At 59.2% G+C, this 55,327-nt stretch carries 55 protein-coding genes and 2 tRNA genes (2 of these 57 running past the window's edge); 25 read left to right on the plus strand and 32 right to left on the minus strand.

Going from position 1 to position 55,327, the window contains the following annotated elements; translation table 11 throughout:
* Positions 1-831, plus strand: partial view of an ASKHA domain-containing protein gene (locus tag J7394_RS17140; protein WP_209254795.1) — the final stretch only. 1,218 nt of this gene lie to the left of the window's left edge; only the last 831 of its 2,049 coding nucleotides appear in the window; the start codon falls outside the window, past its left edge; the stop codon is at positions 829-831.
* A gap of 102 nt (positions 832-933) precedes the next feature.
* Here the strand turns inward: J7394_RS17140 and J7394_RS17145 are convergent.
* From J7394_RS17145 to J7394_RS17170, 6 genes are all read right to left on the minus strand, one after another.
* Positions 934-1,007, minus strand: a tRNA-Gly gene (locus J7394_RS17145).
* Between the two features lie 64 nt (positions 1,008-1,071).
* Complete coding sequence (locus J7394_RS17150; RefSeq protein ID WP_209254797.1) at positions 1,072-1,899, minus strand: polyphosphate kinase 2 family protein; 828 nt, start codon at positions 1,897-1,899, stop codon at positions 1,072-1,074.
* A gap of 126 nt (positions 1,900-2,025) precedes the next feature.
* Entirely contained in the window at positions 2,026-3,087 is a 1,062-nt protein-coding gene (locus J7394_RS17155) for a methyltetrahydrofolate cobalamin methyltransferase (RefSeq protein WP_209254800.1), read from the minus strand.
* 9 nt (positions 3,088-3,096) lie between these two features.
* Positions 3,097-4,023: a methylenetetrahydrofolate reductase gene (locus J7394_RS17160; protein WP_209254932.1), complete on the minus strand. Its 927-nt coding sequence runs from the start codon at positions 4,021-4,023 to the stop codon at positions 3,097-3,099.
* 26 nt (positions 4,024-4,049) lie between these two features.
* Positions 4,050-4,346, minus strand: a complete 297-nt coding sequence (locus J7394_RS17165; protein WP_170373668.1) for a virulence factor — start codon at positions 4,344-4,346, stop codon at positions 4,050-4,052.
* A gap of 246 nt (positions 4,347-4,592) precedes the next feature.
* The gene (locus J7394_RS17170) at positions 4,593-6,479 is read right to left on the minus strand and encodes a PhoX family phosphatase (RefSeq protein WP_209254802.1); all 1,887 of its coding nucleotides are present in this window, start codon (positions 6,477-6,479) and stop codon (positions 4,593-4,595) included.
* 180 nt (positions 6,480-6,659) lie between these two features.
* On the opposite strand from J7394_RS17170, the gene J7394_RS17175 reads away from it, so the two are divergent.
* Positions 6,660-7,772, plus strand: coding sequence for a Ppx/GppA phosphatase family protein (locus J7394_RS17175; RefSeq protein WP_170373666.1), 1,113 nt, complete (start codon positions 6,660-6,662; stop codon positions 7,770-7,772).
* Positions 7,772-8,494 carry an RlmE family RNA methyltransferase gene (locus J7394_RS17180; protein ID WP_209254804.1) on the plus strand — a complete coding sequence of 241 codons (723 nt, stop codon included), beginning with the start codon at positions 7,772-7,774 and terminating at the stop codon, positions 8,492-8,494. The genes J7394_RS17175 and J7394_RS17180 overlap by 1 nt, the downstream gene beginning before the upstream one ends.
* On the opposite strand, the gene J7394_RS17185 is transcribed toward J7394_RS17180, so the two are convergent.
* The 3 genes from J7394_RS17185 to J7394_RS17195 form a co-directional block, all read right to left on the minus strand.
* Entirely contained in the window at positions 8,491-8,628 is a 138-nt protein-coding gene (locus tag J7394_RS17185) for a hypothetical protein (RefSeq protein ID WP_209254806.1), read from the minus strand. The two genes, J7394_RS17180 and J7394_RS17185, sit on opposite strands and share 4 nt — an antisense overlap.
* Positions 8,629-8,780: 152 nt before the next feature.
* On the minus strand, positions 8,781-10,670 hold the full coding sequence (locus J7394_RS17190) for a cytochrome c3 family protein (RefSeq protein WP_209254808.1): 1,890 nt from the start codon (positions 10,668-10,670) through the stop codon (positions 8,781-8,783).
* Positions 10,667-11,533 (minus strand): YihY/virulence factor BrkB family protein, encoded by an 867-nt coding sequence (locus J7394_RS17195; RefSeq protein ID WP_209254810.1) that lies wholly within the window; start codon positions 11,531-11,533, stop codon positions 10,667-10,669. The genes J7394_RS17190 and J7394_RS17195 overlap by 4 nt, the downstream gene beginning before the upstream one ends.
* A gap of 139 nt (positions 11,534-11,672) precedes the next feature.
* Between J7394_RS17195 and J7394_RS17200 the strand changes: the two genes are divergently transcribed.
* The 7 genes from J7394_RS17200 to J7394_RS17230 all read left to right on the plus strand — a co-directional run bounded on the left by J7394_RS17200 (position 11,673) and on the right by J7394_RS17230 (position 19,042).
* Positions 11,673-12,758, plus strand: a complete 1,086-nt coding sequence (locus J7394_RS17200; RefSeq protein ID WP_209254812.1) for an AI-2E family transporter — start codon at positions 11,673-11,675, stop codon at positions 12,756-12,758.
* Between the two features lie 166 nt (positions 12,759-12,924).
* Positions 12,925-13,902, plus strand: coding sequence for a MoxR family ATPase (locus J7394_RS17205; protein WP_209254814.1), 978 nt, complete (start codon positions 12,925-12,927; stop codon positions 13,900-13,902).
* Positions 13,903-13,922: 20 nt separating this feature from the next.
* Positions 13,923-14,870 carry a DUF58 domain-containing protein gene (locus J7394_RS17210; protein ID WP_209254817.1) on the plus strand — a complete coding sequence of 316 codons (948 nt, stop codon included), beginning with the start codon at positions 13,923-13,925 and terminating at the stop codon, positions 14,868-14,870.
* Positions 14,867-15,340: a DUF4381 domain-containing protein gene (locus J7394_RS17215; RefSeq protein ID WP_209254819.1), complete on the plus strand. Its 474-nt coding sequence runs from the start codon at positions 14,867-14,869 to the stop codon at positions 15,338-15,340. The genes J7394_RS17210 and J7394_RS17215 overlap by 4 nt, the downstream gene beginning before the upstream one ends.
* Entirely contained in the window at positions 15,340-16,323 is a 984-nt protein-coding gene (locus tag J7394_RS17220; RefSeq protein ID WP_209254820.1) for a VWA domain-containing protein, read from the plus strand. Before J7394_RS17215 ends, J7394_RS17220 begins: the two co-directional genes overlap by 1 nt.
* 2 nt (positions 16,324-16,325) lie before the next feature.
* Positions 16,326-17,822: a VWA domain-containing protein gene (locus J7394_RS17225; RefSeq protein ID WP_209254821.1), complete on the plus strand. Its 1,497-nt coding sequence runs from the start codon at positions 16,326-16,328 to the stop codon at positions 17,820-17,822.
* Entirely contained in the window at positions 17,819-19,042 is a 1,224-nt protein-coding gene (locus J7394_RS17230; protein WP_209254824.1) for a BatD family protein, read from the plus strand. The genes J7394_RS17225 and J7394_RS17230 overlap by 4 nt, the downstream gene beginning before the upstream one ends.
* Before the next feature lies 1 nt (position 19,043).
* Here the strand turns inward: J7394_RS17230 and J7394_RS17235 are convergent, their stop codons facing one another.
* Positions 19,044-19,724, minus strand: a complete 681-nt coding sequence (locus tag J7394_RS17235; RefSeq protein WP_209254826.1) for a Crp/Fnr family transcriptional regulator — start codon at positions 19,722-19,724, stop codon at positions 19,044-19,046.
* 198 nt (positions 19,725-19,922) lie between these two features.
* On the opposite strand from J7394_RS17235, the gene J7394_RS17240 reads away from it, so the two are divergent.
* From J7394_RS17240 to cls, 3 genes are all read left to right on the plus strand, one after another.
* On the plus strand, positions 19,923-21,533 hold the full coding sequence (locus J7394_RS17240; protein ID WP_247748279.1) for an arylsulfatase: 1,611 nt from the start codon (positions 19,923-19,925) through the stop codon (positions 21,531-21,533).
* A 73-nt stretch (positions 21,534-21,606) separates the two neighbouring features.
* Positions 21,607-22,581 (plus strand): HAD family phosphatase, encoded by a 975-nt coding sequence (locus J7394_RS17245; RefSeq protein WP_209254828.1) that lies wholly within the window; start codon positions 21,607-21,609, stop codon positions 22,579-22,581.
* Positions 22,582-22,604: 23 nt separating this feature from the next.
* Positions 22,605-24,017 (plus strand): cardiolipin synthase, encoded by a 1,413-nt coding sequence (cls, locus tag J7394_RS17250; protein WP_209254831.1) that lies wholly within the window; start codon positions 22,605-22,607, stop codon positions 24,015-24,017.
* Here the strand turns inward: cls and J7394_RS17255 are convergent.
* The gene (locus J7394_RS17255) at positions 24,014-24,448 is read right to left on the minus strand and encodes a two pore domain potassium channel family protein (protein WP_209254833.1); all 435 of its coding nucleotides are present in this window, start codon (positions 24,446-24,448) and stop codon (positions 24,014-24,016) included. The genes cls and J7394_RS17255 overlap by 4 nt on opposite strands.
* A 159-nt stretch (positions 24,449-24,607) precedes the next feature.
* On the opposite strand from J7394_RS17255, the gene J7394_RS17260 reads away from it, so the two are divergent.
* The 3 genes from J7394_RS17260 to J7394_RS17270 are packed head-to-tail and all read left to right on the plus strand — an operon-like array spanning position 24,608 to position 28,687.
* Positions 24,608-25,255 carry an ABC transporter ATP-binding protein gene (locus J7394_RS17260; RefSeq protein ID WP_209254834.1) on the plus strand — a complete coding sequence of 216 codons (648 nt, stop codon included), beginning with the start codon at positions 24,608-24,610 and terminating at the stop codon, positions 25,253-25,255.
* Positions 25,252-27,657 (plus strand): FtsX-like permease family protein, encoded by a 2,406-nt coding sequence (locus tag J7394_RS17265; protein ID WP_209254835.1) that lies wholly within the window; start codon positions 25,252-25,254, stop codon positions 27,655-27,657. The genes J7394_RS17260 and J7394_RS17265 overlap by 4 nt, the downstream gene beginning before the upstream one ends.
* Positions 27,647-28,687 carry a lipocalin-like domain-containing protein gene (locus J7394_RS17270; protein ID WP_209254838.1) on the plus strand — a complete coding sequence of 347 codons (1,041 nt, stop codon included), beginning with the start codon at positions 27,647-27,649 and terminating at the stop codon, positions 28,685-28,687. Before J7394_RS17265 ends, J7394_RS17270 begins: the two co-directional genes overlap by 11 nt.
* A 1-nt stretch (position 28,688) precedes the next feature.
* Here the strand turns inward: J7394_RS17270 and J7394_RS17275 are convergent, their stop codons facing one another.
* The 4 genes from J7394_RS17275 to J7394_RS17290 all read right to left on the minus strand — a co-directional run bounded on the left by J7394_RS17275 (position 28,689) and on the right by J7394_RS17290 (position 33,303).
* Positions 28,689-29,120 carry a universal stress protein gene (locus J7394_RS17275; protein ID WP_209254846.1) on the minus strand — a complete coding sequence of 144 codons (432 nt, stop codon included), beginning with the start codon at positions 29,118-29,120 and terminating at the stop codon, positions 28,689-28,691.
* Positions 29,117-31,729, minus strand: a complete 2,613-nt coding sequence (locus tag J7394_RS17280) for a TRAP transporter permease (RefSeq protein WP_209254848.1) — start codon at positions 31,727-31,729, stop codon at positions 29,117-29,119. The genes J7394_RS17275 and J7394_RS17280 overlap by 4 nt, the downstream gene beginning before the upstream one ends.
* Positions 31,730-31,831: 102 nt before the next feature.
* Positions 31,832-32,800 carry a TAXI family TRAP transporter solute-binding subunit gene (locus J7394_RS17285; RefSeq protein ID WP_209254850.1) on the minus strand — a complete coding sequence of 323 codons (969 nt, stop codon included), beginning with the start codon at positions 32,798-32,800 and terminating at the stop codon, positions 31,832-31,834.
* Between the two features lie 417 nt (positions 32,801-33,217).
* Positions 33,218-33,303, minus strand: a tRNA-Leu gene (locus J7394_RS17290).
* A gap of 145 nt (positions 33,304-33,448) precedes the next feature.
* Here J7394_RS17290 and J7394_RS17295 point away from each other — a divergent pair.
* Positions 33,449-34,027 carry a YqaA family protein gene (locus J7394_RS17295; protein ID WP_170373645.1) on the plus strand — a complete coding sequence of 193 codons (579 nt, stop codon included), beginning with the start codon at positions 33,449-33,451 and terminating at the stop codon, positions 34,025-34,027.
* Complete coding sequence (locus tag J7394_RS17300; protein ID WP_209254852.1) at positions 34,024-34,491, plus strand: disulfide bond formation protein B; 468 nt, start codon at positions 34,024-34,026, stop codon at positions 34,489-34,491. The genes J7394_RS17295 and J7394_RS17300 overlap by 4 nt, the downstream gene beginning before the upstream one ends.
* On the opposite strand, the gene J7394_RS17305 is transcribed toward J7394_RS17300, so the two are convergent.
* Positions 34,488-35,075 carry an HNH endonuclease gene (locus J7394_RS17305; protein ID WP_170458136.1) on the minus strand — a complete coding sequence of 196 codons (588 nt, stop codon included), beginning with the start codon at positions 35,073-35,075 and terminating at the stop codon, positions 34,488-34,490. The genes J7394_RS17300 and J7394_RS17305 overlap by 4 nt on opposite strands.
* Positions 35,076-35,288: 213 nt before the next feature.
* Here J7394_RS17305 and J7394_RS17310 point away from each other — a divergent pair, with 213 nt between their 5' ends.
* Positions 35,289-35,894 carry an rRNA large subunit pseudouridine synthase E gene (locus tag J7394_RS17310; RefSeq protein ID WP_209254854.1) on the plus strand — a complete coding sequence of 202 codons (606 nt, stop codon included), beginning with the start codon at positions 35,289-35,291 and terminating at the stop codon, positions 35,892-35,894.
* 32 nt (positions 35,895-35,926) lie between these two features.
* Positions 35,927-36,352 carry a VOC family protein gene (locus J7394_RS17315; protein WP_209254861.1) on the plus strand — a complete coding sequence of 142 codons (426 nt, stop codon included), beginning with the start codon at positions 35,927-35,929 and terminating at the stop codon, positions 36,350-36,352.
* Positions 36,353-36,357: 5 nt separating this feature from the next.
* Here the strand turns inward: J7394_RS17315 and J7394_RS17320 are convergent, their stop codons facing one another.
* The 4 genes from J7394_RS17320 to J7394_RS17335 are packed head-to-tail and all read right to left on the minus strand — an operon-like array spanning position 36,358 to position 38,454.
* Positions 36,358-36,660, minus strand: a complete 303-nt coding sequence (locus tag J7394_RS17320) for a putative quinol monooxygenase (RefSeq protein ID WP_209254863.1) — start codon at positions 36,658-36,660, stop codon at positions 36,358-36,360.
* On the minus strand, positions 36,654-37,157 hold the full coding sequence (locus tag J7394_RS17325) for an N-acetyltransferase family protein (protein WP_371812065.1): 504 nt from the start codon (positions 37,155-37,157) through the stop codon (positions 36,654-36,656). Before J7394_RS17325 ends, J7394_RS17320 begins: the two co-directional genes overlap by 7 nt.
* 2 nt (positions 37,158-37,159) lie before the next feature.
* Positions 37,160-37,825: an alpha/beta hydrolase gene (locus J7394_RS17330; RefSeq protein ID WP_209254871.1), complete on the minus strand. Its 666-nt coding sequence runs from the start codon at positions 37,823-37,825 to the stop codon at positions 37,160-37,162.
* A complete protein-coding gene (locus J7394_RS17335) occupies positions 37,822-38,454 on the minus strand; it encodes a DNA-3-methyladenine glycosylase (RefSeq protein WP_209254873.1) in 633 nt (210 codons plus the stop codon). Before J7394_RS17335 ends, J7394_RS17330 begins: the two co-directional genes overlap by 4 nt.
* Before the next feature lie 97 nt (positions 38,455-38,551).
* Here J7394_RS17335 and J7394_RS17340 point away from each other — a divergent pair, with 97 nt between their 5' ends.
* Complete coding sequence (locus J7394_RS17340; protein WP_209254875.1) at positions 38,552-39,778, plus strand: MFS transporter; 1,227 nt, start codon at positions 38,552-38,554, stop codon at positions 39,776-39,778.
* Here the strand turns inward: J7394_RS17340 and J7394_RS17345 are convergent, their stop codons facing one another.
* The 3 genes from J7394_RS17345 to cysS form a co-directional block, all read right to left on the minus strand.
* Complete coding sequence (locus J7394_RS17345; protein WP_209254877.1) at positions 39,779-40,561, minus strand: squalene/phytoene synthase family protein; 783 nt, start codon at positions 40,559-40,561, stop codon at positions 39,779-39,781.
* Positions 40,558-42,192, minus strand: a complete 1,635-nt coding sequence (gene cimA / locus J7394_RS17350) for a citramalate synthase (RefSeq protein ID WP_209254880.1) — start codon at positions 42,190-42,192, stop codon at positions 40,558-40,560. The genes J7394_RS17345 and cimA overlap by 4 nt, the downstream gene beginning before the upstream one ends.
* Before the next feature lie 69 nt (positions 42,193-42,261).
* Positions 42,262-43,869, minus strand: a complete 1,608-nt coding sequence (gene cysS, locus J7394_RS17355) for a cysteine--tRNA ligase (RefSeq protein WP_209254888.1) — start codon at positions 43,867-43,869, stop codon at positions 42,262-42,264.
* Positions 43,870-44,075: 206 nt separating this feature from the next.
* On the opposite strand from cysS, the gene J7394_RS17360 reads away from it, so the two are divergent.
* Positions 44,076-44,420 (plus strand): MmcQ/YjbR family DNA-binding protein, encoded by a 345-nt coding sequence (locus J7394_RS17360; RefSeq protein WP_209254890.1) that lies wholly within the window; start codon positions 44,076-44,078, stop codon positions 44,418-44,420.
* 57 nt (positions 44,421-44,477) lie between these two features.
* The gene (locus J7394_RS17365) at positions 44,478-45,665 is read left to right on the plus strand and encodes a pyridoxal phosphate-dependent aminotransferase (RefSeq protein ID WP_209254892.1); all 1,188 of its coding nucleotides are present in this window, start codon (positions 44,478-44,480) and stop codon (positions 45,663-45,665) included.
* Positions 45,666-45,671: 6 nt separating this feature from the next.
* On the opposite strand, the gene J7394_RS17370 is transcribed toward J7394_RS17365, so the two are convergent.
* From J7394_RS17370 to purC, 7 genes are all read right to left on the minus strand, one after another.
* Positions 45,672-46,190, minus strand: coding sequence for an outer membrane protein (locus tag J7394_RS17370; protein ID WP_209254895.1), 519 nt, complete (start codon positions 46,188-46,190; stop codon positions 45,672-45,674).
* 256 nt (positions 46,191-46,446) lie between these two features.
* Positions 46,447-47,781, minus strand: a complete 1,335-nt coding sequence (locus J7394_RS17375; RefSeq protein WP_209254896.1) for a sigma-54 dependent transcriptional regulator — start codon at positions 47,779-47,781, stop codon at positions 46,447-46,449.
* Between the two features lie 14 nt (positions 47,782-47,795).
* Positions 47,796-49,571 (minus strand): ATP-binding protein, encoded by a 1,776-nt coding sequence (locus J7394_RS17380; protein ID WP_371812066.1) that lies wholly within the window; start codon positions 49,569-49,571, stop codon positions 47,796-47,798.
* 36 nt (positions 49,572-49,607) lie between these two features.
* On the minus strand, positions 49,608-50,276 hold the full coding sequence (gene purQ / locus J7394_RS17385; RefSeq protein ID WP_209254898.1) for a phosphoribosylformylglycinamidine synthase subunit PurQ: 669 nt from the start codon (positions 50,274-50,276) through the stop codon (positions 49,608-49,610).
* Between the two features lie 11 nt (positions 50,277-50,287).
* Positions 50,288-51,331, minus strand: a complete 1,044-nt coding sequence (locus J7394_RS17390) for a zinc-dependent alcohol dehydrogenase family protein (protein ID WP_209254900.1) — start codon at positions 51,329-51,331, stop codon at positions 50,288-50,290.
* A gap of 4 nt (positions 51,332-51,335) precedes the next feature.
* Positions 51,336-51,566, minus strand: a complete 231-nt coding sequence (gene purS, locus J7394_RS17395; RefSeq protein WP_170374301.1) for a phosphoribosylformylglycinamidine synthase subunit PurS — start codon at positions 51,564-51,566, stop codon at positions 51,336-51,338.
* 235 nt (positions 51,567-51,801) lie between these two features.
* Complete coding sequence (gene purC, locus J7394_RS17400) at positions 51,802-52,557, minus strand: phosphoribosylaminoimidazolesuccinocarboxamide synthase (RefSeq protein ID WP_170467720.1); 756 nt, start codon at positions 52,555-52,557, stop codon at positions 51,802-51,804.
* A 275-nt stretch (positions 52,558-52,832) separates the two neighbouring features.
* Here purC and J7394_RS17405 point away from each other — a divergent pair, with 275 nt between their 5' ends.
* Both J7394_RS17405 and bmt read left to right on the plus strand, forming a co-directional pair.
* Positions 52,833-53,150: a DUF1476 domain-containing protein gene (locus J7394_RS17405; protein ID WP_209254902.1), complete on the plus strand. Its 318-nt coding sequence runs from the start codon at positions 52,833-52,835 to the stop codon at positions 53,148-53,150.
* A gap of 121 nt (positions 53,151-53,271) precedes the next feature.
* Positions 53,272-54,285, plus strand: a complete 1,014-nt coding sequence (gene bmt / locus J7394_RS17410; protein WP_209254911.1) for a betaine--homocysteine S-methyltransferase — start codon at positions 53,272-53,274, stop codon at positions 54,283-54,285.
* Position 54,286: 1 nt separating this feature from the next.
* Here the strand turns inward: bmt and J7394_RS17415 are convergent, their stop codons facing one another.
* Together J7394_RS17415 and J7394_RS17420 are read right to left on the minus strand one after the other, a co-directional pair.
* Positions 54,287-55,063, minus strand: a complete 777-nt coding sequence (locus J7394_RS17415) for an enoyl-CoA hydratase-related protein (RefSeq protein ID WP_170373625.1) — start codon at positions 55,061-55,063, stop codon at positions 54,287-54,289.
* Positions 55,064-55,137: 74 nt separating this feature from the next.
* Positions 55,138-55,327 carry the final stretch of a cytochrome c-type biogenesis protein gene (locus tag J7394_RS17420; RefSeq protein ID WP_209254913.1) on the minus strand. It continues 266 nt past the right edge of the window, so 190 of the gene's 456 nt are visible here — the last part of the coding sequence; its start codon lies beyond the right edge, outside the window; it ends in the stop codon at positions 55,138-55,140.

Raw genomic sequence — 55,327 nt, forward strand, 5'->3', positions numbered from 1 at the left:
CCTACGGGGCCTGCTTTTGAAGGCGCGCAGATCAGTTCTGGCCAACGCGCCGCCCCCGGCGCGATTGAGCGGATCGAGATTGATCCCGTCACCAAGGAGCCCCGTTTCCGTGTGATCGGGTCCGAGAAATGGTCCGATGAGGACGGGTTCGATCAGGACATTGCCACCACCGGTATCTCTGGCATCTGCGGCTCGGGCATCATCGAGGCCGTGGCCGAGATGCGAATCGCCGGCCTGTTGGACGAAAGCGGTCTGATCGGTTCGGCCGAGCAAACCGGCACCCCTCGCTGCGTTCCCGAAGGGCGTACACACGCCTATCTGATCCATGATTCCAGCGCGGAAGGTGGCCCTCGGATCACCGTCACCCAAGGCGATATCCGGGCTATCCAGCTGGCGAAATCGGCGCTTTATGCCGGTGCGCGTTTGTTGATGGACGAGATGGAGGTCGACCGCGTGGATCGCGTGGTTCTGGCCGGGGCTTTTGGCGCGCATATCTCGACCAAACACGCGATGGTTCTGGGTATGATCCCGGATGCGCCGCTCGACAAGGTCTCCAGCGCGGGCAACGCGGCTGGTACCGGCGCCCGGATTGCCCTGTGCAACATCGGCTCGCGCGCCGAGATCGAGCGTGTCGTGCGCGAGATCACCAAGATCGAAACCGCCATCGAGCCGAAGTTCCAAGATCACTTCGTCGCCGCCAACGCGATCCCGCACAAAACCGACCCATTCCCGGAACTCGCACAGGTCGTTACCCTGCCCGCACCGTCCTTCAACACCGGTGGCGGGGAAGCCGAAGCGGGCGGAGGTCGCCGTCGTAGACGCCGCGGGTAACGAAGCGTCAAACCTAAGTCGCTACCTGCTTCAACCATCAGGTCGAGGCAGCAAGCCTGTGCCACAAAAGGTCGCTTACTTGCTGTAGAATCAGGTGAGTTTTGGAGCGGGTAGCGGGAATCGAACCCGCGCGTTCAGCTTGGGAAGCTGACAGGCTACCATTACATCATACCCGCCGCGAGATTTGAGATACCATCGCCACCTGAGGAACTGCAAGCGCCTTTCGGTGAGGTCTATGGATTACTCTGTCCGTGCCCGCAGGGAGTCGATCAGCGATTGGTCAACATCCAATGCCTCGCACGCCGCGTCCAAGGTCCGTTTGTCCAAATGCTGTGGGTTTAGATCTATCTCTTTTGAGAACGCATCAACGATGGTTTGCATTGCTTTGATTCTCGCAGATTTTTTGTTATTGGCCGGAATAACGTGCCACGGCGCAATGTCGGTTGACGTACGCGCCAGCATTTCATCGACAGCGATCTCGGCCTCGTCCCAACGCTCGCGATTGCGGAAATCTTCATAAGTCAGCTTCCAACGCTTCAATGGGTTGCGTAGGCGTTCTGTGAAACGCGCCATCTGTTCGTCTTGTGAGATGTGAAAGAACAGCTTTACGATCCGGGTGCCGTCATCAACGAGCATGCGCTCGAAATCGTTGATCTCTCGATATCCCGCCCGCCACCGTTTCTCCGGTGTGAATTTCTCGATCCGTTCCACCAGAACACGCCCGTACCAACTGCGGTCAAAGGCCGAGATTGCACCTTCTGGCGGTAAACGTTCCCAAAACCGCAGCAGATAGTGGCGATTGAGATAGTAGTTGCGCGGCGCGCCGATCGGCCAGACTTTGAAACTGCGCGGATCAAGTGCCTGGCTGATACGGCGGATCGTGCCTCCCTTGCCTGCAGCATCCCAGCCTTCAAAGACGATCACACCTTTGGTTCCATGGAAGAGAAAAGCTTGCTGAATACGCGCCAGTTTCGCCTGCAGATCGATCAGCTTGTCGAAATAGTCCTTCTTGCCCAACTTCTCACTCAGGTCTGCGTCGGCCAGTTTTGGAGGGTGATGTTTGGACATGAAAGCACCTGATCGTTGAGGAAAGGATCGCCCCAGTCTCAACGATATCACGTTTGCTGCATTGATCAGGGTCAAACGAAAAAGGCCGGGCGCAGGGCCCGGCCTTTGATCTGATAGCTCGGAAAATCAAGCGCGACGGCGACGGCCACCGCCGCGACGACCGCCTGCTCCACCGGCCGCAGCCGCTTCTTCAGGCGATTTGTTGAACTTGATCCATGCGCCACCGTGCGGGTCGTTGTTGGTCAGCAGGTTGGCGGCGCGGATGGCCTCCATCTCCTTACCTGCGCGCGGCAGGGTCGAGCCCAGACCGAACATCTGAACGAAGGCCTCATCATCCATGCCTTCGGGCAGGATGATACCAGCTGCGGCAACGGCCTCTTTCTTCTCGGCGATTTTCTTCTGTGTCGTGGGCAGAGCAACCGGGTTCATGATCGCGGACGTCATGCCAGCACCCATTGCCATCGGCAGGAAGGCGTTGTTGATGCCGTGGCGGTTCGGCAGACCGAACGAGATGTTGGATGCACCGCAGGTGGTGTTCACGCCCAGTTCCTCACGCAGACGACGGACCAGAGCGAAGACCTGCTGGCCCGCGGTTGCCATCGCACCGATCGGCATAACCAGCGGGTCGACAACGATGTCATGCGCCGGGATGCCATAGTCGGCGGCACGCTCAACGATCGTCTTTGCAACGGCAAAACGCACATCGGGGTCTTCCGAGATGCCGGTGTCATCGTTCGAGATCGCAACAACCGGAACGTTGTATTTCTTGACCAGCGGCAGAACCATCTCCAGACGCTCTTCCTCGCCGGTGACCGAGTTCAGCAGCGGGCGACCTTCGGCTGCGGCCAGACCGGCCTCCAGAGCCCCCGGAACCGAGCTGTCGATGCACAGCGGCACGTCGACCAGGCCCTGAACCAGCTCAACGATCTTGGTCATCAGCGGCGGCTCGGTCTCGTTCGGGTTGGGGTTCGAGTTGTAAACAACGCCTGCGTTGATATCCAGAACGGTCGCGCCTGCAGCGACCTGCGCCAGCGCGTCTTTCTCAACGGTCGAAAAGTCACCTGCTTCCAGCTCAGCAGCCAGTTTCTTGCGGCCCGTTGGGTTGATCCGCTCACCAATCACGCAGAAGGGTTCGTCAAAGCCCAGAACGGCGGTTTTTGTTTTTGATTCTACGACTGTACGGGTCATGTCCGTTCCTTAAGCGTTGACTGGCTTTGCCGAAGCGCCGCCGTTGTTGATGGCCCAGTTGGCGTTGGTCTTGATACCGCCAAGGGGGAAGAAGTGTACGTTGGTGATGTTGAAATCCGGGTTCGCCGCTTTGTATTCGGCCAGCTCGGTGATCACATCATTCGGCTCATATGGCAGCAGCAGCTTGGAGACATCCATGGCGCGCTTTTGCAGAACTTTCAGCGACGGGCCAACACCACAGGCGATGGCGAACTTGATCAGGGTCTGCAGCTTGGCAGGACCTGCGATACCGATATGAACCGGGATGTCGATCCCCGCCTCTTTCAGGCTGTTGGCCCATGCGATAATCGGCTTTGCCTCGAACGCGAACTGCGTGGCCAGCGCCATCTCGGCGTCGGTGGTTTCGCTGAATTTCTGTTTCCAGCGCAGCGCGTCGTCGACATTCTTGGTCGAGCCGTCCGGGTCAATGTCCTTGTTGCCTTCGGGGTGACCGGCAACATGCAGGCGCTTGAAACCGGCTTTGTCGAACAGGCCGGACTCCAACAGTTGCATCGAGCTGTCGAAATCACCGTGCGGCTTGGCCACACCACCGGCCAGCAGCAGCGCCTGATCAACGCCCGCCTCGCCCTGGTACATCGAGATCCAGTTCTCAAGCGTCGCGGCATCCTTGATGATGCGCGCCGGGAAGTGCGGCATGACCGGGTAACCTTCGGCGGCGATGCGCTTGGCGGTTTTCACCATGTCTTCGATCGGAGTGCCCTCGATATGGGCGATGTAGACACGGGTGCCTTCGGGCAGCAGCGCGCGGAAATCTTCGACCTTTTCTGCGGTGCGCGGCATGACCTCGATCGAGTAGCCCTGCAGAAAGGCTTCGACGGTCGGGTTTACAGGGCCGTTTTCGGCGGCATCACGTTTCTTGAAGTTCAGCAAAGCCATCGCGGCCTCCCATATAGATTTCGGGCTCATGCCCAACCGTCATTCGCGATCAGTGCCTTGATGCGGTCTTGATCGTATTCCGTTTCCAGACGCACAGCCTGCGCTTCGGCAATCTCGGACGGGTCGCCCTCGACCGCGAAAGGCTCGGCCTTGCGCCATTCGGCGAGGTAGGCGTCACTGTCCTTGGCGTTCACCTTCATGGCGGCGCGGTCGATGGCCTGTTCAAACCGTTCTTCCAACTGCCGCTTTGCGCCACGACGGCCTTTGCCGACGATGACCTGAGCGGGAATGTCGCGCCAGTACACGATGGTGACGTCAGGCATAGCTGTGATTCCTCCTAACCAATGGGGCGGTTCTAAACGTCTATATTGGGCTAAGGAGGTCGGTTTTCGACACCCAGCGCCTTCCAAGCGACCTTTTTGCCTATGACGGTGTACAGTCGTTTTAGCCGGGTTTCACATAAAACCAGATATCAAAACTTTCAACGCTTGTATGAGGATGACTCAACTCAAGCAAAAACCCCGGGCGGCAACACCGTCCGGGGCTTGTTTTTAAGGGCGTTTTCGGCCTTAGCCGACCAGACCGCCATCTTCGCGCGTGACCGCGATGATGGCCGAGCGTGGCACGGCATCGCCGCCTTCGGGCCAGTGGCTGTTGCCGTCCTCACCGGGGTGTTGGACGCCCACAAACATGGTGCGGCGATCCGGCGACCAGCTGAGGCCGGTGATCTCGCACTCATTCGGGCCGACCAGGAAGCGACGGATTTCGCCGGTGACCGGGTCACCTGCCAACATCTGGTTGTTGCCCTGACCTTCGAAATCACCTTCGTTGCCATAGTTGCCGTCGGTCTGGATCCACAGCAGGCCGTTGCTGTCGAATTTCAGACCATCGGGTGAGTTGAACATGTTCTCGGCATTGACATTGTCCGACCCGCCATAGGCGTCCTGATGAACATTCGGGTTACCTGCCAGCACATACAGATCCCAGCCAAAGCCGGGCGCGGTATGATCGCCACCTTCGGGACGCCAGCGCACGATCTGGCCATAGTTGTTGGCCTCGCGCGGGTTCGGACCGTTGACCGAGGTGTCATCCCCACCGGCATTCGGCTTGACGCCCCGGTTCTTGTTGTTGGTCAGACAGCAGTAGACCTCGGCCACGTTCGGGTTGGCCGCTACCCATTCGGGGCGGTCCATGGTGGTCGCGCCCACAGCAGACGCGCCCTGACGGGTGTGGATGCTGATTTCAGCCTGCGAAGCCAAACCGGTTGTTTCAGGCGTCAGGTCCAGCCACTCACCAGTGCCGTCATCGTTGAACTTGGCAACCGACAGCGTGCCGTTTTCCAGAAGCGCGTTGGTGTCAACACCCGCCGCATAGACACCGTCCGACACGAAGCGGTATAGGAACTCGCCGCGCTCATCATCGCCCATATAGACGACAACGCGACCGTCATTGTTCACGAGGGACTCGGCGTTTTCATGCTTGAAACGACCTAAAGCGGTCAGCTTGCGCGGGGTCGAGGTCGGGTCGGTCGGGTCGATCTCAACCACATAACCGGCGCGGTTCGGTTCGTTGGGGTTTTTCGAGACGTCGAAACGGTCATCGATCTTGGCCCAGCCATAGCCCCAGTCGCTGGCCGACACGCCATAGCGCTTGAGTTCCGGGCTGACCTCGTGGTTTTCGTCTTCCGCCGAGAAGTAGCCGTTAAAGTTCTCTTCACAGGCCAGATAGGTGCCCCACGGCGTCATACCGTTGCCGCAGTTGTTCCAGGTGCCCTTGGAGGTTGTGCCGGTCGGGTCAGCAGCAGTTTTCATCAGGTCATGGCCCGCAGCCGGTCCGGTGAGGGTCATGTCGGTCTGCGGAGTGATGCGGCGGTTATACGGGCTGTCCTTGACGATGCCCCATGTGCCGTCGGTATTGGCAATCTCGACCACAGTCACACCATGGGCCATCATACCCTTGGCGACATCGTCGTCCGAGGCCGCCTTGGCATCGGGGTTGTTGCCCCACAGGATGTCACGATTGGTGTATTCGTTGTTCACGACCAGCAGAACATGACCGTCATGGAAGAACACGTCCTGACCGTCGGTGTTGTCGCCAAAGGCGCGTTCCTGACTTGCGGCGGTGCCGCGGGTCGCGTGATCGAACTCGGGCGCGTCAGACCACAGCGGATCGCCCCATCGTACCATAACCTCGGCCTTGTAGCCTGCGGGCACGACAACCTCATCGGCAGTTGAGACCGGAATCGCCTCGAACGAGAACCGATCAGCTGACGCGCGCGCACCTGTGGGCAGAAGCGAGCCGCCTACTGCGGTAAAGCTGCCCATGGCCAGAACGCCCCCCAGAAAGCCACGTCGCGACAAGGCGCGTTCGACCACGCGGTCGAATTCACATTCTTCGGGGCGCGGATTTACGACTTCATCAAATTCATCGAAGGACAGGGTGCGCTCATCTTTCATGGCAGTCTCCGTATCTGGCTGTAAGCTTGAAGAGAATCCCGAAATGGGGATCGGCACGGGAATTGCATTTCAGTATGAACGCTGTGTGACACTCACGTTAATTTCAAAATTGAAATCACTTGCGCGTCGGCGATCCCCCGCCTAGGGTCAACTTAACTCGAAAATCGGAGGGCGTTACGAATGGCGCCCAAGCGTCCCAAAGGTGCGGGCGCGTTCCCGAAGGCGGTCGAAAGCCCCGCGCCGGCAAGACCCGATCCAGATGCACTCTATGCGGCGTTGGATCTGGGGACAAATAGCTGCCGCATGTTGATAGCCCAACCCAAGGGGAGCGGGTTCCATGTGGTCGACAGTTTCTCCAAATCCGTGCAGTTGGGCGCGGGTCTGGAACGCACGGGACGGCTGTCCCGCGCGTCCATGTCGCGCACCGTTCAGGCGCTGCGAATCTGCCAGCAAAAGCTCAAGCGCAACAAGGTCAAACGGATGCGCCTGGTCGCAACCGAGGCCTGTCGGCGCGCGAAGAACTCGCGCGATTTTATCCGGCAGGTGCGGCGCGAAACTGGCCTGAACCTTGAGATCATCCAACCCGAGGAAGAGGCCCGTCTGGCCGTTATCTCCTGCGCGCCTCTGGTGTCGACCAAGACCGAGCAGTTGCTGGTCGTGGATATCGGCGGCGGCTCGACCGAGCTGGTGTGGATCGACATCTCATCGGTTCCGCGCCGCGACCGGCCTGCGGCAATCATGCGTCTGCATAACGGCTTTCATACCGCTGACAGCCCCTTTCCGGCCGCCAAGGTCGTGGACTGGATCAGCGTCCCTCTTGGCGTCGCAACCCTGCGCGACCAGTTTCATGACGTTGAGGATGACTCGGCCCGGTTTGCCCTCATGAGCTGGTTTTTCGAGGAAAACCTCGCCGATTTTGCCCCTTATAAGGACGAACAGACCCGAGCGGGTTTTCAGATCGTCGGCACCAGCGGCACTGTAACAACTGTAGCCGCCTCGCATCTGGGCCTTAAGCGCTATGACCGGACCAAGGTGGACGGTTTGCGCATGACCAGCGATCAGATTGACAAAGTCATACGCGGGTATTTAGAACTCGGCCCTCACGGGCGACGCCGAGACCCTCGGATTGGGGATGACCGGCAGGCCCTGATCATGTCCGGCTCGGCCATTTTGCAGGCCCTTTTGCGTTGCTGGCCCACCGACCGCCTGTCTGTTGCGGATCGGGGACTGCGCGAAGGACTGCTTTATGCGCAGATGAGCGCGGACGGCGTATTGGAAGACGGACCGTTCTGATGGCGAAGACACCGAGTGGAAAAAACACCTCAGGCCGTGGACAGCGTGACCTGAAGGTCAAGGTGAAGACGGCGCGTGGGCGCAAGCTCAGCTCGACCCGCTGGCTCGAGCGGCAGTTGAATGACCCCTATGTGAAGCGCGCGAATGCCGAAGGCTATCGTGGGCGCGCTGCGTTCAAGATCCTTGAGCTGGATGAGAAATTCCGCTTTCTGGTCCCCGGCGCGCGCGTTGTTGACTTGGGCTGTGCCCCCGGTGGCTGGCTGCAGGTCGCCGTCAAGCGGGTGAATGCACTCGGCGAGAAAAGCGGCAAGCGTATCGGCACCGTTCTGGGTGTTGACCTGCAAGAGGTTGAACCGGTTGCAGGCGCGACGGCCCATGTGCTGGATTTCATGGAAGATGACGCGGACCTCAAGGTCAAAGAGTGGCTGGGCGGCAAGGCGGACGTTGTGATGTCGGACATGGCTGCCGCGTCTTCGGGTCACAAGCAGACCGACCATTTGCGGATCATGGCCCTGTGCGAAACCGCCGCTTACTTTGCCTTTGATGTGCTGGAAGAAGGCGGCACCTTTGTGGCCAAGGTTCTGGCCGGTGGCGCCGAGGGCGATTTGCAAAAGCTGCTCAAGCAGAAGTTCGAGAAAGTCGCAAACGTCAAACCGCCTGCATCGCGTTCGGACAGTTCCGAGAAGTTCGTGGTTGCGACCGGATTCCGAGGCGGCGCCTAGTCCTCAAGTACGATCTGACCGGCCAACCGCTGTTCGCGTAGCGACGCGGCGGCGATGCCTTGCAGCATCAGCCCCTCACCATGGTTCAGATCAATCGGCTTGCGGTCTCGAAGTTCCGCGATCCGTTGATCCATTGAGACCTGCCTGCCACTTAAGGCTGGCTGTTTCAAAACATGTTCCGACATATGACACCTAATACGACCCGTTGGCCTGACACCCTCAGACATAGGTCTACCTGTGAAATCTGCCGGGATGATGGCGCGAAACGGGCGTGCAAAGGCCGTTCTTATGGCCCGAGTTGCCGAGAAAACTCTTGCAGGTTCGGATCATTGGGAATGCGCTGCAAGCCCTCCTGCACGACCTCACGCGCGGCCTGCGGCCCGCGATTGATCTGCGCCAGCTGCACCAGCATCGGCCAGGCTTCCGAACGCTGAGGGTCGAGGGTCACAACCTCGCGAAAGGCACGCTCGGCTGCTGGAGCGTTGCGGAAGGTCAGTGCCATTCCGCCTAGCACCATATGGGTTTCAGGGAAATCCAGACGGTTTGCGATTGCCCCTTGCCACTCGGCAGTGGCCTGCCCTGCCAAGATCCGTTGTTCCTGCGTCAACGCCTCGGACGGGATTGTCAGGACCTCTTTCGCCGCCGAAATCCGAACGTTGCGCAGCGGGTCGGAAAGCAATGGTTCCAACCGCTGCACCTGATCGCGGGGAGAGGCCTGACGTTGCAAAGTCACAGCGTTGGCCCGAACCAGCGGGTCGGCATCCGTCAGTAACTCCGCCGTGGCGTCGGCCATCTGACGTGAGCCGAAGGGTTGCAGCAGATACGCCGCTGTTGCGCGCACGATCCCGGCCTGAGACGGATCGTTGGCAATCGCCAGCAGACCTTCGGGACTGTCCGCCTGCCCCGCCATCGCTGGCGCAAAGACCGAACCGAAATGCAGACCGCGATGGGTTGAGTCCGGAAACCAGCCCTCGATTTGCGCCGCGGCCCATGGCTGGTCTTTGTCGGTGTGGCAATCAGTACAGGCGTCCTGACCAAGGCCCAGATCAGGGCGCGGCACACGGAAACTGTGATCCCGACGACCGTCGACGCCCATATAGACACGCTCGATCATGTGGCAGGTCTTGCATTGCGCGCCTGCGCTGTCTTCGGGGTGGTGGTGATGCTCGGGCGTGTCATAGTCCTTGTGGGCCAGAGTTGGGAAATCCGGATTGCCTGCCGGAGAATGGCATTGCGTGCAGACCCCATTGCCATCGGCCCTCAGCGTCGCGCTATGGGGTTCGTGGCAGTTCATGCAGCCCACGCCCTGCGCATACATTTTGGATTGCAGGAAGGACCCGTAAACATAGACCTCATCCAAAATCTGACCGTCGGGGTGATAGGCCCCCGGTCGCAGCAGCGCCAGATTGTAGGCGTCGTGATAGGGCGTTCCGGGCAGAGGGTTGCCCTGCTCATGCGCCTCGCGACGGGAATGGCACCCTGCGCATTGCTGAATTTCGGCCTCGGTCTGGCCCTTGCCCCATGACATCGCGAACCCGGCCTCGCCCACCCCTTCGGGCAGTACACGGCCATTGACCCAGTCGATATGCGCCGAGCCGGGACCGTGGCAGGCCTCACACCCGACGCCGATCTCAGCTTGGCGAGACTGGTAACTGCGGGTTTGCGCGTCGTAGTTCTTTTCAAATCCCGTTGCGTGGCATTCAGCGCAGCGGGCGTTCCAGTTCTTGTAGGGTCCGGTCCAGTGCAGCCCGTCATCCGGGGGCAAATCCTGATCCGGGTAGAGGTGGAACCAGCGCTTGTTTTCCGTGTCCCAAACCACGTCGAAACTCTGCAATCGACCGGGATCGGTTTCGAACAGGTATTGCTGCAAGGGTTCTATGCCGACGACTGAGTGGACGTCATATTCGGTCATCACACCGTCTTTTTCAGTGACCTGAGCGGTTGGGACCTCGCCGCTATGGTCGAACAGGACCGACATGCCGTCATGCTCAAAGCGGGTGCCATCAAAATCGGCAACGATCCTACCTGCGCCGACCTCGGTCCAGGCGAGTGCGTGGTGAGAGTTGGCCCAGGCCTCGGCCTCATCTACGTGACAATCCGCGCATTGATCCGAACCGACATAGGACTGCGCGTTGGCGGCCCCGGCCAAGGCGACAAACAGCAACGCCCACCTCATGCCCGTGCGCCTTGTTCGTCGCGCTGCATATCCATCAAAGCGCCGTTATACTCCGCGCCGAGGATCAGGATCGCCGCACACAGATAGAGGAAAATCAACGCCGCCATCGCCCCCGCCAACCCGGCATAGGTGGCGCTGTAGCTGGCGAACTGGCCTATATAGATGGAAAACCCCCACCCTCCGGCCCCCAGCAGAACAAGGGTCAGAACGACGCCGGGCAAGATCTGCGTCACCCGATGGCGCCCGGTTGGCAGGATCAGATGCGCCAGCAGGATCGTACCCGCCGGAACCGCAATCGTGAAGGTCCAGCGCAGCCGGTCCACCGACAACCAGTTCGAGACATCCACATCCGTATGCTCGGACACGAGCTGCGTGTAGACGGGCAAGACAACCTCGACTGCGGCGATGATCAGGATCGCAGCGCCGCCCAGAATGACAAGACCAATGCAGAGCAACCGCGTTTTCCAGAACGGCCAGCTGTCCTGATCATGATAGGCCTGATTCATCGCTGCCCGCACCGCAGCCACCCCGTTCGAGGCGAAATAGACCGCCAGCAGACCGCCGATGGTAATCACGCCCGAGCCGGAGTTCTGCAGCACCGCGCGCAACTCGGAGACGATCGGTGCAGCTACATCCTGTGGCCATGCGCCGAAAATCAGCTCGATCAATTCGTCATTCACATAGCCCTGAGACAAAGCGCCCGCCAGCGCCACTGTAAACAGAACAAAGGGAAAAAGCGCCATCATCATCGACATGGCGACATGGCTGCTCATGACAAAGCCGTTCTTCTCGCCAAAGCGCCGAACGGCCAGGAAAAACGCCTTTATCAAACGGCTTGATATGGGATTCGCAGCACTGGACATAGGGAACTCTACCCTGCGCACCCTACGGGTAGAAGCCACCCAAGCGGAAAAACAATCATATAAATAATTGAGCGCATTGCATAAACTCTTTGCCCTGTGCAGGATCGTATCAAGCACCTTGCCTCAATCAGGTTTGCACATGCCTCTGGACCCGAACACCACCAAGCAAGTCCCCCGCGCCACACTGCCTGTGGTGCGTGATACCTGTATTGTCGCGACCCTTCTGGTATTGGGACTCTACGCAGGGGCTGCCTTCCTGATCCCGCTGACCATGGCGTTGCTAGTCAACGTGCTGATCATCGCGCTTAGCGACCGGATCGCTGCCCTGACGCGTGTCCCCGTCTGGCTCGCCAACATAGCCGGCGTCACCGTGGTTCTGGCTGGCCTGTTCATGATCATGTATATCCTCGGCAGTCAGGCCACCCAGTTTGCCCGCACCGTCGGCACCTATGAGGAGCAATTCGACAATGCCGTGAACCGCATCGCTGGATTGGTCGGCAGTGATGTGACGCGTTTTATCCGGGATAATCTGGTCAGCATCGACATGTCCTATGTCGCCCGCATCCTACTGGGCAGCGCGACATCGTTGCTGAACCAGTTCTTCCTGATCAGCCTCTATGTTGCGTTTCTGATGGCCGAGCGTCTGGCGTTTCGGAAGAAGATCCAGATGGCCGCCGGCAACCCTCAGACTGGTCGAGAATTCGCGGCCATGCTGGATGCGATCTCGATCAGTCTGCAACGTTATGTCGGGGTCAAAACGCTGATCAGCCTGATCACGGCAGGCATCAGCTACAGCATTTTTCGCTTGCTGGGCCTTGAATATGCCGAGACATGGGCCGTGCTGACCTTTGCACTGAACTTCATCCCCTCGATCGGGTCGATCATTGCCGTCATCTTCCCCGCGATGATCGCCCTGGTACAATTCGAAAGCATCGCTCCGTTTCTGGTGGTGGTTCTAGGCTGCGGTACCATCCAGTTCGTGATCGGCAATTTCCTCGATCCGGCGTTGCTGGGCCGGTCGCTGAACATGTCGACCTTTCTGGTCATCCTCGCCCTGATGTTCTGGACCACCGTATGGGGCCTGATCGGAGCCTTCCTGAGCGTCCCCCTAACTGTCTGTATCCTGATCGTCTTCAGCCATATCCCGGCGCTGAGGCCTGTTGCGATCCTGATGTCTCTGGATGGCAGGCTTGGGGATGACAGCAACGGCGCGGTTTCCGGCTAGTTTCGCCGCCGCGCGAAAACAATCAAATATAAGGAAGTCGGAATTCCTGTTGGTCTGCGTGGTATCGCGCTGATAACATGTTCTCATTACTTGAAAATCCCGAATCCGGGCCACTGCAGGCACTCGGCTGCGCGGCCTGCCTTTCGGGCCGGAACGGGATATTTTTATGAGCGCACTCAATCAGATCATGGATCTCAGATCCCGCATGGCGCAGTCTATCATTGGACAGACCGAGGTGATTGATCGCCTGTTGATCGGTCTTCTGGCCAACGGCAATCTACTGATCGAAGGTCTCCCGGGTCTGGCAAAAACGCGCGCGGTCAAGGCCATGGCGAAGAACATGGATGCTCAATTCAGCCGCATTCAGTTTACGCCGGACCTGCTGCCCTCAGACGTGACCGGGACCGAGATTTATCAGCAAACGGACAAAGGCAGCGAATTCAAATTCGAACCCGGCCCGATCTTCGCCAACATCGTCCTCGCCGACGAGATCAACCGTGCACCCGCCAAGGTTCAAGCCGCTTTGCTTGAGGCGATGGAAGAACGCCAGGTCACCGTGTCCGGCACCACCCACAAGATGGAGCCGCTATTCATCGTCATGGCCACTCAGAACCCGATCGAGCAAGAGGGCACCTACCCTCTGCCCGAGGCGCAGATGGACCGGTTTCTGATGCATGTGCAGATCACCTACCCTCCGGTCGAGGATGAGGTTGAGGTCATCCGCCTCGTGCGTGGCGAGGACATCGCCGCAGGCAAAGATGCCCCCAAAGAACGTCCGCCAGCGATCCCGCAAGACGCCATCTTTGACGCTCGTTCTGAGATCGGAAAAATCCATGTCTCAGATGCGATGGACCGCTATATGGCCGATATCGTGCAGGCCACCCGCACGCCCGAGGCACTCAGCCCCGAACTGGCCAGTTGGATCGAGATCGGCGCCAGCCCCCGTGCTTCGCTTGCGTTGGACAAATGCGGGCGCACCCATGCGTGGATGAACGAACGCGACTATGTCGACCCCGCGGATATCCGTGCCATTGCCCATGATGTGCTGCGCCACCGCGTGACCCTCAGCTTCGAGGCGCAAGGATCCGGCAAATCAGCAGATGACGTGATCGCCGAGCTGTTGCGTTTGGTTGCATTGCCCTGACCCTTAAGGATACCGGCCGCATGAGTCAGACTGCGCCATATTCCAAAGACCCGCGCATCCATGTGGATGCGGACCAGCTTGTGCGTCTTGGCCCCCGCGCCCGAGCGCTCAGCCTTTTGCCCCGTCAACCTGCGCGGTCGATCCTGAATGGCCGCCATGCCTCGCGCCTGCGCGGCCGTGGCCTAAACTTTGAAGAACTGCGCGGCTATCTGCCCGGTGACGACATCCGGACCATCGACTGGAAGGTTACCGCCCGCACCGGAGACCCCCATGTGAGGGTCTATACCGAAGAGCGCGACCGCCCGGCTCTGTTGCTGGTCGATCAGCGTGTTTCGATGTTCTTCGGAACCGTTGCTTACATGAAATCCGTCATTGCCGCCGAGGCCGCAGCGATTGCAGCGCATCGCGTATTGGGTCAGGGAGACCGTGTAGGCGGCCTCGTCTTCAGCGATACGAGCGTTGCCGAACATCGCCCTCAGCGCCGCGCAACGGCCCTGACGCGATTGTTGTCTTCCATAGCGGCGGCCAACTCCGCCCTGCATGCGGGCCTGACGCCAGAACCGACCGTTTACTTGAACGATATGCTGACCGAGGCTGCACGTGTCTGCCAAACAAGCGGATTGATCTGCCTATTCTCCGACTGCGACGGCCTGGATGACCGGTCGGAGGCGCTGCTCCGCCGTCTTGCGGCGTCGAACGACCTGATCGTGTTCAACGTCGCCGATCCGACATCGCACAGCTTGGCGCTGGACCTCAAATTGACCGTCTCGGATGGCGACGCGCAGATCGAAATCGACAGCTCCGATCCCGAGCTTTCCGCGAAAATCCGCGCCTCCATGGAGGATCGCCTTGAGCAGCTCCACAAATGGTCGCGCCGATACGGGTTCCCTGTGGTTCCCTTGACGACCTCGGAACCGGCACTGGACCAGTTGATGCGCCTGTTCGGACATGGCGGAGCACGGCGATGAGCATAGACACCACCGGGAAATCTCTGGTCGACTTGCTGAATATGCTCGAACCCGCGCCCGAGCCTTCACCCATTTCAATGATGCCCCAAACATGGGGATGGGCTGCATTGGCGGTCTTGCTGCTGGTCGTTTTATTCGCAGCGGTCTCGGTATTTCGTAAAAACAGGCGCGCCAACGCCTATCGCCGTGCTGCCCTGGAAGAGCTTTCGGCACCGGATATCCCGACAGCAAGAATCGCCGAGGTGCTGCGGCGGACGGCTTTGGCCGCATACCCAAGGGATAAAGTTGCAGGTCTATATGGTGACGAGTGGGTTAAGTTTCTAAACCAATCCTCTGATATGCCGTCATTAAATCAAGAATTAAGCCATGCGCTGACCGAAGCGCCATACAAGACAACACCCTCGAACGAAGACCTCAGGCAAATGGCCCGGCATTGGGTCAAGTCTCACAAACCGTATCGGAGCGCATGATGCTTTCCTTCGCTGCTCCTTGGGTCTTTCTCCTGCTGCCTTTACCCGCAGCCGTGTATTTCCTCGCCCCACCTCGGCGTGAGAAGACGGCCTCGGTCCGCATTCCCTTTTTTCGCCGCGTCGCGCAAGCCGCTGGTGTTGAGCCAAAATCCGGCTCCGTGATCCGAAGCCGCGCCAGACTGCAAACAGCCTGTATCATCATTATCTGGGTGCTTTTGGTTCTGGCCCTCGCCAGACCCGAGCGTTTGGGTGAGCCTATTGTGATTGAGAAATCCGCGAGGGATGTTGTTCTTGCCTTGGATATCTCAGGCTCGATGGATCAGCGCGACTTTCAGACTGACTCTGGCGCGCCGATGCAGAGGCTGGATGCAGTCAAAGGCGTTTTGAAACAGTTCATTGCCGAACGAGATGGCGACCGGATGGCGTTGATCATCTTCGGTACACGCGCATTCATTCAGGCCCCTTTCACCGAAGATCTCAATAGTTTGAATGGGTTCCTGGATCAAACACAAGTCGGCATGGCCGGTCCAAACACGGCTCTTGGCGATGCGATTGGTCTAGGAATTCGCACGTTCGAGTCCAGCGAAGTGGACCAGCGTCTGATGATCGTTCTCAGCGATGGGGCGGATACCTCAAGCCGCATGACGCCAGTGAACGCCTCGGCCATTGCTGCCGAGAAAAACGTGGTCATCTACACGATCGGGGTCGGAGATCCGAACGCCTCTGGCGAAGATCGCGTGGACCTCCAGACCTTGCAGGACATAGCCGACCGGACGGGCGGAGAGTATTTCTTTGCCGACGATACAACAGCTTTGGAGCAGACCTACGCCCGCATTGATGAATTGAACCCGCGAACCGTTGAAACCCAAAGCTATCGACCCCGTCAAAGCCTGTCCCATATTCCTTTGCTGCTGGCGCTGATGGTCCTTCTGGTCAGCACAGCCGGGTTCCATTTCTCCCACCGAAAAAAGGGAGTGAGCTGAACATGGACCTTACGGATTTCCATTTTATTCGAGTGTATTACCTGTTGCTCCTCATCCCAATGGCGTTCCTGTGGTGGAGGATCAGACCCAAGCCCACCCGTCAAGCAACTCAGACCACCGGGATCGCACCACATCTTGCTGCCGCCCTGCAATTGGGCGCGGAGGAGAACCGTCGAATTCACCCTATCGACGTCGCCATGATCATCGCCACGCTGGTCACTCTCGCGGCGGCGGGGCCGACGTGGTCGCGCGCGCCCAACCCGTTGATCGCGGATACCGCGCCGTTGGTAATCGCTCTCAAAGTCACCGAAAGCATGGAGACCACCGATCTTGCGCCTTCGCGCCTTGACCGTGCCAAGTTCAAAATCGCCGACCTGATCACCGAACGCACCGGATCGCGCACCGCGCTGATCGCCTATGCCGGCACCCCTCACCGCGTCGCGCCTCTGACCGAAGACGCCAACATTCTGCGCCCACTGCTTGAGGGGCTGACACCGGCCGTAATGCCAAAGCAAGGTGATGCCGCCGCTGATGCCCTGACGCTGGCGCAATCCATTTTGGACGAAAGCGAGAGCCCGGGCGCGGTTTTGTTTGTTCTGGACGATCTCGACCCGTCTCAGGTTTCTGCTCTAAGAACCTCAACTCATGATCTTTTCTTCTTGACCATGCTGCCCGATGGCGACCGGATTGCGCAGCTGGGAAGTGTCCAAGGTGCTTCGACTGTTTCGTTCACGGATGACGACCGGGATATCTCTCGGCTGCAACGCCAAATTCAGACCGCCTATACCGCAGCCCTGGACGATGATGATCGGCTGGACTGGCAAGACAAGGGTTGGATGCTGGCCTGGCCCGCCGCGCTGCTGTCGCTTTTGTGGTTCCGAAAGGGTTGGGTGATCCGTTGGGCGCTTTTGGCGTTGTTCGTCCTTCCGCCCTCGGGCGCGCGTGCCGAGGGATGGCGGGATTGGTTCCTGACACCGGATCAGCAGGGGCAAATTGCGATGAACCAGACCCGGTTTGGAGACGCGGCCGAGCTGTTTGAGGAGCCATATCACAAGGGCTATGCGTATCTCAAAGACGGACAATATAAACAGGCCTCTGAGATTTTCGCCGGTTTGAACACGGCCGAGGCCGCTTTTGCCGAAGGTCTGGCCCGTATCCGAAATCGCGAATACCGCCCGGCAATTGCGGCGTTCGAAACCGCTCTGGAACGACAACCGGATTGGCCAGAGGCGCAACATAACCTTGAGGTCTCCAAGGCTGTCTTGGACTATGTCGAAACGACCCGGGAACAGTCTGACACGGGCGAGGAAGCTGGCATCGGCGCGGACGATACGGTGTTCGACAATGACGACGCGCGCGGTAGCGAAACCACGGTCCAAGCGCCCCAGGATGGACCGCAAACGCTGAATGCGGAGCAATGGATCAGCACGATTGATACCGACATGCAGGATTTCCTGCGCAACCGATTCCTGTTGGAAAATCAGGAGCGAACAGAATGAGATACGCGCTCCTCTTCATTCTCTTCTTCCCCGTTTCCGTCTTCGCGCAAGGCAGCGATACAACGGCACCTCAGATCACCGTGGAAGTTCCCGAAGAACCCGTCATCGTCGGCCAGCCAGCGATTGTTCGGATCAAGGTTCTGGTGCCGACCTTCATGCCGCAACCGCCGGAATTTCCGTCTCTGGAGCAGCAGAACCTCTTGGTGCGCCTGCCCGAACGCGCCTCGGGGCCGGTCAGTGAGACCGTGAACGGAGAGACATGGTCGGGTGTTCAGCGCAGCTATAGGGTGTATCCTCTGATCGCCGGCGACATCACCTTCGATGCGCAGACGGTTACGGTGACCTATGCCGATCCCAACACAAGTGCCCCGGTTCAAGCCACGGTCGATCTGCCTCCGGTCATGATCTCAGCCGAAATACCCGGTGGCGCGGAAGGCCTCGACCCGTTGATCATCGCGACCGGGTTTACCCTCGAACAGAAACTCGAAGGCCCTACCGACATGCAGGCCGGTGACGCCATCACACGCGAATTGACTGCGCGTATCTCTGGCACAACGCCGCTGTTGATCCCGGTTCTGACACCTCAACAGCAAAGCCCGCTGTTGCGCGCCTATCCCAAAGAGCCCCGGATTTCAGAAACCGAGGACCGTGGCGTGTTGTCCGGCCAACGTCAGGAAGAGGTCGTGTATATCGCGCAGCAAGAAGGTGTCGCGCAGTTGCCCGAGGTTTCCATCGACTGGTTCAACCTGCAGACCAACCAGGTCGAAACCGCCTCGGTTCCCGCGACAGAGCTGACGCTTGCGCCGCAGAAATGGCAGCCGCCCAGTCTGGACGAAGTTCTGAAGATCGCTGCCTTCGCCGCGATCGCCCTTTTTGTGATTGGGGCTTTGTGGCGTTTTCTTTCCCCGCGCATCCGCGATCTGAGAGAGGCACGCCGTGATCGGTATCTGGCGTCGCGGAGATATGCTGAAGACGCTTTGAAGACCGCCGTACAAGCTAATGATTTAAATGCGACTTATACCGCGTTCGAGCTTTGGAGATCGCGTGGTGGCAACCCAAATAGTGCAGTAAAGCTGGAGGACTGCCTGACCCGTATCGGTGCCGCCCGGTATTCAGGTCGTGATCAATCGGAAGACTGGAGTTCCGCCTTGGAAAGCCTAACCTCCCTGCGAGACGCGGCAGCGCGCGACAAGGATGCTTTGCCGCCGCTCAACCCCTAGATCAACTCTGGCAATTGGCAATCAGTTTGCTGCGGTCGATCAAGCGCAGGCGCCCGTAGCCAAGCTCGACCAAACCCAGATCCACCAGACGATGCAGGTTGCGATGCAAGGTCGGCTGAGAAACCGCGACCATCGCGGCCAGTTCCTCTTGCGACACGGTAATCCACCCGTCAGCCTTCGCGGCCCCCTCGTCCAGATGCAAAAGACGCAGAACTAAGCGTTTCTCGGTTCCCGTCACGGCCAGATTGGCCATGATGCGCAGAGAGGTTTTCATGTTCTCGCGCGTCAAGGCGTAGAAATCGCGGACGTATTCCGGGTTGTCTTGGACCAGCCTCTCGACCCGCGACGTGGGAAAGAACAATGTCCGAGTTTTTTGCGTGGCCACCACACTGATGAGGCGTCGCGCTTCGGCGAACAGCGCCAAATCTCCAACCCAAAATCCGCGCCCATCGCGATGCACGACAAATTCCTGCCCGTCATCGGCCGGGGCGGTGATCTGAACAGCGCCGCTGAGAACCGCGTGAATTCCATTTGCCTCATCGCCGTAGAGATAAAGCGTTTCCCCCGCATCAAAGGTTTTTCGCACGGCGCAGGTCATAAGATCGCTCTGAAATTTGTGACCGCGCGCGCCAAACCAATCCGACTGGGTCAGCGTTCGGATATCCTCATCAACATCAAACATTAGTATCTTCCAAAGCGATCATATGATAAGTTTTCGATACGTTTCATAGCCTAATCTAGTCCTGTTCGATTCTCGGACCAATAGATAGTTTTTTGTCCGACAATCAACACCTTGCTCGCGGTCTTTTCCTTAAGTCGGCCGCTGCCATTAACGATAAAATTACCGGGCCATTAATTCCCGTTTACTGAGGAGTTCTCCATGTCACCTCCACGAATGATAGCTAACAATTGGCGCAGTGCAGTGCGCAGGGTCGCTGTTGCGACCGTAGCCGTTGCCCTGGCCCTGCCGGCTTGGGCGCAGGATCAAAAGCCCAATATTCTTGTGATATGGGGCGACGACATTGGTCAGTCGAATATCTCGGCCTACACGATGGGTCTGATGGGATATCAGACACCCAACATCGACCGCGTCGCCAAAGAAGGCATGATCTTCACCGACTATTACGGTGAGCAGTCCTGTACTGCGGGCCGGTCCTCCTACATCATGGGTCAGTCTGTGTTCCGGACCGGTCTGTCCAAGGTCGGCCTTCCCGGTGCTGATCTGGGAATGCAGGTTGAGGATCCGACCATTCCCGGCCTGTTGAAAGACCACGGCTATGTGACGGGTCAGTTCGGCAAGAACCACCTTGGTGACAAGGATGAGCATCTGCCAACAAACCATGGATTTGATGAGTTTTTTGGCAATCTTTACCACCTGAATGCCGAAGAAGAGCCGGAAAACGAAGACTATCCCGGTGATCGCGTATTGGCCGATGGCCGCACCTTCCGCGAGGCGTATGGCCCACGTGGTGTGATCAAATCCAAATCAGATGGCACGATCGAGGACACCGGTCCTCTGACCCGCAAGCGCATGGAAACCGTAGATGATGAGACCGTGGCCGCCGCCATCGACTTCATCACCCGCGCACATGAGCAGGGTCAGCCCTTCTACGTCTGGTGGAACGGGACCCGTATGCACTTCCGGACCCACGTCAAAGACGAAATGCGCACCAAGGCCAACGAAATCTCGGGTCGTGTGGCCGATGAGTACACGGCAGGCATGATCGAACATGACATGCATGTCGGGCAACTGCTGGATTTGCTGGACGAGCTTGGCATCGCTGACAACACGATCGTTCACTACTCCACCGACAACGGCCCGCACATGAACACGTGGCCGGATGCCGCCGCGACGCCTTTCTGGGGTGAGAAGAATACCAACTGGGAAGGCGGATGGCGTGTGCCCTCGATGGTGCGCTGGCCGGGCCAGATTGAGGCCGGTTCTGTCACCAACGAGATCGTTCACCATATGGACTGGCTGCCCACCTACCTTGCGGTTGCCGGCGATCCGGACATCAAGGAAAAGCTGAAAGCGGGCTATAGCTCGTCTGGTATGGGCCGGGACTACAAGGTGCATCTGGATGGCTACAATATCCTGCCCTTGCTGACCGGTGAGTCTACCGAAAGCCCCCGGAAAGAGATCTTCTACTTCTCGGATGATGGCGACCTGACAGCGCTCCGTTTTGAGGACTGGAAGCTGATCTTCCTGGAGCAGAAAGCATGGGCAACCCTGCGCGCCTGGATCGAACCCTGGACCGAGCTGCGCATCCCGTTGATCATTAACCTGCGCCGCGACCCGTACGAGCGCGCCTACCGAACCTCGAACACCTACTATGACTGGCTGTTGGATCGGGCCTATTTCCTGGTTCCCGCCCAGCAATATGTCGGTACGTTCCTGAGCACGTTTGAGGAATTCCCACCGCGCCAGAAAGCGGCAAGCTTCAACCTGGATCAGGTTATGGAGAAGCTGACAACGCCGACCAACAACTAAAATCGGCGTTCAAATATACCGGGCCGCCCGTCATGGGGCGGCCCTTTTCCATTCCAAAACCACCGAGAATTTCATGAAACACGCTGTTCTAAGCGCCCTTTTGTCCGTCGCCCCTTTTGCACTGTTGGCGGACCCTCTGCCCAGCTGGACGCAAAGTGACTCGAAAGCCGCGATTGTCGCGTTTGTCGAGGCCGTTACCGAACCTGACGGCCCGGATTATGTCTCCCCTGCAGACCGTATCGCGGTCTTTGACAATGACGGCACGCTTTGGGCAGAACAGCCTGTCTATTTCCAGTTCATCTTTGCGATGGATCGGCTGGCCGAGTTGGCTGAGCAGGACCCAAGCATCCTGACCACTCCGACCTTGAAAGCCGCCGCTGAAGGTGATCTTGCGACCATCCTGGAAGGCGGTCACGACGCGTTGATCGAGGTCGTCAATGCCTCACATTCCGGCATCAGCGTCGAGGCGTTTCAGGCAGCCGTAGCAGACTGGCTTGCCTCGACACAGCACCCCGATACCGATTTGCCCTATGACCAGATGACCTACCAACCAATGGTCGAACTGCTGCGTTATCTGCGTGATGAGGGGTTCACGACGTACATTGTCTCAGGCGGCGGTCTTCATTTCATGCGCGTCTTTGCCGAACAGGCCTACGGTATCCCGCCCGAGCAAGTCCTCGGCACGTATGGCACCACCAGCTATGCGCAGGTCGATGGCGTTCCGACCATCGTCAAGGAACCGGGCATCGCCTTTATCGACGACAAGGAGGGCAAGCCCATCAACATCGAACGCACGCTCGGCAAACGCCCTATACTGGCCGGAGGGAACTCGGACGGCGACTTCGCCATGATGGAGTGGACGACGGCGGGTGATGGTCCGCGTCTTGGGGTCCTTGTCCACCACACGGATGCGGAACGAGAATGGGCTTATGACCGCGAGAGCCCAATTGGCCGCTTGGTTGACGGGCTGGATAAAGGCCCCGACATGGGTTGGGTCATTGTGGATATGGCGCAGGACTGGTCTCGCATCTACACTGGCGCCAACTGACCCGCGCCGGAGGCCCTAAGCCCATGTGGACATTGCTTGTTTCTGCTCTCGTTTTTTGTCTCTACGTGACAGCAGGCGTGTTCTCGCTACGCGCGGCACAAACCGCGCGTACCCCTCAGGGGGCTGTGGGCTGGGTGGTCTTCCTGATCTCGGCCCCGTTCTTTGCGGTGCCGATGTATTTGTTTCTGGGCCACCACCGCTTTCGCGGCTACCGCATCGCGCGGCAGGAAAGCGAGCGCGTCGTCGAAGGCATCAAGACCTTTGCCGACTATTCGAAACCCGATCCCTCGACCATGACACTCAACCCGCGTCCGTTCGAGGTTCTGGCCCACCTGCCCGTCTCACGCGGGAATGGGGCAGAGTTGCTGGTCGATGGAAAGACCACGTTTGACGCGATTTTCAAGGCCATTGACGCCGCCAAAAACTACATCCTGATCCAGTTCTACATCGTCCGGGATGATACGCTTGGGCAAGAGCTACAACAAAAGCTGATCGCCGCGGCCAAGCGCGGGGTACACGTTCGGTTCATGACGGATGCCGTTGGCAGCTATGGCCTTCCAACCGCATATCTCGAAACGATGCGTGAGGCTGGGATAGATGTAGCCGACCCCAAAGAACAACGCGGCCCGAACTTTCGGTTTCAGTTGAACTATCGCAATCACCGCAAAACGGTGATCATTGATGGCGAAACCGGATTCATTGGCGGCCACAATGTGGGGGTCGAGTATCTTGGCCAAAGTGAGCGTTTTGGCCATTGGCGCGACACCCACCTGAAAATGACCGGCCACATCGTGCGGCAGCTACAGCTGATTTTCTGCGAAGACTGGCACTGGGCGCGCGATGAGGATCTGATCGACCAACTTGATTGGGCAGGAAGCGAGGCCAAGCAGGACATGAACGCCCTATTGGTGGCAACCGGGCCGGGAGATGACACCGAAACCGGTGCAATGCTGTTCTTTGCCGCCATCGCAGAGGCCAAGGAAAGGCTGTGGATCGCCTCGCCCTACTTCGTGCCGGATATCGACATCATGACCGCCCTGCAGCATGCGGCCATGCGTGGGGTCGATGTCCGTATTCTGCTGCCAGACGTGATCGACCACCGCCTGCCCTGGCTGGCCGCCTTCGCCTATTTCGATGAAATCCGGGACTGCGGCGTGCGCGTGTTCCGCTATACTGACGGGTTCATGCATCAAAAAGCGTTTGTGGTGGATGATGCTCTGGCTGCGGTTGGAACGACAAATTTGGACAACCGCTCATTCCGGCTGAATTTTGAGGCGATGGCGCTGTTCTTCGACCCACGCGCGGCGGACGCCGTCAGTGAGATGCTGTCAGCCGATTTCGAGAAGTCTTATGAGCTGACGCGATCCCTGCCCCAGCAACCGGCCCATATTCGCTTTGGTGCCCCTCTGGCGCGGCTCTTCGCCCCTATTCTTTAAGAGAAAATCCGGTCCTGAAACACCCGCGTCATCAGTGCAACCATGTACGCGGTCGAAAGGCCAAAGGCCAACAGCCCCGTCACCGCCGCGAAAGACCCGAAGATCCGTAGTGCCTCACCCAGAACGATGTCGCCGTAACCCAGCGTGGTAAAGGTCACCAAGGAAAAGTAGATCGCAGTGTTCCAGTCGGGCAGCACATTCAGCATCACCCAGACAATCGCCCAGATCCAGACCTGAATGGTGTGGATCGCGACCGTGAAACCAAGCGCCACCGCAATTGGCGTCGCGGTGGCCAGAAACACACCTCTTTTTTCCAGATTGGTTTCCATTTTCATGATCACCACCGAACACCAGGTCAACAGCAGGATTTCGATCAGAAAACACAGGCCCAGAAAGGTGCTTCCCCAGACAATCTGATGTAGCAAGGTCATGTTTTTACGTCCTGAATCAAGCTGCTGTACAGTCGTCTCAGCATGACCTTTGCGGCCCGCAAGCACAAGGGCACACGCTGATGTCACGCATGAATACCCAGTCGGCACTGGACAGCGGATCAAACAGTTGCACATCTAGGACAAAAAGCGAGGCGGATCATGCTGTTGTCGATTGAACATGTTCACAAGACCTATCCCGGTGGACGGCCTGTGCTGCAGGATGTTTCGCTGTCGCTGGACCACGGCCAAACCTTGGCGCTGACCGGTGAAAGCGGCAGTGGCAAATCCACCCTGTTGAACCTCTCGGCCGCGTTGGATCATTTCGACGCTGGAGAGATCACGTTGGACGGTATTGCTCTGTCGGGTCTGGATGATTCCGGGCGCGCCGGGTTGCGGCGGAAACACGTCTCACTGGTGTTTCAGCAGTTCAACCTGATCCCATCGCTGACGGTCGCCCAGAACCTGTCCTTCCACGCGCGGTTGGCCGGGTGCCACGATCCAGATTGGGAGGCGCATCTGGCCGATCGCCTCGGTCTCAGCGATCTTCTGTCCCGCTTCCCCGAGCGTGTGTCCGGCGGTCAACAACAACGCGTCGCCATCGGGCGCGCAATGGCCGTTAGGCCGAAGCTGCTGCTCGCGGATGAGCCGACGGGCAATCTGGATGAAACCGCCAGTGCGGCCGTTCTGGATCTGATGCTGTCCCTCGTGACTGAGTCAGGTACCGCGCTGCTATTGGTGACGCATTCGCAAGATATCGCAGGCCAACTGGATCGCAGAGTTCATCTGGCAGGCGGGCGTATTCAATGACGGCTGCCATAATACAGGCGCTGACGTCTCATTGGCGAAGCCATTGGTTGCAGCTTGCAACGCTTCTAATTGGGATCGCTTTGGCAACCGGGCTTTGGTCGGCCGTTCAGGCGATCAACGCCGAGGCCCGCGCCAGCTACGCCCGGGCCAATGCGCAGCTTGCCTTGGGTCAATTCGATGAGCTGCGCGACCCTTCGGGCGCGATCCCGCTGACCCACTATGCCGACCTGCGCCGCGCCGGTTGGCAGGTCGCAGCGGTGCTTGAGGGGCCCTATCGCATCCAAGGCCGAACGCTGCGCGTATTAGGCGTCGACATGGTCGCCTATCCGGCCCTGCCTGCGATCACCGAGGCTGAGGCCGAAACGGATCCCGCTGATATCCTGACGGCACCGGGCCGCTTGCTCGCCTCGGCTGAGTTGGCCACCCTGCTGCAGGCGCAAGCCGATCTGCCGCCGGTCCTGATCACGACCGAGCTTCCACCCGACGTCATCCTGACGGACATTGGAGTTGCTGAAACCTTGCTGGACGCACCCGGCCAAATCTCTCGCCTTGTGGTTCTACCGAACCAACCTCGCTCGGTCCCTCCACTGTCGGAAATCGCACCTGATTTGGAGCGGATCAGCCCCGCCTCACAAGTCGATACTGCGCAGCTGACCGACAGCTTCCACTTGAATCTGACCGCGTTTGGAATGCTGTCCTTTGCCGTGGGGCTATTCATCGTCAACGGCACAGTCGGTTTGGCTTTTGCGCAGCGTCGCGGCATGATCCGAACGTTGCGGGCGCTTGGTGTCTCGATGCGGCGGCTGGTCTGGTTGATCCTGGCTGAACTTACCCTGCTGGCCCTGATTGGAGGCATCATCGGCCTGATCCTGGGCTTCTTCCTCGCCGGAGCGCTTTTACCAGATGTGGCCGCCACATTGCGCGGTCTTTATGGCGCACCTGTTACCGGGCAATTGACCCTCCAACCCGCATGGGCGTTGGCCGGACTAGGAATGGCGCTCGGAGGCACCCTGATCGCCAGCGCACAAGCCCTTTGGCGTTTGTCACGCATGCCGTTATTGGCAGGTCCGAGCGTGCAGGCCTGGCGCGGCAGCGGGCAAGGTCAAAGGCTGGCGGCCTACTGCGGCTTGGCACTACTTGTCTTCGGGGGTCTCGCCTACACCACGGTGGGAGGCCTCCTCGGCGGTTTCGCACTATTAGCCGGCCTGTTGACGGGGGCGGCCTTGCTGTTACCACTTTGCCTGTCCATCGCACTAAACCTCTGCGCCCGTCGCGCCCGCGGCCCGGTTACGCAATGGGTCTGGGCCGACATGCGCGCGCAACTTCCCGGTCTGTCTCTCGCCCTGATGGCGCTGCTGCTGGCCTTGGCGGCGAATATCGGCGTGGGAACCATGGTCTCCAGCTTCCGCCTCACCTTTGTCGGTTGGCTGGATCAACGACTGACCTCCGAGCTGTACCTGACCGCTGAGAGCGACCAACAAGGGCGTGAGATCACCCAATGGCTAGAGCCGCAAGTCACCGCAATCCTCCCCATCCGCAATGTGGAACTGGCGCATGAAACCGGGCCGTTGTTCCTGTATGGCGTGGTCGATGACCCGACCTACCGCCAGTATTGGCCACTGATCGCGCGCACCGATGACAGTTGGGATCAGGTCATGTCGGGGGATGCGGTTTTGATAAACGAACAGCTTGCGCGCCGCGCCGACCTCTGGCCCGGTGACGTGCTGCGCCTTGGCCCAAACCACCAGCTGCCGGTCGCAGGGGTTTATTCAGACTACGGAAACCCGACCGGACAGGCGATCGTTTCGATGATGCAACTGGACCTGATCGCACCGGGGCAAGAGGCGCGCCGGTTCGGCATTCGGCTCGACCCAAACCGCGCGACCGAGTTGGCGCAGACCCTGCGCGAGCGGTTCGGTCTTGCGCCTCAGGCCGTCGTTCAACAGGCCGCGATGAAGGCGCAATCGCGCGCGATTTTTGAGAAGACATTTGTGGTGACGTCCGCCCTGAATGTCCTGACACTTGGGGTCGCCGGATTTGCCATCCTCACCAGCCTCCTGACGCTCTGGACGCAGCGACTGCCCCAGATTGCTCCTGTTTGGGCGCTTGGGCTAGACCGCGCGCAATTGGCGCGGTTGGAGCTGTCGCGCAGCGCTATTCTGGCCGCGATGACGGCTTGCCTTGCGCTGCCACTCGGGCTGATCCTCGCCTGGGTGCTGCTGGCGGTTATCAATGTCGAGGCCTTCGGCTGGCGGCTGCCCATGTATGTCTTCCCATGGGACTGGCTGGTTCTCTTCCTGCTGACCCTCGTTGCCGCGCTGGCTGCAGCCGCCCTGCCCGCCCTGCGTCTGCTACGGCTGCCACCCGCCGACTTGCTGAGAGTATTTGCCAATGAACGTTAAGGCCCTTTTGATAGCCCTGCTGCTTCTCTTCCCCTTTGGCGCGTTGGCCCAAGGCTATGCCGGGCTTGGGGGTTCTGCTGAAGGATTCGAAACCCCTCAGCGCGACTATACGTTCGATTTCCCAGCAGATCACGGCCCTCATCCTGCGTATCGGATCGAATGGTGGTATTTGACGGCCAACCTGAAGGGCGAAGACGGGAAAGACTATGGCATTCAATGGACCTTGTTCCGATCAGCCCTGAAACCCTTTGAAACCGAAGGCTGGCAGAGCCCTCAGATCTGGATGGGCCATGCGGCCGTCACCACGCCCGAACGCCATTTCTTTGCGGAACGCTTGTCGCGCGGCGGCGTGGGTCAAGCCGGTGTCGTCGCCGAACCATTCGCGGCGTGGATTGACGAATGGCGGATGAGTGGGCCTGACTTTGATACTCTGTCCCTAACGGCTCATGGCTTGGATTTTGGCTATGACCTTGCGCTGAACGCTCAAGGGCCGTTGGTCTTTCATGGGGACGCTGGCTATTCGGTGAAATCCGCCGACGGACAGGCAAGCTACTACTACTCACAACCGTTCTACGCTGTGGAAGGCACATTGCATCTGCCGGACCGGGACGTCACGGTCACCGGTCAGGCGTGGTTGGATCGCGAGTGGTCCTCGCAGCCATTGGCCGAGGATCAGAGCGGGTGGGATTGGTTCTCGCTCAGCTTTGACACCGGCGAGAAGCTGATGGGTTTTCGCCTGCGTGGCGATCGTCAGGACTATACGGCAGCCACTTGGATCAATGCAGATGGCAGCACGCGGGCGTTGCCCGACGGGTCGGCCTCCTTCACGCCGCTTGAAACCGCACCGGTTGCCGGGCGCGACGTGCCGATACGCTGGAACGTCGCACTCCCAGAATATGACTTGGACGTTGAGGTCGAAGCCTTGATCCCCGATGCGTGGATGGGAACGCGATTTGAGTATTGGGAAGGCCCTGTCACCGTCTCAGGTAGCCACGCAGGGCGCGGCTATCTGGAGATGACCGGATACTGATCTACCGCACGACGTAGACCGAGACATTTGCATGCCGCACTACGCGAGCGGCGTTGGGCCCCAGAAGATAGTCCTTCAAATCCGGCTTGTGCGCCCCGATGACGATCAGGTCCGATCCCGCACTTTCTGCGGTTTTCAGGATCTCCTGATAGGCGGTCCCGGTGGCGACGACATGCCGAACAGACGCGTTACGCTCAGCGCCCAAGGTCGCCACGCATAACTCGGTCAACTCAGCCTGCGCCTGTTCCAACGCCTTTTCGTGATGGTCGGCTTCGAAAAACCCCGAGACCCAGCTTTCACCGTAGTCCGGCAGGACGGTCACCACATCCAATTGCGCGCCGTCCATATCGGCAAGGGCAGCCGCTTTCTTAAGCACAGGGCTGTCCAGTTCACCGTTACTGATATCTACGGCGCAGAGAACCGATTGTGTCATGCCGCCACCTCTTCTTGTCTGGCGGCCCGGCCGCGTTGCAGGAAGGCGATCAGGCCCAACAAGAGCATCGCCGGAATATAGATCAGCTGTTTCGGAGGCTGACCGGACGGCAGGCTGACCGAGCTCAGACGCACCGCGTCATCGCCGTAGTAGTCGAATATGCCAAGCTCATCCGCGACGGGCGACCCGAATAGAGGCTCTTCGAGCTTGACCAGTCCGTCCTCTTCCAACAGCAGCAGGCCCATGGCGTCAACGCGCGCGGCACCGCCCTCTTCGTCGCCGACAGTCACGACAACGGTGGTGTCCGTCATCTCGAGCGTGTCGAAGTCAGGACCGCTGACAACAACGCGGACCTCGGTGCCCGGAGGCGTTTCTCCGATGGTTTCCACGAAGGCGGCTGGCTCGACCGAGCTAAAGGGTGGCGAGATCCGGTCCATGAAGAAGTCTGGCCGGAACAGCGCAAAGGCCACCGCGATCAGAGCAACGCTTTCGTAGATGCGGTTATGGGTGAGGAAAAAACCCATGGTGCCCGCCGTGAAGACCAAAATCGCGATCGTCGCGAATATGGCGACGGTGATCCCTTCGACCCATGTCACATCGATCAGCAGCAGGTCTGTGTTGAAGATGAACACAAACGGCAGCGCGACGGTCCGCAGGCTGTAGAAGAAGGCCGTGAAGCCGGTACGGATCGCATCACCACCAGACACGGCGGCGGCCGCAAAGCTCGCCAACCCGACCGGAGGCGTCACGTCCGCCATGATCCCGAAGTAGAACACGAACAGGTGTACCGCGATCAGCGGCACGATCAGCCCGCTCTGCGCGCCCAGTTCAACAACCACACCAGCCATCAGAGAGCTGACGACGATGTAGTTCGCCGTGGTCGGCAGGCCCATACCGAGGATCAGGCTGAGGATACCAACCATCACCAGCATCAGGATCAGGTTGCCGCCCGACAGGAATTCGACCAGATCGGCCATCACCTGGCCCACACCGGTCAGGGTCACGGTGCCCACGATCACGCCCGCCGTGGCCGTGGCCAAGGCGATCCCGATCATGTTGCGCGCGCCGTCGATCAGGCCCTGCCAGAGGTCGGCAACACCGTCGATGAAACGGTTGTAGACCTCGCTCTCGCCCCGGAAGATCGCCTTGAGCGGCTTCTGCGTCAGAAGGATCACGAACAGCAGCGCCGTTGCCCAGAAGGCGGAGAGACCCGGCGATTTCTGCTCGATCATCAGGAAGTAAACCAGCACGATGATCGGCAGCAGATAGTGCAGACCGGCCTTGTAGATGTCCGCGATGACGGGCAGTTCGACCTCTTTGGCGTTGGGATCATCCGGCTCAAGATCCGGGACCTGCGCAGCAAGATAAAGCAGCGCCACATAGACCGCACAGACGATCAGGCTCAGCACCATGCCAGCGGCGGTTGGCACCATGCTGGTGACCGCTTCGACCGGGTATTGCGAGCCATAGCATAGGCCAGCAAAGACGATGAAGAAGGACAGCATCCCGACCACGGTCCGCGCGAGGTGAACCTCACGGTTGCCCAGTGTCGGCATGTTCCGCTTAACGGCTTCCAGATGCACGATATAGACCAGCGCGATGTAAGAGATCGCGGCCGGCAGGAAGGCATGAGTGATGACCTCAACGTAGGAAATACCCACATATTCCACCATCAGGAAGGCCGCTGCCCCCATGACGGGTGGCATGATCTGGCCGTTCACGGATGAGGCAACCTCGACCGAGCCCGCCTGCTCACTGGAGAAGCCGACGCGCTTCATCAGCGGAATGGTGAAAGTACCGGTGGTCACCACGTTTGCAATCGACGAACCCGAGATAAGCCCGGTCGCCGCAGACCCTACAACGGCCGCCTTGGCTGGGCCACCGCGCAGGTGGCCGAGGGCGCCGAAGGCCATCTTGATAAAGTAATTCCCTGCCCCGGCTTTATCGAGCAACGCCCCAAATAGCACGAACAGGAAGACGAATTTCGTCGAGACACCAAGCGCGATGCCGAACACGCCCTCGGACGTGATCCACATATGGCTCATAGCTTTTTTAAGACTCGCGCCTTTCCAGCGGATCACCTCAGGCACCCATTCGGACGAGCCGAAGAAGACATAGGCAAGGAAGATCGTCGCGATGATCGCCATGGCCGGGCCAAGCGCACGACGCGCGGCCTCGAACAGCAACAGCAACCCACCCAACGCGACCCATTTATCGGTGTCGTCCGCCAGACCGCCTGCATTCACGATCTTGTCGTAGAAAAAGTAGCCGTAGAGCGCCACAAACGCGCCCAGCAGCCCCATAATCCAGTCCTGCACGGGGATATAGTTCCGAGGGCTGGATTTCAGCGCCGGATAGGCAGCAAAAGCCAAGAACATCGCAAAGGCCAGGTGGATCTGGCGCGAGTTGTTGACCACGCTGCCAGGCAAAACGACGTTTGAAATTGGCGAGGCCAAAACGACCTGAAACACCGACCAAAGCGCGGCGACAATCGCCAGAAAGATCCCGACACTACCGACCGGGTTACGACCGCCCGCGTCGGAGGAGGCAACAAGCTCCTGCAGCTCTTCTTCGGATAGCGGTCGGTTGGATTGCGTGTCGGAACTCATATAAATGTCTCCCCGTCATGTGGCCTTTTTGGCCTTATTTTTGCCCGTTGGATCCGGGCTTGGGTTGCAGGGCGCCCGTGGGCACCCTGCGTCAGGTCTGGTTTACTGAATCCAGCCTTTTTCTTTGTAGTACTTCTCGGCACCCGGGTGCAGCGGGGCCGACAGGCCATCCGCGATCATCTCTTCGGGCTGCAGGTTTGCAAAAGCGGGGTGCAGCTTTTTGAAATCGTCGAAGTTCTCGAAGACCGAGCTGACAACGGCATACACAGCGTCGTCCGACACATCTGCCGAGGTGACAAAAGTCGCGCCAACACCGAAGGTGGTGGTGTCACCGTCCGAGCCACGGTACATGCCACCCGGAATGGTCGCAGTACGGTAGTACGAGTTGCCGTCGATCAGGCCGTCAATCGCGTCGCCAGTGACGTTCACCAGAACGGAATCGCACGCGGTGGTCGCTTCCTGGATCGAACCCGACGGGTGACCAACAGTGTAGATCATCGCGTCGATCTGGTTGTCGCACAGAGCCGCCGACTGTTCGGCCGCTTTCAACTCGGACGCCAGTTCGAAGTCGTCCAGAGTCCAGCCCATGGCTTCCAGAACAACGTCCATGGTGCCGCGCTGACCGGAACCGGGGTTGCCGATGTTCACGCGCTTGCCTTTGAGGTCTTCAAAGCTGGCGATGCCGGAATCAGCACGGGCCACAACGGTGAACGGCTCGGGGTGGACCGAGAACACTGCACGCAGATTTTCGAACGCACCGGCGTCTTCAAACTTCGATGTGCCGTTATACGCGTGGTACTGCCAGTCGGACTGGGCCACACCAAACTCCAGCTCACCCTCGCGGATGGTGTTGATGTTGTAGACCGAGCCGCCGGTCGATTCGACCGAGCAACGTACGCCGTGTTCCTTGCGCCCTTTGTTGACCAGACGGCAGATTGCGCCACCGGTGGGATAGTACACGCCGGTTACGCCTCCTGTACCGATGGTGATGAACTCTTCCGCATAGGCGGCAGGTGCCATCATTGCAGCGGTCACAAACGCGCCGAGGCTAAGCTTGCTGCTGTTTTTCATTTAAGAACTCCCATTATTTTTTAACTTGGGCGGGAAAAGGCTGACGCCTCCCTTTCGGGACCCGGATTGGGGCCCGCGTTGAGGATTGTGCCGATAGGTCAGATCAATCCGCATTGCAACAGGGCCAGCTGTATAGATTTTCCGATATCTCCCAACAGGTCCGAGGTTTCATTCAGATACGCTGAAAGTCAAGGCCAGCCCGTCAACAGAACGCCTCTCGCGTCAGATATGAGGTTGTTTTCAAATCTTTCCCCATCGCGCGGCAGTTTCTGAGCCATTGGCCCCGCATCGCGACAAAACGCATTTTATTCAGAGGATCGCGAGTTTAATGCCTGACTAAGGTGCACATGCGTCTCAAGACATCACCTGAAAAAGAAAAAACAGAGAGCAGGTTCCCCTAACCCTCTGTTTTTACTTTGGTACCCAAGGCCGGACTCGAACCGGCACGGTATCACTACCGGGGGATTTTGAATCCCCTGCGTCTACCATTCCGCCACTTGGGCCACGGACACTGGATTAGCGCCCCTGACTGGGAAGGTCCAGAGGCAAAAACACACTGCCCCGTCGATTGTTGGCCGCACGGCAGTTGACCCTCCCGCACACCCGTGGTTTGCCTGTCGCGACCCAAGACGCGACTGTGAGAGTGTGATGCTGCGATCCCTGTATGACTGGACCATTCGGCTGGCCGAGCACCCTCATGCCCTATGGGCGCTGGCCGTCGTGGCCTTTATCGAAAGCTCATTCTTTCCGATCCCGCCGGATGTCCTGATGATCCCGATGATTCTGGCGCGCCCCTCGAAAGCGTGGCTGATTGCAGGCGTGGCCTTGGTGGCTTCGGTTCTGGGCGGCATGCTCGGCTATGCGATTGGTGCTTTTGCATATGAAAGCATCGGACAACCCATTCTCGAATCCATGGGCAAGGCTGATGCAATGGAAGAGTTCAACACCCGCTTTAACGATTTCGGCTTCTGGGCGGTGCTGGCTGCCGGTGTGACCCCCTTCCCTTACAAGGTGATCACCATCATGTCCGGCTGGACCGGCATGCCGCTGGGCACCTTCATCGCAACATCCATTCTGGCGCGTGCGTTGCGGTTCTTCCTTGTGGCAGGCCTGCTGTGGAAGTTCGGTGAGCCGATCCGGGACTTCATCGAAAAGCGCCTCGGGCTTATGTTCACCCTGTTCATCATCCTGCTGTTTGGTGGCTTTCTAGCGGTTAAATATCTATGACAAAACGATCGACTTACGTGATCCTCGCAGCCGGAGGGTCGGCGGCCCTGTTGTTGGGTGCATGGGGGTTTCAACATATTGGCGGTCTCGCCCCCTGCAAAATGTGCATTTGGCAACGCTATCCCCATGTTGTTGCAGTCGTAATCGGCGCTTTGGCCTTGATGCTACCAAAACTCAACCCGCTGCCGCTGATCGGAGCCTTGGCCGCGATAATCACAGCCGGAATTGGCTTTTTCCACGCGGGTGTCGAGCAAGGATGGTGGGAAGGCCCCTCAACCTGCACCTCCGGCGACATCGGAGGGTTGTCGGCAGAAGAGCTGATGAACCAGATCATGGCAGCCCCGCTGGTGCGATGCGATGAGATTCCGTGGGAAATGTTTGGTCTGTCCATGGCCGGATGGAACGCAGCCATATCTGCGGTTCTGGTTCTGCTCTGGCTGGCCGCGTGGCGGGCGAAGGCTTAAGCCTCGTCCAGTTCCGCGTCCCAATAGAGGAAGTCGATCCAGCTGTCATGCAGGTGGTTCGGCGGGAATTTCCGTCCAATATTGCGCAAGGCCTCCGCATCGGGCTGACGCGGTGGTTTGCGCAGGTTCATGCCTGCCTGACGCAGCGACTTGGAACCTTTGCGCAGGTTACATGGGCTGCACGCGGCAACCACGTTCTGCCAGCTCGTTACCCCTCCGGCGGCGCGCGGCACCACATGGTCAAAGGTCAGGTTGTCCCGGCTTCCGCAATACTGGCAGCGGAATTCATCCCTCAGAAATAAATTAAAGCGCGTGAAGGCCACGCGCTTTCTGGGTTTTACATAGTCTTTGAGGACAACCACCGACGGTATTCGGATCTCGGTGCTCGGGCTGCGGACCACTTCGTCATATTCAGCCACGATGTCGACCCTGTCCAACCAGGCCGCCTTGACCGCCTCCTGCCACGGCCACAGAGACAAGGGATAGTAGGATAAAGGGCGGTAATCGGCATTCAAAACCAAGGCCGGATGCTGTTTGAGCATACCCGGTTCTCTTACAAAATCGGTCCTGAAGTCTCCGTCCATCACAGAATCGCTCCTCGCTCTCAGCTGCCCGTTTGTGACACCAGAGCGGAGAGCACCCGCTCCGGCCTTAAGATAACTATATATCGTGTTAAAACTCTGACAAGCCCTGAGTTTCCACAATATGTCGCCGACTGGGTAAGCCGAATCCGTAACAGACAGATGACAGTTATCCACAGGTTGCACACAGCGTGTTTTGCAGGCTATGGCGGAGGTATGAGCTGGTTCATTCGATTCAACAAACCCTTTGACGTGCTGCCACAGTTCACCGACCGCGCAAACGCCGAGTCGCCGCGCAGCACCCTGTCGGATTTCATCGATCTGCCCGGCGTCTATCCCGCCGGTCGGTTGGACCGTGACAGCGAAGGGCTGATCTTGCTGACCGACAATGGCAAGCTGCAGGCGCAGATATCAGACCCAAAACACAAGATGGCGAAAACCTATTGGGTGCAGGTCGAAGGCGAGCCGGACATGGCGGCCCTCAAGGCCCTGCGCGACGGTGTCGAGTTGAAGGAAGGCCTGACCCGCCCCGCCAAAGTACGCCAGATTGATGAGCCCGAAGACCTCTGGCCCCGTACGCCTCCGATACGAGAACGCAAGACCGTGCCGGACAGTTGGATCGAGCTGACGATTCGCGAGGGCAAGAACAGGCAGGTGCGCCGGATGACAGCGGCTGTTGGCTTGCCGACCCTGCGTTTGATCCGCTATCGCATCGGGGATTGGACGCTTGAAGGGCTCAGGACGGGTCAGTGGGACAGCCTGCCGACGCCGCAGATACAGGCTACGGCTCAGCGCAAACGGGATCGACGCCCCCGACGGTGACAGACCAAGCGGGCCGGGCTAAACTGAACTGCATGAAGGTGACACCCGAGATACCGGCCCCCTCTGCCATCTTGGAAGCGGCGCTTTATGTCGATGATCTGGACGCCGCCGAACGGTTCTACGGTGAGGTTCTGGGGCTGGAAAAGATACAGCGCATTGAGGACCGCCACGTGTTCTTTCGGGTCGGAGCCTCTGTTCTGCTGATATTCAATCCTGAAAAGACCCAGCAGTCACCTCTGAACGCAGACCTGCCTGTCCCTCCGCACGGCGCGCTTGGGCCGGGGCATGTGTGCCTCGTCCTGACGCGGGATGAGATGGCTGCAATGCGAAAGCATCTGCTGGATTGGAACGTCCCCCTGGATGCCGAGTTCGATTGGCCAAACGGCGCGCGGTCCCTTTACGTGCGCGATCCTGCCGGGAATTCAGTCGAATTTGCCGAAGGGCACCTTTGGGCCTGAAATCGTCAGCGCAAAGGCTGCTTTTCCCCACCCACAACGCGATAGATCTCGCTTGAGACTACACCGACCTCAGCCAATATGGCTTGGAACGCCGTCATATGCGGGGCGGCGAAATGCGCCTCTAGCGACGCTTGATCCTGCCATTCCTCATAGACTCGGAAAAGGTTCGCATGGCCCAGAACCCGGCTGAACTCATAGATCACGCAGCCTGGTTCTTTCACGGTTTCCGCGACCATCACCCTTGCAGCCTCAGCCGCCTTGTCCACGTGATCGGCCGAGACTTCGACGGTTCCAGTGACAATCAACATGCGTTGCCCTTTCCAAGATCAAAGCGTTTCGAAATTCGATTGACCGGTGTGCCATCCCGCAGTGGGCGGCCATAGTCCACAGAATAGTCTTCGAACCCCATTTTTCCGTAGTAGCCAAGGCCCGGCGCATTGTCCGCGCGTATGGTGGCGTTGATCGCCTTGAACCCCAAGGCCGCCGCAGTTTTCGAGGTTTCTTGAAACAACGAACGCCCTGCGCCGCGCAACGGAGGATTGCGCCGGGTGAAGGTGGCTACATCTGCGCAATCCTCGGGCAGTGCATCATGGGTGCCCAACCACTGAAATCCGGCCACCGCGCCTTGGTCGTCCAAAGCGACGTGGCAGCAGATCTTATCGACCCCGGTCAGATAGCTTTCTGCAAACAACGCCTCCGAAAACGGAATTTCATGTGCGGTTGTCCCACCCGCCGCGATGATATCGTTGAGGATGCGGCAGGCGTCGGCCACATCCTCGGGCATCATGGGGCGAACCGCAATCACAGCTACAGGCTCAGCTTGTCGCGCATGAAGGCCAGCGCCACGCTCAGGCCGTCCGGCGCGATGCCGTGGCCGGTGCCGTTCATGACATGGGCGTAGATCTCTTTGAAATCCGCCGCTTGCAGGGCCTCGGCCGCCTCAGGCAAAGACTGCGGAGGCACCACGTCATCGGCATCACCATGGACCAGCAGGATCGGCATCCGGCTGACGGTTTCATCCGGCAACAAATCAGGTTCCAGCAAACGGCCCGAAAAGGCGACGATCCCAGCGACCGGGTCCTCACGGCGCGGGGCGACGTGCAGGCTCATCATCGTGCCTTGGCTGAACCCGAACAGTACGACCTGCTCGGGCAGTACGTCTTCGTCCACCATCAGCGCGTCGAGGAAGGCGTTGAAGTCGTCGCTTGCCATCTCCATGCCGCGCCGCGCTTCTTCCTCGGACGAGCCGTCGATCCACGGGATTGGGAACCACTGAAACCCGTTCGGCATTCCGGGAATCTGCTCCGGCGCATCGGGGGCTACGAACAGCGTGTCGGGCAAATGCTCGCCCAGCGGGTCGGCAAGGCCCAACAGATCGGCCCCGTTCGCCCCATAGCCGTGTACGAACACCACGACCGAGCGTGTGTCGCCCGAAACCGGCTCTTTCCTGAGCGCGTTCAAAACCCGTGTCATCTGATCCCTTCTCTTTGCTTGGCCACCCGGTAATAGGCCCACAAAACCCGCGCCGCAACCGACCGCCACGGAGACCAGGCCTCTGCCATCTGCCTGAGTTCCTTGTCCGTTGGACGTTTGGGTAGATCATAGAGAACGCGCGCAGCCTCTTGCAGGGCCAGATCGCCCGGAGCGATCACATCCGCGCGGCCCAGTGAAAACATGGCGTAGATCTCGGCTGTCCAGACACCGATGCCGGACACTTCGGTCAGGGTCGAGATGACCTCTACATCAGGCGCGTCGCGTAACGCCTTGTAATCAATGCGTGCTTCGGCCAATGCACGGGCATAGCGGATCTTCTGGCGGCTTAGCCCGACGGCCCTCAAATCCTCATTAGTCGCCCACATGATCTTGCGCGGGCCGGTCAGTTTCGCCTCCTGCATCCGTTTCCAGATCGCATTGGCTGAAGCCACGCTGACCTGCTGGCTGACGATTGCGCTCAACAATTGCGCAAAACCATCCGGTTTACGACGCAGAGGCAGCGGCCCCGTCTGTTCCATCGCATAGGCCATACGCGGACAGGATTGGGCCAGCCACTCGGCCCCTTCGGACACACAGGCGTTGGTTTCGATGATGCGTCCGACGGACATGTGCGCTCCGGTGTTTTGGGTCACTTGCACGTTAGGGCGCTTTGCCGCGTATGCAACCCGCTTGTGCAAGCCGCAGATCGCCGATACGCATGGCGTCATGACTGTGATTTCAGAGACACCGAACGACCATCAGGCCAAGCGCAACGTTGCAGTCCTTGTGGCCGCGCAAGCTGTTCTGGGTGCACAGATGCCGATGATGTTCATTGTCGGAGGGCTGGCCGGCCAATCGCTGGCGACAAACGCCTGCCTTGCGACGCTGCCCATATCGCTCATCGTTTTGGGATCGATGCTGGCGGCCACGCCTATCTCTGCGATCATGCAACGCTGGGGCCGCCGCGCCGGGTTTCTGGTCGGAACAACCGCCGGTGCGCTTGGCGGTTTGATCGGAGCATATGGTCTGTATCTGGGCTCTTTCCCGGTTTTCCTGATCGGTAGCCTGCTGACCGGCATCTACATGAGCGCGCACGGATTTTACCGTTTTGCGGCGGCTGACACAGCAACGGACGCGTTCCGGCCCAAAGCGATTTCCTATGTGATGGCGGGTGGTTTGGTTGCCGCACTTTTGGGGCGTCAGATCGTAGTTATGACCTCAACCGCGTACGTCATACCATTTCTTGGCACGTACATTGCAGTTATTGCGCTAAACGTCATTGGCTCAGCCCTGTTTTTCTTTCTCAACATTCCTAAACCCGAAAAACCCAAGGAAGATGCACCCAAAGGTCGGACCCGACTTGAAATGCTAAAAACCCCACGCATCGCCGTCGCCGTTATCTGCGCAATGGTGTCCTACGCCTTGATGAACCTCGTGATGACCTCGACACCTTTAGCCGTCATGGGATGTGGGTTTGGTATTGAAGACGCTTCAAATGTAGTTATGGCCCACGTGTTCGCCATGTATGTCCCTAGCTTCTTCACCGGTCATATGATTGCCCGTTTCGGAGTCGAAAAGACCGTGGCACTCGGCCTTTTCATTCTGGGTGGCGCAGGCTTGGTCGCACTGCAGGGCATTGAGCTTGAAAACTTTTTCTTTGCCCTGATTCTGCTGGGGATCGGTTGGAATTTCGGATTTATCGGTGCAACTACCATGTTGACAGAGTCTCACGACGTCAGCGAGCGTGGCCGGATGCAGGGCATGAACGACCTTCTGGTGTTTGGCGGAGTGACCTTTGCCTCGCTGGCCTCGGGTGGGTTGATGAACTGTTCGGGTGGGTCACCGGTCGAAGGGTGGACGGCTGTGAACCTTGCCATGGTCCCCCTGCTCACACTGGCCGGAGGCGCACTGTTGTGGCTGGTCATGCGCCCGGCCGAGCCGGACACCGCCTGATCACCAACGGCCCGTGCTGGCGGTCCACATCAGAGATAACCTGCGCCCGATTTCCCCCTGCGCCAGATCCCCGCGCGCGACCCGCGCGGGATTGGCCAGAACCTTCCGCAAAACCCACTCAGCCTGCCATCCGGCATAGAGCGCTGGGCGAGCGGCGCGGGAAACCTCAGATCGCCTGCTGCGTGCGGACTTCAACCGCCTCAGCGCAGTGTCTGCCAACGCGCGTACTCCGTCTTCAGTGCCGTCGAGCAGTGGAATCCGCCCTCGGGCCTCCAGTTCCGGAATGGCCCGAAACCAATTCGCGACGCCGACCGCATAGCCGAAATCTCGCAAAACGCCCTCATCCGCAGCCCCGAGGGATTGCGCAGCAACTACCATCAATGTGCCAGCGCTTTGGTCGATGTAGTTCTCGAAATGCTCAGTATCTTCAAACGGATCTCGATAGATATCCCACCGCCTGACAGCCACATATTCATCCAGCAAACCGGCCAGATGTGGCGACAACACGCGGGACAGAGGGGTCACCACCTCATGCCGCCGCACCTGTTGCCCTTCGGCAATTTCCTGCAGCGCATCACGCCACCATTGCAGGCGCATTTCGGCAATCATCGCCTCTTGCGTAACCCAGGGCGCGCGCGCGATTTCGGCATTCAGCGCATAGATCGGAAACAGAACGGCCCGCGCTTCGACGGGGGACGCCATGGTGGCAAGAAACCGGTCCGGATCGGCCTTTTGTACAAGGGCCGCGCAAGCCTTTACGTCGTCGTCAAAGACGGCAGTCACTCGGCCGCCGCTTTCCGATGCCCACTATCGCGGACTAGTTTCCACTGGATCGCCTCCAGCAGCGCTTCGAACGAGGCGTCGACTATGTTGGCACTTACACCTACGGTCGACCAATGCCGCCCCTGCCCGTCTTCGCTGTCGATGATGACGCGCGTGACTGCCTCGGTCCCGCCTTGGGTGATCCGCACCTTGAAATCGACCAGACGCATATCCGACAGCACCTGCGAATACTGCCCCAGGTCCTTTGCCAGCGCCTTGGAGAGCGCGTTCACCGGCCCTCGGTCGCTGCCTTGATCATCCACCGATTCACTGACCGAGAGCTTCTTTTCACCGTCCACTTTCACTACAACCACGGCCTCGGATAGGCTAACCATCTTGTTGTACTTGTTCTTGCGGCGTTCAACAGTGACCTTGTAGCGCTTGACCTCAAAGAACTCGGGCATCTGCCCCAACTCATCACGCGCCAGCAGTTCGAAACTCGCCTGAGCGGTGTCGTAGGAATACCCCTCAGCCTCGCGCTGTTTGATCCGATCGAGGATACGGCCAAGGGCGGGATCGCCCTTTTCAACCATCAGGCCCGCGTCGGTCAGCCGTTTGCGCAGGTTCGATTGTCCGGCCTGGTTCGACATCGGGATGATCCGCGTGTTCCCCACCGTCGCCGGGTCGATATGTTCGTAGGTCGATGGGTCCTTGAGGATCGCACTCGCATGCAGCCCCGCCTTGTGCGCAAAGGCCGAGGCCCCAACGTAAGCCGCTTGCTTGCTGGGCACCCGGTTCAGGATATCGTCCAACATCCGGCTCACCCGCGTCAGACCGGCCAGCGCCTGCGGATTGACACCAATCTCGAACCCCGAGGCATAGGGCTTTTTCAACAGCAAGGTCGGAATCAGAGAGGTCAGGTTGGCATTGCCACAGCGCTCTCCTAACCCGTTGAGAGTTCCCTGAATCTGGCGCGCACCCGCATCAACTGCGGCCAGTGAACAGGCCACCGCGTTTTCAGTGTCGTTATGGGTGTGAATACCCAGCCGATCCCCCGGCAGGCCTGCGGCGATCAACTCGGACACAATACGCCCAACCTCGGATGGCAAAGCACCGCCATTCGTGTCACACAACACCACCCAACGCGCGCCCGCGTCCAAAGCGGCCCGGCAGACCTCGGTCGCATAGGCCGGGTTGTCTTTGTAGCCGTCAAAGAAATGCTCCGCGTCGAACAGCGCCTCACGCCCCTGCGCCACAAGATGCGCGACCGAGGCGCGGACGTTCTCGATATTCTCCTCAAGCGAAATGCCAAGCGCATGGGTCACGTGGTAGTCATGCGATTTGCCCACCAAACAAACGGCCTGTGTCCCGGCATTCATAACGGCCGCCAGCACATCGTCATTCTCGGCCGACCTTCCGGAGCGCTTGGTCATCCCAAAAGCCGTCAACCGGGCCGAGGTCTTCGGAGCAACCTCGAAAAACGCGCTGTCCGTGGGGTTCGCACCGGGCCAACCGCCTTCGATATAGTCCACCCCCAGCGCATCCAAAGCCTGTGCGATCTGCACTTTCTCTGCCGTCGAGAACTGCACACCCTGCGTCTGCTGCCCGTCGCGCAGGGTCGTGTCATAGAGATAGAGGCGTTCCTTGGTCATCAGTCTGGCTCTTTGGCTTGATCGCGATCGCCCGTCGCTTCCCGTTAACAGGCGCTCTCTTTAAGTCTCTCAGGTCTCAGCGTCGATCTCTTCGTAGTGTTTTTCTAGTCCAGCACGATGAAGTTTCATACGCTCCAGTATTGACACCCAATGATCTGCTTTCGTTTTGGAAGTGACTTCATTCGAAATCGAACCAGTACTGGTCCTAATGACATTTACTCTTGCGAGTTTGGGGAGTAACTCCCAGTCATAGCCATCCGGTGTATCATTGACGGTAAAGCCGAAATAGGGAAGGTCTGTGTCCCGCATTTGATCTGTCCATTGAAACAAAAGACTACCCAATTCCTTGTTCCCACTTTTCATGCAAGCTTTTGCTTTTGCTCTGAACTTAGAACGCAGAATCATCCAATTTTCGATCTCATCGGCGAAGAACGATTTGTCCAAGCTTTCCTCATGATCAAACCAAGTCCCCAATTTAGGCGTTAAAAGCCCGAGGACCCGCCCGCTGGCCAGCAGAGCAGCCGCATCTCCATCCGCAGCCAAACGGTGCAGTTCGGCGATGGCACCCGCCGTGTTCAGGTCATCCGCCAGCGCCTCGATGACCGAGGGGGCCGCGGTGGCGGCGGGCTCGATGCCCGCTGTCAGCGCCCGCCACTTGCGCAAGGTGGCTTCAGCTTCACGTGCCTTCTTCTCGGTCCAGTCCATCGGCTTGCGATAGTGGGTCTGAAGGAAAACAAAGCGGATCACCTCACCGGGGACACCCTGTTCCAGCAAGTCATGCACAGTGAAGAAGTTGCCCAGCGATTTGGACATCTTCTTGCCTTCGACCTGCAGCATCTCGTTGTGCATCCAGACGCGTGCAAACTCACCCTCCGGATGGGCACAGCAGCTTTGAGCGATCTCATTCTCATGATGCGGGAACATCAGATCATTGCCACCGCCGTGAATATCAAAACTCGCGCCCAGCAACTCATAGCTCATGGCCGAGCATTCAATATGCCACCCCGGACGGCCCCGACCCCAAGGCGAGTCCCACCCCGGGAGTTCATCGGTCGAGGGCTTCCACAGCACAAAATCCATCGGGTTCTTTTTGTAAGGTGCAACCTCAACCCGTGCGCCGGCAATCATGTCATCGACCGAGCGACCGGAAAGCTTGCCATACCCCGATTTCCAGCTCTCGACAGCAAACAGCACATGCCCTTCGGCAGCATAGGCATGACCCTTCGCGATCAACCCTTTGATCATTTCGATCATCTGCGCGATATACTCGGTCGCGCGCGGCATTGCTTTTTCGCAATTTTCTCCGCGTATAGATGGTTTCAACGTACCAAGCTTGCCCATGTCATGCAGATACCAGCCGATAGTCTCATCGGAGCGTTCCTGCACCAACTGCTCCAACGGCCCCTGGGCCCCGGCCTGTTTGCGGGCCAAAGCAGTCGCGTTGATCTTGTCATCCACGTCGGTGAAATTGCGCACATAGGTCACCTGATCCGTGCCATAGACATGGCGCAGCAACCGATAGAGCACATCAAAAACCACCACGGGCCGCGCATTGCCCAGATGGGCCCGATCATAGACGGTGGGTCCACAGACATACATCCGCACGTTGTCGGAATCGATCGGAACGAAATCTTCCTTCGTCCGCGTCCGTGTATTGTGCAGCTTGATTGTCGTCATCACTCGGGCTCCTAAAGCTTGCGCGTTGGCGCGGGCTTAGCAACTTGTCTCAGGGATGAAAACGAAAGAAACCGGCCCGCGTGAGAATTCAGCAGGTAATGCAGCAAATAATGGTGCAGATCATCCGGTTCATTTGCTCGGCATATCATGCGTCATGCGCCAAGCCAAGGCTTGAGTTCGCGCGTCTTCTCCAGCACTCTGCGCGCATGAGCAGGGATTTCGTCAACTCAATCTGCCGCGACCTGCCGGGGGCCGAATGGTCGGACCCCTGGGGCGGCGGGCATGATGCGTGGAAGGTCGGCGATAAGATGTTCGCCTGTATCGGGACCGCAAATGATGGCGTTTCGGTCAAAACACCCGATATCGAAACCGCACAGATGCTGATCGATGCGGGTGTCGGTGTGAAAGCCCCATATTTCCACCGCAGCTGGGTTCGCCTGCCTTTTGACGCGGATGAGGACGAAATGCGGTATCGCCTTGTCGCCTCTTACGATCTGGTGCGAGCATCGCTAACAAAAAAGGTTCAGGCCACCCTGCCCCAGCGAAGCTGATTGACAATCCCAGATCGCTCTGTCCCTGTCGGCACAAGGACAAACCGAGGCAAGACCATGAAACTGTCAGATCGCATCACGCAGATCACCGGAGGCGGTAGCGACGGGTGGGATGTGTTCTATCGCGCGCGCCGTATGGTCGCCGAAGGCCACGCCGTGACGCAGCTGACGATCGGTGAACATGACATCGGCACCGATGCCTCGATCCTGGATGCGATGAACCGCTCAGCCCGCGATGGTCACACCGGTTACGCCATGGTGCCCGGCACCGATCTGCTGCGCGACACGGTCGCCGCGCGGGTTCAGACCCGGACCGGAGTATCAACCACCCGAAACAATGTCCTGATCACTCCGGGCGGACAGGCGGGGTTGTTTGCGGCTCATATGGCTGTGTGCAACCCCGGCGATGTCGGGCTGTTCCTTGACCCCTACTACGCCACCTATCCCGGCACCATTCGCGGAACCGGCGCCGTGGCGCGGGCGGTTCAGACCTCGGCTGAAGATGCCTTTCAACCGCGTGCCGAACAAATCGAGGCCAAGGTCGATGGCGCTGTGTCATTGCTGATCAACACGCCGAACAACCCAACCGGAGTGGTTTATTCACCCGAGACACTCAGGGACATCGCTGAGCTGTGCCAGAGGCGCGACCTGTGGCTGATCTCGGATGAGGTTTACGACACACAGATATGGAATGGCGCGCATCTGTCTCCGCGTGCCCTGCCCGGTATGGCCGATCGCACTCTGGTCGTTGGGTCCATGTCGAAATCCCATGCCATGACCGGATCACGTTGCGGCTGGATTATTGGCCCGGAAGAGGTCATCAGCCACCTCATCAATCTCGCCACCCATACCACCTATGGCGTTCCGGGCTTCATTCAGGATGCCGCGAGCTTTGCCCTGAGCGTTGGCATAACGCTCGAAGATGAAATTGCAGCCCCCTTCCGCCGTCGCCGGGCCCGCGCGCTAGAGGTGCTGGCCGAACAGAATACCATCGGCCTCGTCCCCGCAGATGGCGCGATGTACCTGATGTTGGATATCCGCGCGACCGGTCTGACCGGTGAGGGGTTTGCAAATGCCCTTCTCGATAAACACGCGATTGCCGTTATGCCCGGAGAGAGCTTCGGTACAGCCGCTGCAGGACACGTCCGCGTTGCAATGACTGTCGATGACGATCGTTTCGAAACGGCTCTGAAGACGATCTGTGCCTTCGCATCCGAATTGGCAGGTCAGCAAGCTGCCGAATAAGGGCGCTTAGAACCGGAACGTTGTGCGAAGATTGAAGATATTCGTGTCCAACCCACCGCCCGAGCGGGTGACATCGTCAAAATCCTGCCGCAACGCTTCGCCACTGATGACGAAGTTGTCGCCGATGGGATAGGCAATGCCGATTCCATAAACCGCCGCTGTGTCATTCTCTTCCGAGGTTTCAACACGCGCAGCGCCGACCACGACATACCCCATTGCCGCGCCAAAATCATACCCGCCGCGAAACTTCAGCCGGGTTATACTGTCAACGCTGCCCTGATCCTGACCAAGGTTGAGGGACAGGCGGTTATACTCCAGCTCACCGCCCAGAACGAAGGCACCGAAATCGCGGTCATACCCGACATGAGGTCCGAAAACGGTATCGTTGCCACCCGCGCCACCAGACCCGTCCGCATCCGCGTAGCCAAAGCTGAACCCCGCATAGGCCCCCGTCCAGTCCTCAGCCGAGGCCGGGCTGGTTATCGCCATCGTCGCAGCGACAATAAGGGCCGAGAGGGGCTTCATACACGTCTCCAAATTAGGCGCATCGCCGGTTTTTTTGCGGACCAATCACCCGCGTATTTGAGTGTTTAACCTAGGAACGCCACTGCTAAATTCAAATCTGCGTCAACGATAAGTGAATGCAGTATAACAGATTTCCCCTATAACGGGTTAAAATCTCTTTAAGATACGTTCAAAAACCCAGCGCGAGCCTTTTCACCATAAAAAACGCCCCGACCACCTGAGTGATCGGAGCGTTGAATAAGCGCCTGCATGGTTCTTAAAGATAGTCGGACCGCTGCAGACCGTATTTGGCCATCTTCTCGTTCAACGTCCGGCGCGGCAGGCAAAGCTCATCCATCACCGACGCGATCGAACCCTTGTGGCGTCGCATGGTGTTGTCGATCAGCATCCTCTCGAACGCTTCCACGTATTCCTTCAGCGGTTTGCCCTCGGTGGTCATGACCGGCTGCATTTCCTCGTGATCGGACATCAGCAAGGACGCAATCGTCCCGGAACCACGCCGGGATTGCAGCACCGCGCGTTCGGCGATGTTGATCAACTGTCGCACATTGCCCGGCCACGGCGCCTGCAACAGCTGCGCCGCTTCCTGCGCGCTGACTTGCGGGGCGTCGCAGCCATATTCCTCGGCGAACTGCTCACTGAGGCGGGTAAACAGCGTCAGGATATCCTCACCGCGCTGTCGCAGCGGCGGCATTGTAATGCGCAGTGCGGCCAGGCGGTAGAACAGGTCCGGGCGCAGCACGTCCTCGGAGGTTTTACCCGCCTCTTGCAGGTTTGAGATCGCAACGATCCGCGTTTCCGCAGGGGTGCCCTGCTCGTTCATCACGCTCAGCAAGCGGGCCTGCAACGTGTCGCTCAACGCCTCGACATCTTCCAGAACCAGAGTCCCGCCACGCGCCTCTTCAATCGCGGGAAGCTGCGCATCCTCGGGTATCATCGGGCCGAACAGGCGTTTCGACAGCACTTCTTCCTCCAGCGCCGCGCAGGACACCAGAACGAATTTCTTACCCGCGCGGCTGCCGACCGCGTGCAGAGCATGCGCGACAAGCGTCTTGCCGGTACCCGTCTCTCCGTCGATCAGCACATGGCCGTCCGCCTGCCCCAGATCGAGGATATCTTCGCGCAAACGCTCCATCACCGGGCTGGCGCCAATCAGTTTGTTCATGATCTGCGTACCACCCGACAACTCGCGCCGCAGGGCCCGGTTGTCCAGCGTCAGACGCCGCGCGTTGCTGGCGCGTTTTGCCAGTTCCGACATGCGGTCTGGGTTGAAGGGCTTTTCAAGGAAATCAAAGGCGCCAACGCGCATCGCCTCAACCGCCATCGGCACATCGCCGTGACCGGTGATCATGATGACAGGCAGCGTGCTATCGGCCCCCATCAGCTTTTTCAGCAATTGAATGCCATCCATACCCGGCATCTTGATGTCCGAGATCACGATCCCCGGGTAATCCGGCCCCAGAACCTTGAGCGCATCTTCGGCGCTGGCAAAGGTTTCGGTGTCATATCCCGACAGCGCCAGCCATTGGCTGATCGACTGGCGCATGTCCTGTTCGTCATCAACAATGGCGATTTTCATGGCCTGTGCCATAGTATTCCCTCGTGTTATTCAGCGGCCTGGAGGCCGTCGCTTCCCAGTGGCAGTTGCATCTCGAAGACAGCGCCACCCTTCTGGCCGTTACGTGCGGTTAGCCGTCCGCCATGGTCGTTCACGATCCCCGACGAGATAGCAAGCCCCAGCCCGACCCCGTCACCAGGTTGCTTGGTGGTGTAGAAGGGCTCAAACAGGTTCTCGATATCCTTAATACCATACCCGTTGTCGCGCACGGTCAGTACCGCCATATCACCTGCCGCCAAGATGATCTCGACATCCGGTTCTGCTACAGATTTGGTGGCGTCCAGCGCGTTGCGCAAGAGGTTGACCATCACCTGCTCGATCCGCATCCGGTCCCCCATAACAATGACAGGGTCTTCGGGCAGGATCTGAGTAATCTTCACATGGCGCTGCCGCAGCTGAGGTTCCATCATCGACAGCGATGAGGCTAGTGCTTCGCCAAGGTTTACTGGCGAAAACGCGTCAGCCCCCTTGCGCGCGTAAGACTTCAGCTGCCGGGTAATCGCGCCCATCCGCTCGATCAGACCATCAATACGGCCAAAGCTGGCGAGGGCCTCTTCCGGACGATTTCTGCGCAGCAGCAGACGCGCCCCGGCAAGGTAGGTTTTCATTGCAGCCAGAGGTTGATTAAGCTCGTGACTTACCGCCGCTGACATCTCGCCCAACGCGGCTAGTTTCGAGCTTTGCGCAAGCGTCTGTTCCGCCAAATCCAACGTCTTTTCAACCCGTTCGCGTTCAGCGATTTCCCGCTGCAGTCTCGCGTTCAATGCGCGAAGCTCTGCCGACTCGCGCTGGAACAGAACTACGCGCGAGGCCGCACGACGGCTGAGAAGATAGAACGCCGCCGCCAGGAGAATCGCAAAGCCCATGATTTCCAGCGCCAGCACGCTGTTCACCTTTTCGCGGATGGAGTCATAGGTGGTGAACGAGGCCATTTGCCAACCGCGGAACGGTATGCGTGTTTCAAGCCGAATGACGGCCTCACCTTCCAGATAGCCATCCGGCGGCAACGCAGACCAGTCGGCCGTCGCACGAAGCGCGCGTTGGATCGCGCTTTCCGGCGTCTGCCGCAGCATGGCCGAACTTTCGTCCAGCCCGCGCCATTGCGGCTCGGTCGACAGAATGATGTTACCGGTGCTGTCCCGGACAAGCACGGCGTCGGAAATTCCGGCCCAGGCGCGTTCGAATTTCTGCAGGTCGACCTCAACCACGATCACGCCGAGGATCTCGGAATTCGCCTCGATCCTGCGGGAGTAGATAAAGCTATAGTCGCCAGTTTCGCGTGGGCTGACCGTGAAAATCGTCGCGTTCGAGCGGATAGCGTCCACAAAATATGGCGCATTGCGATGCCCTTCGAGCAGGCGATTGCGGTCAGTGGCCGCCACCGTCACGCCATCCCCATCCATCAGCATCAAGGACGCGGCCCCAATCTCTTCCACGAAAGAGATCAGACGCTGGCTGGACAGCAGGTAATCACTGGATTGCAGCGCCGAGATCAGCGTAGGGTCCCGCGACAAAAGCTGCGGCACAATCGCGTTGCGTCGCAATTCGCTAAGGAGGTTGCCAGAATACAGGGCAAGGCGCAGCTCGGCACGGTTGCGGGTCGACTCGGTGAAACGGTCGGTCAGCAACCGGTTCGTCACCCAGATCGTCGCGACGGCGGTCAGAAGGACCAGAATAACAGCCACACGCAGCCGCCACCCCAAAGGGGCACCGCGAAATGGGCGGGTCATCTTGTCCTTGATCGAGTGAAGGCCTGAACTCATTCCCGAAAGTTACGCGGGCTGAGCGGCGACCTCAAGTCACGCCGGGGCCAGAACGCCGGACAATGCGCGGAACAATGCCGTCCCGTCGGTGCCGCCATGCCCCTCATCCGCTGCGCGTTCGGGGTGTGGCATCATGCCAAGAACGCGACGGTTTTCCGACAGGATGCCCGCGATATCCCCGACCGAGCCGTTTGGATTCTCGGTATAGGTGAACGCGATCCGATCCTGATCCTTCAGTGCGGACAGGGTGGCGTCATCGGCGAAATAGTTTCCGTCATGGTGGGCAATCGGAATGCCGATCACGTCGCCTGCATTGTAGCCTTGGGTAAAGGCGCTGTCGCTGGTTTCGACCTTCAGGCCAACCGTTTTGCAGATGTATTTCAGACCGGCATTGCGCAGCAGCGCGCCGGGCAGGATTCCGGTCTCAGTCAGGATCTGGAACCCGTTACAGATGCCGACGGCATAGCCGCCACGCTCGGTATGATCGACCACAGCCTTGCAGATCGGCGATTGCGCCGCGATGGCCCCGCAGCGCAGGTAGTCGCCATAAGAGAAGCCACCGGGAACGCCGACAATGTCGACCCCCTCGGGCAGCGTGGCATCCTTGTGCCAGACCATGTCAACGGTGAAGCCGGCCTGTTCAAAGGCTACGGCAAGGTCCCGGTCGCAGTTTGATCCGGGGAATACGATGACGGCTGCGCGCATGGCGGACCCTCCTAGCAAGTAAAATCAGTGACAACCGCCACACCCGGAGGTGCAGGAGCGTCGAAAGCGGCAAGTTGTTCACTCACCTGGTTCAGAGATACGTGTCGCGTCACGAGCGGGCTGAGATCAAGATCCGAACCCGTGATCAACGACAGAAGCGATGGATAGCGCCAACTGGGCATCCCTCGTGTTCCATATACAGAGAGCTGACCGGAATAGAGAACATCCATCGGCAGCGTCATAGCTGCATGATCGCCCGCAGGCATGCCGATCTGTACCATCCGGCCCAGTTTGCGCAGGGATCGCATCGACGCCACGGTCGTGGTTTCAATCCCCAGCGCCTCAATCGCCACATGGGCACCACCGCCAGTGATATCTTTCACCGCCTCAGACGCGTCACATGTTGCCGCGTTCACAACCGCATCCGCGCCCAGAGATTTGGCGTAGCCCAGCTTGTCGTCTGAAATATCGACGACGACCACCCGTGCCCCAAGCGCTTTGCCCAACAACAGGGTCGAGATCCCTACTCCGCCCCCGCCGAACACGGCCAACCATTCGCCGCCCTGCAGCTGCGCGCGTCCAACCAACGCCTGCCACGCGGTCGTGACCCGACATCCAAGTGCTGCGGCGATCTCGGGCGCGAGTGTCTCGGGCAGTTCCGTCAGATTGGCATCCGCATGCGCAACCGCGATGTACTCGGCGAAAGCACCATCACAGGTAAATCCCGGCACGACCTGGTCGGCGCAGGTGGTTTGGTTGCCCTGGGCGCAGTCCCGGCAATGGCCGCAGGCCAGAATGAAAGGCGCAATCACCCGATCACCGGTTTTCCAACGGCGGACACGGCTGCCCACCGCAACCACCTCGCCGCAATATTCGTGGCCGGGAGTCATTGGCAGGATCACATCCGGGTCCGAACCCGACCAAGCGTGCCAGTCTGACCGGCAGACCCCACAGGCCAACACTCGGACGACAACGCCATCCTCGGCCGGTTCAGGGTCGGGAATGGTGGTCAGCTCCAGCGGCTGGCGATAGGTGATCAGACGCGCTGCCCGCATCCAATCAGACCAGTTCGATCTCGTAGCGTTCGATGACGGTGTTGGCCAACAGCTTTTCGCACATCTCGGTCACGTCCGCCTCAGTCGCGCCTTCGGCCAACTCCAGATCAATGACCTTGCCCTGGCGCACACCTTCGACCTGATCAAAGCCCATGGCACCCAATGCGTGGCGGACCGCCTCACCCTGAGGGTCCAGCACCCCGTTCTTGAGCATCACATGCACCCGTGCCTTCATCTTCGCAACTCCACCTGAGGGCCACGATCGCAGGCCCATTTCGTTGCGCGGGGGATAGCGCGGTTGTGCCTTTGGGACAACCCTGTTTGCGGCGAAGATTGAAAAGGTATGAAGGGGCGTGTCTTAAAACGGACCGCGCGGGCGTTTCGGGTCGAACGGTATACCCTGCCCTCAAAAGAAAAGCGCCGCCCAATCGGGGGCGACGCTTTACATTTCTGTCAGGCAGAGGCCGAGATCAGTTGATCAGCGTCGGCTTGGTCACGTTGCTTTGCGGCAGAACACCCAAGCGGCGCGCGACCTCGGAATAGGCGTCAGTCAGGTTGCCGAGATCACGGCGGAAGACATCCTTATCGAGCTTCTGGCCGGTTTCGATATCCCACAGGCGGCAGCTGTCGGGGCTGATCTCATCAGCCACGATCAGACGCTGGTAGTCGCCGTCGAACACGCGGCCGATCTCGATTTTGAAATCGACCAATCGAATGCCCACGGCGAGCATCACACCGCTCATGAAGTCATTCACGCGCAGCGCAAGGCTGAGGATATCATCCATGTCCTGCTGACTGGCCCAGCCAAAGGCCGCGATATGTTCCTCGGTGACCAACGGATCACCTAGAGAGTCGTCCTTATAGCAGTACTCGACAATCGGACGCGGCAGCTGCGTGCCCTCTGCAATGCCCAGACGTTTGGACATCGTACCGGCTGCATAGTTGCGCACGATCACTTCCAGAGGGACGATCTCGCAATTCCGTACCAGCTGCTCGCGCATGTTCAGGCGGCGGATGAAGTGGTTCGGAACACCGATCTGGGTCAGGCCGTTCATGAAGAACTCGGACAGGCGGTTGTTCAGAACGCCTTTGCCGTCGATCACGTCTTTCTTTTCCGCGTTGAACGCGGTGGCGTCATCCTTGAAATACTGCACGATGGTGCCCGGCTCGGGGCCTTCATACAGAATCTTGGCTTTGCCTTCGTAGATTTTCTTGCGACGCGCCATCGGGGCCCCTTCCATATCGGCAATACGCGCAGATCGCGCGGCTGCGGCCCTCATAGAGCAGCCCGCCCCAACCCGCAAGTTGTCTGGTTGCATTCCATCAGAGCATCCGCTTTCGAAAGGTTCCTCATAGGTATTTAGCACCCACAGAACCTGCCCACATGGCCCGCGTACAGCAACACAGCGCATTTGGTCGCGCAAGGGCCATTTTCGCTATACATTCCGACATTCGTTTCCTATCTAGATGAGGAATGTCCACGCTATGAGGTCCCACTAAAATGACCACGTTCGACGAACGCGAAAACGCCTTTGAAGCCAAGTTTGCCCATGACGAAGAAATGCAGTTCAAGGCCCAGGCCCGCTGCAACAAATTGCTGGGCCTCTGGGCGGCGGCAAAGCTGGGGAAAACCGGCTCTGACGCGGAAGACTATGCCAAAACCGTCGTGATCGCCGATATGGAAGAGGCAGGTCACGAAGATGTCGTGCGCAAAGTCTCGGCCGATCTGGGCGGTCTGTCCTCGGATGACGAAATCCGCGCCAAAATGGCCGAGCTTCTGCCCGAAGCCAAAGCGCAGGTCATGAGCGAGGCTGACTAAGCCACCGGTCCCCTCATGATCTTCATGAGTAATATGAATTTGATTTGACGCCCCGGTCATGAGACACGGGGCGTCTCATATTCATACGGGCGCTTTGCGCCAAACACGTCGGACCAAGCCCATGACAAACGCGCTGACCCAGCTTCTCGAGACCAATGACGCCATTCTGGCCGATGGTGCGACCGGAACCAATCTGTTCAACATGGGTCTGCAATCCGGCGACGCACCCGAGCTGTGGAATGTGGATGCGCCGGACAAGATCCGCGCGCTGTATCAGGGCTCGGTCGATGCGGGCAGCGATCTGTTCCTGACCAACACCTTCGGCGGCACCTCGGCCCGGCTCAAGCTGCATGACGCGCAGAACCGCGTAGGTGAGCTGAACCGCATTGGCGCCGAGTTGGGCCGTGAGGTCGCGGACAAATCCGGACGCACCATCGTGGTTGCCGGCTCGGTTGGTCCCACCGGTGAGATCATGGAGCCGGTTGGCAGCCTGTCGCATTCCGAGGCGGTCGAGATGTTCCACGAACAGGCCGAGGCCCTCAAAGACGGCGGCGTCGATGTTCTGTGGGTCGAAACAATCAGCGCCCCCGAAGAATTCCGCGCCGCGGCCGAGGCCTTCGCTCTGGCCGACATGCCTTGGTGCGGCACCATGAGCTTTGACACTGCCGGGCGCACCATGATGGGCGTCACCTCGGCTGATCTGGCTCTGTTGGTCGAAACACTGCCCAACCCTCCGATTGCGTTTGGCGCGAATTGCGGCACCGGAGCGTCGGATATCCTGCGTACTGTACTCGGGTTCACCGCGCAAGGAACCGAGCGGCCCTTGATCTCGAAAGGCAATGCGGGGATTCCCAAATATGTCGACGGTCACATCCACTATGACGGCACGCCCGATCTGATGGCCGACTATGCCGTGATGGCCCGCGATGCTGGCGCAAAGATCATCGGTGGTTGCTGTGGCACCATGCCTGCCCATCTTGAGAAAATGCGTGCAGCGCTGGACAGCACAGAACGTGGCGCGCGCCCGACTCTTGATCAGATCACCGATGCGCTTGGACCGTTCTCATCCGCCTCGGATGGCACCGGCGACGACGCCGCGCCCGAGCGGCGCACCCGACGCCGCCGCCGCGCCTGAGTTAGCGCCCCTCGAATTTCGGGGGGCGTTTTTCCATAAAGGCCACCACGCCTTCGGCAAAGTCGCGCGAGCGTCCACATTCACCTTGTAAATGCGCCTCGGTCGCCAATTGCTGTGGCAAGGTCTTCTCATAAGTACCGCGGAGCGCCTGTTTGATCGCGCCATAGGCCGCCGTCGGACCTTGGGCCAAATGTGCGGCCCTGCTGCGCCAATGAGCATCAAACGCATCATCGGCGACCGCTTCCCAGATCAGCCCCCAATCATCGGCCTGGCGCGCGGTGATCTTGTCAGCAAACAACGCGGCCCCCATGGCCTTGGCCAGCCCCATCTGACGCGGCATGAACCACGTACCGCCAGCATCCGGCAGCAAGCCGATGCGGGAAAAGGCCTGAAGGAAATAGGCGCTCTCGGTCGCGATCACCACATCGGCACAGAGCGCAAGGTTGGCCCCTGCCCCGGCTGCCGGTCCGTTGACGGCGGCAATCGTGGGCACCGGGCTGTCATGGATGGTCTCGAGCATCGGCTCATACTCATCGCGCAGCGAGCGTTCCAGGTCGATCTTTCCGGTTGACGACGCATCACCCAAATCCTGCCCGGAACAAAAGGCCGGTCCGGCCCCGGTCAAGACGATGCACCGCGCGTTTCGGGCCGCGTGTTTCATCGCGTGGGTGATCTCGGCCCGCATCTGCGTGGTCAGCGCGTTCATCTTGTCGGGGCGGTTCAGCGTCAGCACCGCCAGCCCGTCCGTGATGTCCAGCAGGATCGTTTCGTAGTCCATTAAAGCTCTCCCTCGCGCCTGTGCGTGAGCGGACACTGCCGCATTCACAGGCCGAGGAAAAGCGGAACCATGCGTCAGTCTTTCAGAATTTGGCGCAGGCGTTCTTTTTCGGCGTCGCTCAGCCCATCGCTTTCACCCAGCGCTTGCGCCTTGGCTCGGTTGCGCAGAAAGATCAAGCCGACACTGGCGGCAATCACCAACATGATTGGTCCGGCCAGCCACAGCATCAGGTTCGAGCCCGTAACCGTGGGCTTCAGCAGCACA

The sequence above is a fragment of the Ruegeria sp. R13_0 genome, assembly GCF_017743995.1.
Taxonomy (GTDB): Bacteria; Pseudomonadota; Alphaproteobacteria; order Rhodobacterales; family Rhodobacteraceae; genus Ruegeria.

What these genes read in the sequence shown, in the direction of transcription:
- J7394_RS17150 (WP_209254797.1), bottom strand. Translation starts at nt 1,899, where the DNA reads ATGTCCAAACATCACCCTCCAAAACTGGCCGACGCAGACCTGAGTGAG.
- J7394_RS17155 (WP_209254800.1), bottom strand. Translation starts at nt 3,087, where the DNA reads ATGACCCGTACAGTCGTAGAATCAAAAACAAAAACCGCCGTTCTGGGC.
- J7394_RS17160 (WP_209254932.1), bottom strand. Translation starts at nt 4,023, where the DNA reads ATGGCTTTGCTGAACTTCAAGAAACGTGATGCCGCCGAAAACGGCCCT.
- J7394_RS17165 (WP_170373668.1), bottom strand. Translation starts at nt 4,346, where the DNA reads ATGCCTGACGTCACCATCGTGTACTGGCGCGACATTCCCGCTCAGGTC.
- J7394_RS17170 (WP_209254802.1), bottom strand. Translation starts at nt 6,479, where the DNA reads ATGAAAGATGAGCGCACCCTGTCCTTCGATGAATTTGATGAAGTCGTA.
- J7394_RS17175 (WP_170373666.1), top strand. Translation starts at nt 6,660, where the DNA reads ATGGCGCCCAAGCGTCCCAAAGGTGCGGGCGCGTTCCCGAAGGCGGTC.
- J7394_RS17180 (WP_209254804.1), top strand. Translation starts at nt 7,772, where the DNA reads ATGGCGAAGACACCGAGTGGAAAAAACACCTCAGGCCGTGGACAGCGT.
- J7394_RS17185 (WP_209254806.1), bottom strand. Translation starts at nt 8,628, where the DNA reads ATGGATCAACGGATCGCGGAACTTCGAGACCGCAAGCCGATTGATCTG.
- J7394_RS17190 (WP_209254808.1), bottom strand. Translation starts at nt 10,670, where the DNA reads ATGAGGTGGGCGTTGCTGTTTGTCGCCTTGGCCGGGGCCGCCAACGCG.
- J7394_RS17195 (WP_209254810.1), bottom strand. Translation starts at nt 11,533, where the DNA reads ATGTCCAGTGCTGCGAATCCCATATCAAGCCGTTTGATAAAGGCGTTT.
- J7394_RS17200 (WP_209254812.1), top strand. Translation starts at nt 11,673, where the DNA reads ATGCCTCTGGACCCGAACACCACCAAGCAAGTCCCCCGCGCCACACTG.
- J7394_RS17205 (WP_209254814.1), top strand. Translation starts at nt 12,925, where the DNA reads ATGAGCGCACTCAATCAGATCATGGATCTCAGATCCCGCATGGCGCAG.
- J7394_RS17210 (WP_209254817.1), top strand. Translation starts at nt 13,923, where the DNA reads ATGAGTCAGACTGCGCCATATTCCAAAGACCCGCGCATCCATGTGGAT.
- J7394_RS17215 (WP_209254819.1), top strand. Translation starts at nt 14,867, where the DNA reads ATGAGCATAGACACCACCGGGAAATCTCTGGTCGACTTGCTGAATATG.
- J7394_RS17220 (WP_209254820.1), top strand. Translation starts at nt 15,340, where the DNA reads ATGCTTTCCTTCGCTGCTCCTTGGGTCTTTCTCCTGCTGCCTTTACCC.
- J7394_RS17225 (WP_209254821.1), top strand. Translation starts at nt 16,326, where the DNA reads ATGGACCTTACGGATTTCCATTTTATTCGAGTGTATTACCTGTTGCTC.
- J7394_RS17230 (WP_209254824.1), top strand. Translation starts at nt 17,819, where the DNA reads ATGAGATACGCGCTCCTCTTCATTCTCTTCTTCCCCGTTTCCGTCTTC.
- J7394_RS17235 (WP_209254826.1), bottom strand. Translation starts at nt 19,724, where the DNA reads ATGTTTGATGTTGATGAGGATATCCGAACGCTGACCCAGTCGGATTGG.
- J7394_RS17240 (WP_247748279.1), top strand. Translation starts at nt 19,923, where the DNA reads ATGTCACCTCCACGAATGATAGCTAACAATTGGCGCAGTGCAGTGCGC.
- J7394_RS17245 (WP_209254828.1), top strand. Translation starts at nt 21,607, where the DNA reads ATGAAACACGCTGTTCTAAGCGCCCTTTTGTCCGTCGCCCCTTTTGCA.
- cls (WP_209254831.1), top strand. Translation starts at nt 22,605, where the DNA reads ATGTGGACATTGCTTGTTTCTGCTCTCGTTTTTTGTCTCTACGTGACA.
- J7394_RS17255 (WP_209254833.1), bottom strand. Translation starts at nt 24,448, where the DNA reads ATGACCTTGCTACATCAGATTGTCTGGGGAAGCACCTTTCTGGGCCTG.
- J7394_RS17260 (WP_209254834.1), top strand. Translation starts at nt 24,608, where the DNA reads ATGCTGTTGTCGATTGAACATGTTCACAAGACCTATCCCGGTGGACGG.
- J7394_RS17265 (WP_209254835.1), top strand. Translation starts at nt 25,252, where the DNA reads ATGACGGCTGCCATAATACAGGCGCTGACGTCTCATTGGCGAAGCCAT.
- J7394_RS17270 (WP_209254838.1), top strand. Translation starts at nt 27,647, where the DNA reads ATGAACGTTAAGGCCCTTTTGATAGCCCTGCTGCTTCTCTTCCCCTTT.
- J7394_RS17275 (WP_209254846.1), bottom strand. Translation starts at nt 29,120, where the DNA reads ATGACACAATCGGTTCTCTGCGCCGTAGATATCAGTAACGGTGAACTG.
- J7394_RS17280 (WP_209254848.1), bottom strand. Translation starts at nt 31,729, where the DNA reads ATGAGTTCCGACACGCAATCCAACCGACCGCTATCCGAAGAAGAGCTG.
- J7394_RS17285 (WP_209254850.1), bottom strand. Translation starts at nt 32,800, where the DNA reads ATGAAAAACAGCAGCAAGCTTAGCCTCGGCGCGTTTGTGACCGCTGCA.
- J7394_RS17295 (WP_170373645.1), top strand. Translation starts at nt 33,449, where the DNA reads ATGCTGCGATCCCTGTATGACTGGACCATTCGGCTGGCCGAGCACCCT.
- J7394_RS17300 (WP_209254852.1), top strand. Translation starts at nt 34,024, where the DNA reads ATGACAAAACGATCGACTTACGTGATCCTCGCAGCCGGAGGGTCGGCG.
- J7394_RS17305 (WP_170458136.1), bottom strand. Translation starts at nt 35,075, where the DNA reads ATGGACGGAGACTTCAGGACCGATTTTGTAAGAGAACCGGGTATGCTC.
- J7394_RS17310 (WP_209254854.1), top strand. Translation starts at nt 35,289, where the DNA reads ATGAGCTGGTTCATTCGATTCAACAAACCCTTTGACGTGCTGCCACAG.
- J7394_RS17315 (WP_209254861.1), top strand. Translation starts at nt 35,927, where the DNA reads ATGAAGGTGACACCCGAGATACCGGCCCCCTCTGCCATCTTGGAAGCG.
- J7394_RS17320 (WP_209254863.1), bottom strand. Translation starts at nt 36,660, where the DNA reads ATGTTGATTGTCACTGGAACCGTCGAAGTCTCGGCCGATCACGTGGAC.
- J7394_RS17330 (WP_209254871.1), bottom strand. Translation starts at nt 37,825, where the DNA reads ATGACACGGGTTTTGAACGCGCTCAGGAAAGAGCCGGTTTCGGGCGAC.
- J7394_RS17335 (WP_209254873.1), bottom strand. Translation starts at nt 38,454, where the DNA reads ATGTCCGTCGGACGCATCATCGAAACCAACGCCTGTGTGTCCGAAGGG.
- J7394_RS17340 (WP_209254875.1), top strand. Translation starts at nt 38,552, where the DNA reads ATGACTGTGATTTCAGAGACACCGAACGACCATCAGGCCAAGCGCAAC.
- cimA (WP_209254880.1), bottom strand. Translation starts at nt 42,192, where the DNA reads ATGACCAAGGAACGCCTCTATCTCTATGACACGACCCTGCGCGACGGG.
- cysS (WP_209254888.1), bottom strand. Translation starts at nt 43,869, where the DNA reads ATGACGACAATCAAGCTGCACAATACACGGACGCGGACGAAGGAAGAT.
- J7394_RS17360 (WP_209254890.1), top strand. Translation starts at nt 44,076, where the DNA reads ATGAGCAGGGATTTCGTCAACTCAATCTGCCGCGACCTGCCGGGGGCC.
- J7394_RS17365 (WP_209254892.1), top strand. Translation starts at nt 44,478, where the DNA reads ATGAAACTGTCAGATCGCATCACGCAGATCACCGGAGGCGGTAGCGAC.
- J7394_RS17370 (WP_209254895.1), bottom strand. Translation starts at nt 46,190, where the DNA reads ATGAAGCCCCTCTCGGCCCTTATTGTCGCTGCGACGATGGCGATAACC.
- J7394_RS17375 (WP_209254896.1), bottom strand. Translation starts at nt 47,781, where the DNA reads ATGGCACAGGCCATGAAAATCGCCATTGTTGATGACGAACAGGACATG.
- J7394_RS17380 (WP_371812066.1), bottom strand. Translation starts at nt 49,571, where the DNA reads ATGAGTTCAGGCCTTCACTCGATCAAGGACAAGATGACCCGCCCATTT.
- purQ (WP_209254898.1), bottom strand. Translation starts at nt 50,276, where the DNA reads ATGCGCGCAGCCGTCATCGTATTCCCCGGATCAAACTGCGACCGGGAC.
- J7394_RS17390 (WP_209254900.1), bottom strand. Translation starts at nt 51,331, where the DNA reads ATGCGGGCAGCGCGTCTGATCACCTATCGCCAGCCGCTGGAGCTGACC.
- purS (WP_170374301.1), bottom strand. Translation starts at nt 51,566, where the DNA reads ATGAAGGCACGGGTGCATGTGATGCTCAAGAACGGGGTGCTGGACCCT.
- purC (WP_170467720.1), bottom strand. Translation starts at nt 52,557, where the DNA reads ATGGCGCGTCGCAAGAAAATCTACGAAGGCAAAGCCAAGATTCTGTAT.
- J7394_RS17405 (WP_209254902.1), top strand. Translation starts at nt 52,833, where the DNA reads ATGACCACGTTCGACGAACGCGAAAACGCCTTTGAAGCCAAGTTTGCC.
- bmt (WP_209254911.1), top strand. Translation starts at nt 53,272, where the DNA reads ATGACAAACGCGCTGACCCAGCTTCTCGAGACCAATGACGCCATTCTG.
- J7394_RS17415 (WP_170373625.1), bottom strand. Translation starts at nt 55,063, where the DNA reads ATGGACTACGAAACGATCCTGCTGGACATCACGGACGGGCTGGCGGTG.